Origin of the sequence: Ureibacillus sinduriensis BLB-1 = JCM 15800 (assembly GCF_000772955.1) — a bacterium.
Classification (GTDB): domain Bacteria; phylum Bacillota; class Bacilli; order Bacillales_A; family Planococcaceae; genus Ureibacillus; species Ureibacillus sinduriensis.
The window spans coordinates 1-57,557 of sequence record NZ_JPVO01000038.1; the positions used below are offsets into that span (position 1 = coordinate 1).

Annotated in this window: 60 protein-coding genes and 1 pseudogene; 16 read left to right on the forward strand and 45 right to left on the reverse strand. The window is 37.3% G+C overall.

Going from position 1 to position 57,557, the window contains the following annotated elements; all coding sequences use genetic code 11:
- A partial coding sequence (locus CD33_RS02605) for an Lrp/AsnC ligand binding domain-containing protein (RefSeq protein ID WP_036197909.1) occupies positions 1-201 on the forward strand: 201 nt, incomplete at its 5' end.
- Between the two features lie 590 nt (positions 202-791).
- Here the strand turns inward: CD33_RS02605 and CD33_RS02610 are convergent.
- The 4 genes from CD33_RS02610 to CD33_RS02625 all read right to left on the reverse strand — a co-directional run bounded on the left by CD33_RS02610 (position 792) and on the right by CD33_RS02625 (position 3,598).
- Positions 792-1,172, reverse strand: coding sequence for a YhjD family protein (locus tag CD33_RS02610; protein WP_036197911.1), 381 nt, complete (start codon positions 1,170-1,172; stop codon positions 792-794).
- Complete coding sequence (locus CD33_RS02615) at positions 1,169-1,390, reverse strand: hypothetical protein (protein ID WP_036197913.1); 222 nt, start codon at positions 1,388-1,390, stop codon at positions 1,169-1,171. The genes CD33_RS02610 and CD33_RS02615 overlap by 4 nt, the downstream gene beginning before the upstream one ends.
- A 218-nt stretch (positions 1,391-1,608) precedes the next feature.
- Positions 1,609-3,099: an MFS transporter gene (locus tag CD33_RS02620; protein ID WP_084591229.1), complete on the reverse strand. Its 1,491-nt coding sequence runs from the start codon at positions 3,097-3,099 to the stop codon at positions 1,609-1,611.
- A 223-nt stretch (positions 3,100-3,322) separates the two neighbouring features.
- Positions 3,323-3,598, reverse strand: a complete 276-nt coding sequence (locus CD33_RS02625; protein ID WP_036197915.1) for a hypothetical protein — start codon at positions 3,596-3,598, stop codon at positions 3,323-3,325.
- A gap of 241 nt (positions 3,599-3,839) precedes the next feature.
- On the opposite strand from CD33_RS02625, the gene CD33_RS02630 reads away from it, so the two are divergent.
- The gene (locus tag CD33_RS02630; protein ID WP_036197917.1) at positions 3,840-4,310 is read left to right on the forward strand and encodes a DinB family protein; all 471 of its coding nucleotides are present in this window, start codon (positions 3,840-3,842) and stop codon (positions 4,308-4,310) included.
- A 76-nt stretch (positions 4,311-4,386) separates the two neighbouring features.
- On the opposite strand, the gene CD33_RS19725 is transcribed toward CD33_RS02630, so the two are convergent.
- The gene (locus CD33_RS19725) at positions 4,387-4,500 is read right to left on the reverse strand and encodes a YjcZ family sporulation protein (RefSeq protein WP_084591230.1); all 114 of its coding nucleotides are present in this window, start codon (positions 4,498-4,500) and stop codon (positions 4,387-4,389) included.
- Positions 4,501-4,814: 314 nt separating this feature from the next.
- Positions 4,815-5,441, reverse strand: a complete 627-nt coding sequence (locus CD33_RS02635; RefSeq protein ID WP_036197919.1) for a nitroreductase family protein — start codon at positions 5,439-5,441, stop codon at positions 4,815-4,817.
- 255 nt (positions 5,442-5,696) lie between these two features.
- On the opposite strand from CD33_RS02635, the gene CD33_RS02640 reads away from it, so the two are divergent.
- Positions 5,697-7,442: a B12-binding domain-containing radical SAM protein gene (locus tag CD33_RS02640; protein ID WP_036197921.1), complete on the forward strand. Its 1,746-nt coding sequence runs from the start codon at positions 5,697-5,699 to the stop codon at positions 7,440-7,442.
- 121 nt (positions 7,443-7,563) lie between these two features.
- On the opposite strand, the gene CD33_RS02645 is transcribed toward CD33_RS02640, so the two are convergent.
- The 8 genes from CD33_RS02645 to nirB all read right to left on the reverse strand — a co-directional run bounded on the left by CD33_RS02645 (position 7,564) and on the right by nirB (position 16,966).
- On the reverse strand, positions 7,564-7,884 hold the full coding sequence (locus CD33_RS02645) for a hypothetical protein (RefSeq protein ID WP_235863401.1): 321 nt from the start codon (positions 7,882-7,884) through the stop codon (positions 7,564-7,566).
- A 158-nt stretch (positions 7,885-8,042) separates the two neighbouring features.
- A complete protein-coding gene (locus CD33_RS02650) occupies positions 8,043-9,521 on the reverse strand; it encodes an aldehyde dehydrogenase family protein (RefSeq protein ID WP_036197923.1) in 1,479 nt (492 codons plus the stop codon).
- Positions 9,522-9,611: 90 nt separating this feature from the next.
- A complete protein-coding gene (locus CD33_RS02655) occupies positions 9,612-11,189 on the reverse strand; it encodes an alkaline phosphatase family protein (RefSeq protein ID WP_036197925.1) in 1,578 nt (525 codons plus the stop codon).
- A 126-nt stretch (positions 11,190-11,315) separates the two neighbouring features.
- The gene (locus CD33_RS02660; RefSeq protein ID WP_052129917.1) at positions 11,316-12,152 is read right to left on the reverse strand and encodes an N-acetylmuramoyl-L-alanine amidase; all 837 of its coding nucleotides are present in this window, start codon (positions 12,150-12,152) and stop codon (positions 11,316-11,318) included.
- A 383-nt stretch (positions 12,153-12,535) separates the two neighbouring features.
- Positions 12,536-13,306 (reverse strand): uroporphyrinogen-III C-methyltransferase, encoded by a 771-nt coding sequence (cobA, locus tag CD33_RS02665; protein ID WP_036197927.1) that lies wholly within the window; start codon positions 13,304-13,306, stop codon positions 12,536-12,538.
- A gap of 2 nt (positions 13,307-13,308) precedes the next feature.
- The gene (locus CD33_RS02670) at positions 13,309-14,160 is read right to left on the reverse strand and encodes a formate/nitrite transporter family protein (protein ID WP_088291779.1); all 852 of its coding nucleotides are present in this window, start codon (positions 14,158-14,160) and stop codon (positions 13,309-13,311) included.
- Positions 14,161-14,209: 49 nt separating this feature from the next.
- Positions 14,210-14,530: a nitrite reductase small subunit NirD gene (nirD, locus tag CD33_RS02675; RefSeq protein ID WP_036197929.1), complete on the reverse strand. Its 321-nt coding sequence runs from the start codon at positions 14,528-14,530 to the stop codon at positions 14,210-14,212.
- A gap of 18 nt (positions 14,531-14,548) precedes the next feature.
- Positions 14,549-16,966 carry a nitrite reductase large subunit NirB gene (nirB, locus tag CD33_RS02680; protein WP_036197931.1) on the reverse strand — a complete coding sequence of 806 codons (2,418 nt, stop codon included), beginning with the start codon at positions 16,964-16,966 and terminating at the stop codon, positions 14,549-14,551.
- Between the two features lie 240 nt (positions 16,967-17,206).
- Here nirB and CD33_RS02685 point away from each other — a divergent pair, with 240 nt between their 5' ends.
- The gene (locus CD33_RS02685; RefSeq protein ID WP_036197933.1) at positions 17,207-18,022 is read left to right on the forward strand and encodes a uroporphyrinogen-III synthase; all 816 of its coding nucleotides are present in this window, start codon (positions 17,207-17,209) and stop codon (positions 18,020-18,022) included.
- A gap of 182 nt (positions 18,023-18,204) precedes the next feature.
- Positions 18,205-18,423, forward strand: a complete 219-nt coding sequence (locus CD33_RS02690) for a hypothetical protein (RefSeq protein WP_036197935.1) — start codon at positions 18,205-18,207, stop codon at positions 18,421-18,423.
- Between the two features lie 51 nt (positions 18,424-18,474).
- Here the strand turns inward: CD33_RS02690 and CD33_RS02695 are convergent, their stop codons facing one another.
- Complete coding sequence (locus tag CD33_RS02695; protein ID WP_036197936.1) at positions 18,475-19,005, reverse strand: D-glycero-alpha-D-manno-heptose-1,7-bisphosphate 7-phosphatase; 531 nt, start codon at positions 19,003-19,005, stop codon at positions 18,475-18,477.
- A 27-nt stretch (positions 19,006-19,032) separates the two neighbouring features.
- Complete coding sequence (locus CD33_RS02700; protein WP_036197938.1) at positions 19,033-19,497, reverse strand: hypothetical protein; 465 nt, start codon at positions 19,495-19,497, stop codon at positions 19,033-19,035.
- 314 nt (positions 19,498-19,811) lie between these two features.
- Here CD33_RS02700 and CD33_RS02705 point away from each other — a divergent pair, with 314 nt between their 5' ends.
- Positions 19,812-20,453, forward strand: a complete 642-nt coding sequence (locus tag CD33_RS02705; RefSeq protein WP_036197940.1) for a hypothetical protein — start codon at positions 19,812-19,814, stop codon at positions 20,451-20,453.
- Between the two features lie 356 nt (positions 20,454-20,809).
- Here CD33_RS02705 and CD33_RS02710 read toward each other — a convergent pair whose 3' ends face one another.
- Positions 20,810-21,208, reverse strand: a complete 399-nt coding sequence (locus CD33_RS02710; RefSeq protein ID WP_052129920.1) for a DUF378 domain-containing protein — start codon at positions 21,206-21,208, stop codon at positions 20,810-20,812.
- A 200-nt stretch (positions 21,209-21,408) separates the two neighbouring features.
- Between CD33_RS02710 and cbpA the strand changes: the two genes are divergently transcribed.
- On the forward strand, positions 21,409-22,053 hold the full coding sequence (gene cbpA, locus CD33_RS02715) for a cyclic di-AMP binding protein CbpA (RefSeq protein WP_036197942.1): 645 nt from the start codon (positions 21,409-21,411) through the stop codon (positions 22,051-22,053).
- Between the two features lie 68 nt (positions 22,054-22,121).
- Here the strand turns inward: cbpA and CD33_RS02720 are convergent, their stop codons facing one another.
- The 4 genes from CD33_RS02720 to CD33_RS02735 all read right to left on the reverse strand — a co-directional run bounded on the left by CD33_RS02720 (position 22,122) and on the right by CD33_RS02735 (position 26,104).
- Positions 22,122-22,952 (reverse strand): carbonic anhydrase, encoded by an 831-nt coding sequence (locus CD33_RS02720; RefSeq protein WP_036197943.1) that lies wholly within the window; start codon positions 22,950-22,952, stop codon positions 22,122-22,124.
- Positions 22,953-23,147: 195 nt separating this feature from the next.
- Positions 23,148-23,930 (reverse strand): YqhG family protein, encoded by a 783-nt coding sequence (locus CD33_RS02725; protein ID WP_036197945.1) that lies wholly within the window; start codon positions 23,928-23,930, stop codon positions 23,148-23,150.
- Positions 23,931-23,985: 55 nt separating this feature from the next.
- Complete coding sequence (locus tag CD33_RS02730) at positions 23,986-25,509, reverse strand: DEAD/DEAH box helicase (protein ID WP_036197947.1); 1,524 nt, start codon at positions 25,507-25,509, stop codon at positions 23,986-23,988.
- 145 nt (positions 25,510-25,654) lie between these two features.
- On the reverse strand, positions 25,655-26,104 hold the full coding sequence (locus tag CD33_RS02735) for an SRPBCC family protein (RefSeq protein WP_036197948.1): 450 nt from the start codon (positions 26,102-26,104) through the stop codon (positions 25,655-25,657).
- Between the two features lie 803 nt (positions 26,105-26,907).
- Between CD33_RS02735 and CD33_RS19730 the strand changes: the two genes are divergently transcribed.
- Together CD33_RS19730 and CD33_RS02740 are read left to right on the forward strand one after the other, a co-directional pair.
- Positions 26,908-27,072: an aspartyl-phosphate phosphatase Spo0E family protein gene (locus CD33_RS19730; protein ID WP_084591232.1), complete on the forward strand. Its 165-nt coding sequence runs from the start codon at positions 26,908-26,910 to the stop codon at positions 27,070-27,072.
- Between the two features lie 399 nt (positions 27,073-27,471).
- Complete coding sequence (locus CD33_RS02740) at positions 27,472-27,861, forward strand: RDD family protein (protein ID WP_036197950.1); 390 nt, start codon at positions 27,472-27,474, stop codon at positions 27,859-27,861.
- A 59-nt stretch (positions 27,862-27,920) separates the two neighbouring features.
- On the opposite strand, the gene prpE is transcribed toward CD33_RS02740, so the two are convergent.
- On the reverse strand, positions 27,921-28,706 hold the full coding sequence (gene prpE / locus CD33_RS02745) for a bis(5'-nucleosyl)-tetraphosphatase PrpE (RefSeq protein WP_036197952.1): 786 nt from the start codon (positions 28,704-28,706) through the stop codon (positions 27,921-27,923).
- 121 nt (positions 28,707-28,827) lie between these two features.
- Between prpE and CD33_RS20110 the strand changes: the two genes are divergently transcribed.
- Entirely contained in the window at positions 28,828-28,992 is a 165-nt protein-coding gene (locus CD33_RS20110; RefSeq protein WP_156967293.1) for a hypothetical protein, read from the forward strand.
- A 244-nt stretch (positions 28,993-29,236) separates the two neighbouring features.
- Here the strand turns inward: CD33_RS20110 and CD33_RS02750 are convergent, their stop codons facing one another.
- From CD33_RS02750 to CD33_RS20905, 10 genes and pseudogenes are all read right to left on the reverse strand, one after another.
- Positions 29,237-29,692 (reverse strand): helix-turn-helix transcriptional regulator, encoded by a 456-nt coding sequence (locus tag CD33_RS02750; RefSeq protein WP_036197954.1) that lies wholly within the window; start codon positions 29,690-29,692, stop codon positions 29,237-29,239.
- 241 nt (positions 29,693-29,933) lie between these two features.
- On the reverse strand, positions 29,934-30,596 hold the full coding sequence (locus tag CD33_RS02755) for an MOSC domain-containing protein (RefSeq protein ID WP_036198007.1): 663 nt from the start codon (positions 30,594-30,596) through the stop codon (positions 29,934-29,936).
- Between the two features lie 400 nt (positions 30,597-30,996).
- Positions 30,997-31,146, reverse strand: a complete 150-nt coding sequence (locus CD33_RS20115; protein WP_088291781.1) for a YfhE family protein — start codon at positions 31,144-31,146, stop codon at positions 30,997-30,999.
- A gap of 188 nt (positions 31,147-31,334) precedes the next feature.
- Positions 31,335-32,399 carry a branched-chain amino acid aminotransferase gene (locus tag CD33_RS02760; protein ID WP_036197956.1) on the reverse strand — a complete coding sequence of 355 codons (1,065 nt, stop codon included), beginning with the start codon at positions 32,397-32,399 and terminating at the stop codon, positions 31,335-31,337.
- Between the two features lie 296 nt (positions 32,400-32,695).
- Positions 32,696-33,370 (reverse strand): hypothetical protein, encoded by a 675-nt coding sequence (locus CD33_RS02765; RefSeq protein WP_036197958.1) that lies wholly within the window; start codon positions 33,368-33,370, stop codon positions 32,696-32,698.
- 115 nt (positions 33,371-33,485) lie between these two features.
- Positions 33,486-33,872: a retroviral-like aspartic protease family protein gene (locus tag CD33_RS02770; protein WP_036197960.1), complete on the reverse strand. Its 387-nt coding sequence runs from the start codon at positions 33,870-33,872 to the stop codon at positions 33,486-33,488.
- Between the two features lie 184 nt (positions 33,873-34,056).
- Complete coding sequence (locus tag CD33_RS02775) at positions 34,057-34,476, reverse strand: hypothetical protein (protein ID WP_036197961.1); 420 nt, start codon at positions 34,474-34,476, stop codon at positions 34,057-34,059.
- A 116-nt stretch (positions 34,477-34,592) separates the two neighbouring features.
- Positions 34,593-35,903 (reverse strand): hemolysin family protein, encoded by a 1,311-nt coding sequence (locus tag CD33_RS02780; RefSeq protein ID WP_036197963.1) that lies wholly within the window; start codon positions 35,901-35,903, stop codon positions 34,593-34,595.
- 34 nt (positions 35,904-35,937) lie between these two features.
- Complete coding sequence (locus tag CD33_RS20900; RefSeq protein ID WP_373906676.1) at positions 35,938-36,156, reverse strand: MerR family transcriptional regulator; 219 nt, start codon at positions 36,154-36,156, stop codon at positions 35,938-35,940.
- Between the two features lie 33 nt (positions 36,157-36,189).
- Positions 36,190-36,345: pseudogene (locus CD33_RS20905) on the reverse strand (MerR family DNA-binding transcriptional regulator); the annotation flags it as partial.
- Between the two features lie 433 nt (positions 36,346-36,778).
- Here CD33_RS20905 and hpaB point away from each other — a divergent pair.
- A complete protein-coding gene (hpaB, locus tag CD33_RS02790; RefSeq protein ID WP_036197966.1) occupies positions 36,779-38,230 on the forward strand; it encodes a 4-hydroxyphenylacetate 3-monooxygenase, oxygenase component in 1,452 nt (483 codons plus the stop codon).
- 52 nt (positions 38,231-38,282) lie between these two features.
- Here hpaB and CD33_RS02795 read toward each other — a convergent pair whose 3' ends face one another.
- From CD33_RS02795 to CD33_RS02805, 3 genes are all read right to left on the reverse strand, one after another.
- On the reverse strand, positions 38,283-39,398 hold the full coding sequence (locus CD33_RS02795) for a PQQ-dependent sugar dehydrogenase (RefSeq protein WP_036197968.1): 1,116 nt from the start codon (positions 39,396-39,398) through the stop codon (positions 38,283-38,285).
- A 133-nt stretch (positions 39,399-39,531) separates the two neighbouring features.
- Entirely contained in the window at positions 39,532-40,425 is an 894-nt protein-coding gene (gene hslO / locus CD33_RS02800) for an Hsp33 family molecular chaperone HslO (protein WP_036197970.1), read from the reverse strand.
- Positions 40,426-40,487: 62 nt separating this feature from the next.
- The gene (locus CD33_RS02805) at positions 40,488-40,916 is read right to left on the reverse strand and encodes a MarR family winged helix-turn-helix transcriptional regulator (RefSeq protein WP_373906678.1); all 429 of its coding nucleotides are present in this window, start codon (positions 40,914-40,916) and stop codon (positions 40,488-40,490) included.
- Between the two features lie 614 nt (positions 40,917-41,530).
- Here CD33_RS02805 and CD33_RS20400 point away from each other — a divergent pair.
- The 3 genes from CD33_RS20400 (at position 41,531) to CD33_RS02820 (ending at position 44,478) form a co-directional block, all read left to right on the forward strand.
- Complete coding sequence (locus CD33_RS20400; protein ID WP_176400135.1) at positions 41,531-41,668, forward strand: hypothetical protein; 138 nt, start codon at positions 41,531-41,533, stop codon at positions 41,666-41,668.
- Between the two features lie 423 nt (positions 41,669-42,091).
- Entirely contained in the window at positions 42,092-43,174 is a 1,083-nt protein-coding gene (gene proB, locus CD33_RS02815) for a glutamate 5-kinase (protein WP_036197975.1), read from the forward strand.
- Between the two features lie 53 nt (positions 43,175-43,227).
- Positions 43,228-44,478, forward strand: coding sequence for a glutamate-5-semialdehyde dehydrogenase (locus tag CD33_RS02820; RefSeq protein WP_036198008.1), 1,251 nt, complete (start codon positions 43,228-43,230; stop codon positions 44,476-44,478).
- A gap of 75 nt (positions 44,479-44,553) precedes the next feature.
- Here the strand turns inward: CD33_RS02820 and CD33_RS02825 are convergent, their stop codons facing one another.
- From CD33_RS02825 to CD33_RS02840, 4 genes are all read right to left on the reverse strand, one after another.
- Positions 44,554-45,333 (reverse strand): alpha/beta fold hydrolase, encoded by a 780-nt coding sequence (locus CD33_RS02825; RefSeq protein WP_036197977.1) that lies wholly within the window; start codon positions 45,331-45,333, stop codon positions 44,554-44,556.
- A 31-nt stretch (positions 45,334-45,364) separates the two neighbouring features.
- A complete protein-coding gene (locus CD33_RS02830; RefSeq protein ID WP_036197979.1) occupies positions 45,365-45,850 on the reverse strand; it encodes a hypothetical protein in 486 nt (161 codons plus the stop codon).
- A gap of 152 nt (positions 45,851-46,002) precedes the next feature.
- Positions 46,003-46,329, reverse strand: a complete 327-nt coding sequence (locus tag CD33_RS02835) for a hypothetical protein (protein ID WP_036197981.1) — start codon at positions 46,327-46,329, stop codon at positions 46,003-46,005.
- Between the two features lie 36 nt (positions 46,330-46,365).
- Positions 46,366-46,827, reverse strand: a complete 462-nt coding sequence (locus CD33_RS02840; protein ID WP_052129925.1) for an RNA polymerase sigma factor — start codon at positions 46,825-46,827, stop codon at positions 46,366-46,368.
- A gap of 148 nt (positions 46,828-46,975) precedes the next feature.
- On the opposite strand from CD33_RS02840, the gene CD33_RS02845 reads away from it, so the two are divergent.
- On the forward strand, positions 46,976-47,458 hold the full coding sequence (locus CD33_RS02845) for a hypothetical protein (RefSeq protein ID WP_036197983.1): 483 nt from the start codon (positions 46,976-46,978) through the stop codon (positions 47,456-47,458).
- Between the two features lie 66 nt (positions 47,459-47,524).
- Here the strand turns inward: CD33_RS02845 and CD33_RS02850 are convergent, their stop codons facing one another.
- Positions 47,525-47,875 (reverse strand): DUF3889 domain-containing protein, encoded by a 351-nt coding sequence (locus tag CD33_RS02850; RefSeq protein WP_036197985.1) that lies wholly within the window; start codon positions 47,873-47,875, stop codon positions 47,525-47,527.
- A gap of 173 nt (positions 47,876-48,048) precedes the next feature.
- On the opposite strand from CD33_RS02850, the gene CD33_RS02855 reads away from it, so the two are divergent.
- Complete coding sequence (locus CD33_RS02855; RefSeq protein ID WP_036197987.1) at positions 48,049-49,506, forward strand: aldehyde dehydrogenase family protein; 1,458 nt, start codon at positions 48,049-48,051, stop codon at positions 49,504-49,506.
- Between the two features lie 310 nt (positions 49,507-49,816).
- Here CD33_RS02855 and CD33_RS02860 read toward each other — a convergent pair whose 3' ends face one another.
- The 5 genes from CD33_RS02860 to CD33_RS02880 all read right to left on the reverse strand — a co-directional run.
- Positions 49,817-50,917, reverse strand: a complete 1,101-nt coding sequence (locus tag CD33_RS02860; protein ID WP_036197989.1) for a phospholipase D-like domain-containing protein — start codon at positions 50,915-50,917, stop codon at positions 49,817-49,819.
- Between the two features lie 31 nt (positions 50,918-50,948).
- Positions 50,949-53,972 carry a DEAD/DEAH box helicase gene (locus CD33_RS02865; RefSeq protein ID WP_036197991.1) on the reverse strand — a complete coding sequence of 1,008 codons (3,024 nt, stop codon included), beginning with the start codon at positions 53,970-53,972 and terminating at the stop codon, positions 50,949-50,951.
- Between the two features lie 569 nt (positions 53,973-54,541).
- Positions 54,542-54,739 carry a hypothetical protein gene (locus tag CD33_RS02870; protein ID WP_036197993.1) on the reverse strand — a complete coding sequence of 66 codons (198 nt, stop codon included), beginning with the start codon at positions 54,737-54,739 and terminating at the stop codon, positions 54,542-54,544.
- Between the two features lie 694 nt (positions 54,740-55,433).
- Positions 55,434-56,021: a hypothetical protein gene (locus CD33_RS02875; protein WP_036197995.1), complete on the reverse strand. Its 588-nt coding sequence runs from the start codon at positions 56,019-56,021 to the stop codon at positions 55,434-55,436.
- A gap of 24 nt (positions 56,022-56,045) precedes the next feature.
- Positions 56,046-57,557: RHS repeat domain-containing protein (locus CD33_RS02880; protein WP_140422981.1), on the reverse strand; the 1,512-nt coding region annotated here is incomplete at its 5' end.

Here is a 57,557-nt window from a genome sequence, read left to right on the forward strand (position 1 = left end):
TATATAGAGAAACTTCCAAACGTAGAATTTTGTTATAGAATTGCAGGAAGTGCTTGTTATATGTTTAAAATGCAGTTTGAAACTTTCGCTAATGCAGAAAATTTCATTGATGAAGTTAGTCCAATCGCACAAACTGTCACACATTTTATTTTTTCTCAGGTTCCAACAAATTTAAAATTTAATATAGACGAAGAATTTTAGTTACTCTTCACTTAGCTGATACGCAGCTGAAAAAACAATAGATAATACCAATTAACCAATAGATAATACCAATGAAAAATGAGCTCATATTCTTTTTTTCAAGAATCGCGCCCGATTGTTGGATAACTCAAGTCGTGCTTCTTTAGTCTAAAAGCTATAGATATGGAACACAAAATTTTTATCCAATGATTACTCCTTATTATCGAGAAGGTGGGATTCGCTAGAATTTTACTTATATCAAAAACCTCTACTTATGTTATCAGGAATTTTTCATCATAACAGTTATAACAAAAAAATTAAAAAAGAGTAATAATACAGACCACCTGTTTACTCTTTTGTCCTCAATTTGTCCGCAGAATTTTTTTTGTATTGAACTTATTTAACATAGCTAATTTGCAATGACCTTATAAAGCTTTATAAATCAAACTTATTTAACTTATTTTAACCCCATTTAATTATATCGCTAAACTCGACAAGGTGGAGGTCGCAGGTTCGAACCCTGTCGGGACCATACTTTAAACAATGGCTTTCAACCCATATTTTCTAATGGTTTGAAGCTTTTTAATGTTTTTTTTGTAATGGTTTTCCTATCAACTATTCCTCAATTTGTTCTCCACTTTTACACTTTTATGCTCCAATCCCAATAATCTCCTCACCTCATTTTCAGTCCAATTTTTAAGGGAAATATTCAAATACCTTAAGTCAAAAGTTCTTCTTTGTTCGACGACCGTGTAAATGGTAAAATCCCCGTTCGGTGTGACGGCTTGGATTTTTGCACTGATTTTCCCCAACTCTGCTTTAACGGCTTTCAAGTCACTATGCAATTCGAGCACTTTTAAATCAAACCATGTTTCAAAGGCTTTTTGCATTTTAAAATCCCCTATATGCATACGATCACGCTCAAGCGTTCGAATTGTCAAATCCACTATAATTTGTCTATGAGCTAAATCGGTAGCTAGTTTGCTGATCATATTACTTCACGCTCTTTTCGGAAAACTGGTAATAATGCAAGGACACTTTGAATTTTAAATGTGCGGATGTTGCGTTTCAAAAAACAATAAGCACTGAATGACTCCGCTGTTACATTGATCACTTTGATGCGCCTCTTTGTAACTTCCCCACTTTTTGCAATGTACATTAAATCGATTAATTGGTTACGTTGCATGACTTTCAAAAGTTGTTGTTTCATTATATACCCTCCAAACAAACGATTCCTTTTTCCCATTATAGAACGTACGTTCCTAATTTGACAATATGTAAATATAGGAAGGAGGGCTACCCCTGTTTACTCTATTTATTCTTTCGTACGGTTTTAAATTGAAGAAGAGCACAATATTTAATGAATTGTGCCCTTCAACCGAAAAATTTACGAAGATTTTGTGCACTATGACTTACTTTTCACTCCATTCACTTGCCATCTTCCGAACGCTCTTCAATCCGTTCTTCAATTTCCTTTCTTTCTTCGTGCCACCATAATGCTTCTTCTGGTTCTTCCAATATCTCTTTTATTTCGGCTTTCTCTTCAACTGCCGGAGGTGAACCTCTGAGAGCTTTCCCGGAAGTATCTTTTAGAAAAATGCTAACAACCACTATACCGACAATGGATGCAAAAATCATATAATAGGCTGGCATCATTTCATTGGCCGTTTTGCTAATTAACCAAGATGCAAGCAGAGGTGTTGTACCGCCGAACAAGGATGCCGATATATTAAATGTTATTGCAAGTGCCCCGTTTCGGACACTGGTGAAAAACAGGGACGGCAATAGTGCTGGCATTGTCCCTTGAAAGGAAGCGGAAAATATTCCGAGAATCATTAATCCTAAAAATACCAGCATTGTATTTCCGCTACCAATCAAGTTAAACGCGGGTATACTTAATAAAATCAACCCAATCAGCCCGCCTTGTATGATCTTCTTTGCTCCAATTCGATCACTAAAATATCCCATTAGGAGAACAATTGGAATCATGATCACCATTACAATCACAATTAGCAGAAGACCTTCTGTTTCCCCGTATCCCAACACTGCGGTCAAGTGGGACGGCATATACGATAGCACGGTATAATTTACAACAATATAAAAGAAAACAACAAACATTCCAATAAGAATTGCTCTCCAATGGTATCTTAAAATGTCTTTTACGGATACATCGTCGGCATCATCTGATTGATTTTCCTTCATTGCTTCAAATGCTGGGGTTTCTTCCAAATTATTTCGTAGATAGAAACCAATTAAACCAATCGGGGCTGATAAGAAAAACGGAATACGCCAACCCCATTCCAACATCGTGTCCTCCCCTAAAATGTAGGTGAGAATTGTAACAAGACCTGCTCCTGCTATATAGCCGACCAAAGTTCCAACCTCAAGGCCACTCGACATAAAGCCTCTTCTTTTATCTGGTGTGGATTCGGCTATAAACGTCATAGCCCCCGAATATTCTCCCCCCGATGAAAATCCTTGAACTAACCGTGCAATAAGTAACAGGACTGTGGCAGTATAGCCGATTGATGCATGACTCGGGATTAGTCCGATGCTTAACGTGGCCACAGCCATCATGATCAAGGTTATGGCCAGGACTTTTTTCCGGCCTAATCGGTCCCCAAGCATACCGAAGAAAATTCCACCGATAGGACGCGCTATAAAGGCAACTGCAAATGTTCCAAAAGAAAACACAAGTTGCATAGGCCCACTTACTTCAGGAAAGAATACTTGTCCAATCGTGGCTGCGAGATAAGAGTATATACCAAAATCAAACCATTCCATACCGTTTCCAACAGAAGTTGCGATAACAGCTTTACGTGCGGAATCCGTGTCAACAACGGTAATCTCTTCTTTCTTCAACTTTGGTTTCGATTTTCTTTTCAATTTTGGGCTATGATGACGATCGTTGGAAGCCAATCGAAACTCCTCCTTGTTGATTAATTGATACTAGTCTTAAATTATCCAAAAAGGAATTTAATTATTTATCTCTTTTGTATTTAATTGCCCATCGAAAAAGCACTTTCCATAAGATGGAAAGTGCCTGAATCTCGAATAAGTATGTTAAGCATGATTACTGTCATTGTTAAAAATCCTTATCTTTGAATCATTTAAATATTTAACCTCATTTCAATGTTTCCTATTAACCAATTGTTTTCTTGATTATGGAGATTAGTTGCTCTTTATTGATAAATCCTTGCCGATACTGAAAAAAGGCGTCACTGAATTGATTTATTTCAATCCAATGCACATCAGAACCGCCCAATGATTTGACAATTAATTTTTCCGTACGAATAATGAGTTCTTCCAAAAATTGATTCCCTTTCACACTACTCACTATTTGAAGCGCATCGTTCATTGTCCGCTCTCTCTTAATTAGTAAATTATAAAGATCTAGTAAATCATCTATCATATGCATCCTTCTCTCCCACTGACTTCTTGGCTGATAACTAAAATTGTTTTGGTTATGTATTTTCCCCTCTTCCTATAAAAGGAAACGTAAAATCTCAGAAAACAGATTATTTTTTTAATAGATTCCTCACTTTGGTGATATATGTAAGATTTACTAGCTAAAAAAGTGAGAAAAATTTCTATGCACACTTTTTTACGAACGTCCATTCGTGTATAATTGAGATATAAAGGAAGTAAAGGAGGATATTATGAACTCGATCGACCTGATTATTTTGAATTTTACAGAAATTAGAAGAAGAAGCATCAAGGTGTGGACATCCATTCCAACAGAAATGCTTAACTGGAAACCTGATGATGAAGCAATGACGTGCTTTGAAATGATAAGACATGTCCTAGAAAGCGAACATTATTATCATTTAGCAATTGAAAATCGAGGAAGTTTACCTAGTTTCGATTCCCCTTTTGAAAAACAACCCTATACTTCTGTAGAGGCTGAGCTAGAATTTGCCGAACCTTATAGAAAGCAATTTTTGGAGACGATTAAATCCTTTTCGCAACAAGACTTGAAAGAGATCAAAATCGACCGTTCCGATTCAGGGTACATACGGGATTTAGGGGATATGTTATTGCGAATTGCCTATCACGAATCTGTTCATACTGGTCAGCTACTGGATTATTTAAGAACTGCTGGTGTCCCTAGAATTCGAATTTGGGATTAGGTCAGGCTGTTCTAAGTTTGCAAACTCAAATGAAATGAAGACCAGGAAATGCATCCTGGTCTTCACTTAAGAAACATTAGTTACTCATAAACGATGCACCAACAATAATCAGTAAAATAAACAGTACAACGATCAATACAAATTGACTGCCGTTACCGTTGTAACTGCCTCCTTCGTAGTTGTAAGACATTATCTCACCTCCCTTATTCTCGATATTTCATTTTATGAATACTTCTTCTTTTCGAATGTGCTTTCGTGGAATTTCAGTATAATTTCATAGAAAAAATAATTGAAAATAAACTTTAAATCAAAAAGCAGGGGGATAAACTAGTCCCCCTGCCAACGATTTTTCGTATTTTCAATGACGATGGACAGATACCCTTAAGAGCATCTATCCATCAATTTTTCGGTTAAAGTAGAGTAAGTATCTCCTATGTTCATCTAAAGAATTGAAACAAGAACTATTCTCGAGTAGGAGATCCTATAACTTTGTCATTATTGCAATTATATATATTTTACGATGTCTTCCACCGCTAGACGTGATGACCCATATGCTGGAGCAGCAGCTTCACCAATCGCAATTAATAAAATAGGAATTTCATTCTTTGGCAAATTGAATTTTTCCGCAAATTTCACTTTATCAAATCCGCCCATCGGTACTGTGTCATATCCCATTTCTTTTGCTAATAACATGATCTGCATTGAAATCAATCCGGCATCGAAATGAACGAGGCTAGTTAAGATCTCTTTAGATAAGTTTCCATATAAGGAAAGAGAATTATTTATCATTAAATCAGCAATTTCCCTGCTCATATACCCTTTAGCAAAATTCGCATCATAAATTTCTTCCGCTTTTTTATACATCTCAAGGTCGCCAAGTACAGCAATGATTGCCGAAGATGTTTCAACTTGTTCTTGATCGTTGGCAATCTGACGCAGTTCTTTTTTAACTTCCTGATTTTCTATGACGATAAAGCGCCATGGTTGCATATTACTTGACGAAGGTGCTGTAATGGCATTTTGTAGTAATGTTTGCAGCTTTTCACGAGGTATTACAACACCCTCTTTATATTTTCGTACCGACTTTCTCTCATGCATTAATTGTTGAATAGTTGTAACTGTTTTTGTCATGTTGGAAACCTCTTTCATTAAGATTATTTACATTGTTCTTTTAGTTTTACCTATACATTGTTCAATTCATTGACCCATCAATTATTGACTAGTCAATTATAGTAGAAATAAACAAGAAATCAAAGAAATTGGCTTAGACACGGAATTTTTTTTGGAACTCCCGCCTTCCCCTTAAAAAAGACATAATATCTAGACGTTCTTCGTCAAAAATCGTATAGTTATATCTTGATAAGTGTCAAAAAAGGAGATTCATTAATGAATATAGTTTTAACTACATTGAACGCCAAGTACATTCATACCAACCTGGCGTTGCGTTATTTAAAAGGTGCCGCACAACCGGAATTCAATCCGAGGATTATTGAATATACAATTAAAGACCCTGCATTTAATATCGTTTCCGACTTGTATCAGCATAAGCCTGATGTCGTTGGGTTCAGTTGTTATATTTGGAATATTGAAGAGACAATCGGGGTTATCCGAATGCTTAGAACCGTCTCGCCGAATACGAAAATTATCTTGGGTGGACCCGAAGTCTCCTATGACGTGCATGATTGGCTACGTCGTATTCCGGAAATCGACTATATCGTGATGGGGGAAGGCGAACTATCCTTCAAAAATTTATTAGAATATTTGAATGGCGACATTCCATTAGACGATGTTCCGGGGATATGTTACTTACAAGATGGCAAAATGAAGATTCATGCCCAACCGAAGAAAATCGATTTGCGCGAGCTTCCTAGCCCTTACCGTTTTGAAGAAGATCGTGCTTCTTTAGGTAAGCGAATCCAATATATCGAAACAAGTCGTGGCTGCCCTTTCTCGTGTCAATTTTGCCTTTCTTCCATAGAGGTGGGTGTTCGTTACTTTAATCGGGAACAAATCAAAGAAGAAATCCGTTATTTAATGGACAATGGTGCCAAAACAATCAAGTTTGTCGATCGTACGTTCAATATTAGCCGCAGTTACGCAATGGAAATGTTCCAATTCCTGATCGATGAACATAAACCAGGGGTTGTCTTCCAATTTGAAATTACGGCTGACATTATGAGGCCTGAAGTTATACAGTTCTTGAACGACAATGCTCCACGCGGGTTATTCCGCTTTGAAATTGGGGTACAATCGACAAACGACTTAACAAATGAACTGGTGAAGCGTCGTCAAAATTTTGAAAAGCTCAAACGCACTGTTACCATGGTTAAAGAAGGTGGGAAAATCGATCAGCATTTAGATTTGATAGCAGGTCTTCCCGAAGAAGATTATGCAAGTTTCCGCCAAACGTTCAATGATGTGTTCGCCATGCGTCCGGAAGAACTGCAACTTGGCTTCTTAAAGCTACTGCGCGGAACAGGACTTCGCGTTCAAGCCAAACAGTATGGTTACACGTATGTGGATCTTGCACCTTACGAGATTTTTTCAAATAACGTTCTTACATTCGATGAAATCATTCGTATCAAACACGCAGAAGATGTCCTTGAAAAATACTGGAATGACCACCGGATGGATTACACAATCGAATATCTAGTTACAGAAGTATTCGATACGCCATTTGATTTCTTCCAAAACTTCGGTACGTACTGGGAACAAAAGGGATGGTCCCGCATTGGTCATCAGCTAGAGGATTTATTTAAACGGCTTGAAGAGTTTTTGGCTACCCAACCCAATGTAAACATGGAAATTGTTCGAAGCTTAATGCAACTGGATTATCTATCAAAGCAACAATTCCAGCCTCGTAAACTTTGGTGGGAAGAACGGGTTTCCAAGGATGTCCAAAAACAAATTTATGCGTCGCTAAAAGAATCACCAACAATCGCAGGTGAAGAGTTTGCCGAATTTGATTTGACGGAAAAAGATTTTTATAAGCATTCGCTCATCATTCCTTTTTCCATTGATTATCGCTCGTTGCAAGGTGGCCAGGTTGTTGCCCAAGATGGCTATCTGCTCACATATTTCCGCTTAGGACAAGCACCTTATTTTGCTACTCTAGAAAAAACGCTTAAATGAAAAAGTGGGGCCTTTCTACTTAATAGAAGGGCTCCATTTTTCTTTTCTTTCGCTCAGTATATCTTGGATACTTTCAATGTGAGAAGCAGCCCAAGCTTTCTCACGGAAATGGAGGAAGAGACTAAAGGTGATGCCCCCGATGTAAATCACGATAAAAATCAACCAATACCTGCTCCCCCTGTGCAAATAGTAGCTTTTGCAAGTTATTGGAGAAAATTAAAAATAGAAATGGCATCGATGACACATCCACAGGTATCATGCCCGAACCATTTTTTTCCTTGATCAAACGATAAAAAATCAACTTTAATAACTCACTCTCAATAGATTGATAAAAATCTCGAACTTCCTTCATTTCTTTCAAATATTTGGAAATTGCTATGTTAGTAGAATTGTTTTTCAAATGACAATAAATCTTGTGTGCGTCGCCTCTGAACAAGTTCACTGTAAAACCCCCTTTCGAAATGCGGTTCAACCCCTCTACACTCTCTATACTGTGAGCCATTAAACAAAATATACGAAGTCGGTTGAATGCAATGAACAAAAAACTTCTGCAACTGTTTGCAGAAGTTTACCAATTGATAATACCAAGTTATAAGAAACTTACTCGGGTATATAGGGCAACTCTAGATTGTTCGGCAGGTTAATTACATGTGTTTCAGTGTATGATTTTATGCCATCTTCTCCGTATTCACGACCGACGCCGGATTGCTTGACCCCACCAAATGGAAAGCGAACATCCAGCCCCTGAACTGCTGCAGTATTAATCATCGTTGTACCCGCTTCAATTCTGCGGGCGACTTTGACAGCGTGTTCTTCTTCTCCCCAAACAGAGCTAGTTAAGCCGTAGATACTTTCGTTTTGAAGCTCAATTACTTGTTCCTCATCATCAAATGGCAAGATCGGTACAGTTGGACCAAATTGCTCTTCCACCACAATCGGATCGTGAGGATCGGCCCCCAGTACGAGCGTCGGCTGTAGGAAGTAACCATTGTCCATCAGCTTTGCATCCAAAACTTTCCCGAGCTTAATCACTTTTGCCCCTTTACTTTCGGCATCCTCTATTAAGCTTTTTACATATTGCACTTGATTTTTATTATTTACGGGTCCAACCGTCACCTCCGGATTAAAGGGATCTCCTATTCGAATCCATTTATTTGCTGCTTCAATATATTTTTCGACAAACGCCTCATAAATGGAACGGTGTACATAAACACGTTTTGCTATCATACAAATTTGACCCGCAGTCAGGAAGTTGGAGATAACCATTCTCCGCAATGCACGTTCATCATTTACATCAAAGTCATCCAGCACAATGGCCGCATCATTCCCTCCAAGTTCCAAGGTCATTTTCTTGATTGTTTCAGAAGCGGCTTTCATGATATGTTTGGCGGTCTTTGTCCCACCTGTAAAGGCGATCTTCGCAACCTTTTCATTTGATGTCAATTCCACGCCTACTTCTGCATCGCCGTTCACAAGATTCAATACACCGGGTGGGAACTCATCCGAGATGATTTCCGTAACACGACTCACTGCCAATGGAGCCAATGGACTTGGCTTTAGCACCATTGTATTTCCCGTCAACAAAGCAGGCGCAATTTTAATTGTGGATAAAGAAATTGGATAGTTCCATGGTGTTATGGCGGATACCACCCCGATTGGATCGTGCGTAATGATTGTTTTGCCGTTCTCATGTTCTTTTAACTCCGGTTCAATCACTTTTTTGACATGATCACAGGCAAATTCCATCCACATCAATGAAATGGCAATTTCACCTTGTGCATCATATAGCGCTTTTCCGTGCTCTCGCGATAATAGTTCGGCGATTTCGGGAGTTGCTTCCTTAATCTTTTGAATAGCATTCTTCATTCTCGTAATGCGGTCATCCACATCGCTCCACGCCCACGACTTAAAAGCATTGTATGCCGCATCAATCGCTCTCTTTGTTTCTTCCCTTGTATTATTTGGTGCGTAGCCAACAATTTCTTCAGGATGTGCTGGATTCTCGCGTTCAATTTTCTTTTCCGTCTGTATTTTCTCTCCATTTATAATCGCATTCACGATCAAGGGTTCTGTCGTCAAAATTGAATACCTCCAAATATTATATTTATCAAAACTAGTATGAAAGTTCATGCCATGGCTACTCAATAATTAGCAGCTCTCGATTTTAAGCTATTGTTGTGCGGTTTGCTGAACGACATGGACGATCCATTGCTTTAAATCTACCAGCCGGTTATATTTTGGTTTTGTATTTGTTCCAGCAATAATAAGGGGGACGGTGGAATCGACTTTATGAAGAGAACCATGCGCCCCACCCCCTGCGTGATCATGGCTATGTTCATTTATAAATTCATAGGATGGTTTGGCATCAACTAAAAGGAATGGTCCTTCATGTGAATTTAGTGCACCGTTAAGTCTTGCAAGGGCATCCGGATAAGTATTATATTGGATTAAGCCATGTTCCGATACTTTGAGATCTAATAGAGACATATCCCCCTCCAGATTCCAGGTTTGATGATATATATCCTTATACTGCCCCACTTTAGAGAATGAAAGGACTGCACTCTTATCCGGACTGGTTACATAATTAATGCCTGTATCTGTCCATGCAATCAATCCGATACGCTTATCCTCCTTTAATTTTTCAACTATTGCGTGCTTATCAATATTTTCATCAATCAAATTGATATAAGCCATCCGTTCATTGATGGCAACGGCTAATTGACTTTCGTTATTTTCTCTGCTCCAAAAAGAATAATCTTTTAGGATTTCATTAAGATCGATTAATCCCTTATCCTTATCGCTATCAACTTGAGATTGGGCACTATCCCCCATCACAATCCACGTCACTTCATCAATTGCTTCTTCCCAAGAGTCAAAAACATTAAGCAGTTTTTGGATTGATTGATCTATTTCCTCAATTTGCTTGAACTCTAACGGACCGTTTCGGTGTACCTTTGCGTCAAGATCTGGAAAATACGCTAACGTAAATGGGGGTAATTTTTGCTGTTCAATAAGGTATTTTAACTCACCAACCGTAAAGTCATCATTTACACCCATCCGACTCCAAATGTATTTATGGCTATCATTCATGGGATTATATTGAGATAATGCCCCCAACGATAAAATTGTTGGTCCATCGACTTCTATCTCTTCCGGAAACAGCCCCATGAAAGAAAGAATTCTGGGAACTATCAACTGATGCGCTGTCTCCCCCCTATAAATTAGCCCATTGATCGATGCTGAAGAAATCTGTGCTTGTGCAAGCACTTCGTAAATCGTTTTTACTTTTGGATTCAGATGTGAACTATTTAACCGAACAACACTATCCCTCGCTACATTTTTCACTCCATTATTCCATATTTCCCTCATTCCGCTTCCATAACTAATCACCCGGCCCTCGTTTTGATTAAACCAGATAAGACCAGGTATTTTATGCTGGTCGGCATAAGTGCCTGTCAATATCGTACTATCGATCGCGACAGACATGGTCGGATAAGAGCTTATAACATCTGGGATATATTGTCCGTTATTTATCAAAAAAGACAAAGCTGGGGCGTTTCCTGCATCCATCGCCTTTTGTATCGATTCACTCATCAGGGAATCGATAGTGAGAAGTATTACAGGCTTTTCTGAAGACCGTATGTGGACTTCATTTATATTTTTTGCCGGTCCCATGGACATCGTGATAATTATAATCATGGGGAGAAGAAGTAAAAGGAATATCAAACTTAAGATTCTTTTTTTCATAAGTCCACCTATTAGAAATAATAACGTTAATATGTGTTTTTTTTCTTTGTTCATGTGCAAAATAAAAAAATCTGAATTTAGTTGATACTAAATCCAGAAAGAAAGCTATTATTCAAGTTATACTATTTATTCCGAATCTACTTCCAGCCCGATTTCCCCCGATGCTTTGCGGTATTCAACCTCCGCCAACTGCTCCCTCGTGAGTGGACGATTTGGATAGACATCAGTTAACAACCCAATGCTAGTTGCCCACTCCCATGCTTTTTCATGAGTGGCAAGTGGTTCACGCTCCACCAATCCAATCAGCCTCTCCAACTCTTGAATTCTTTTTGCCTGTGCATCAATTAAGCGTTTTAATTCCTCATATTGTGCCATCGTTAATTCCTCCCCAGGACTTGGAATCGCTCTTTGTAATCCAACAAACTTAGCGAAACGCTGCGCGATTGACTTACCGACATTTGCCAAAATTGTATTATTACGAAGTTTGGTTATATCGATTAAACTATCCATAAATCCACCCTCAATCAGTATGGCAGGCATTTTTGTTTCACGGACTATATGCAGATTACCTCGTTTTACGCCTCGATCCCTAAGACCATAGGATTGAACGAGTGCAGGATGGATAGCATTCGCCAATTCAACACTTTTCGGTTGCGGATTTGTATAAACAAAGGTTTCTACACCGGTATGATTTCCCCATTTATTCCCTAGTGCGTTATGATGAAATGAAATGTAATAATTAGCAGACCAATTATTCGCCCCGTCAGTACGTTCTTTTAATGGAACATCTCTTTTTCCGGTAGGATCATCAAATCTTCTTGTCATCACTCCTTTATATAGAGCCAGTTCATTGGCAAAGGCCCGTACAACTTTATCATTAAATGACCATTCTCTCTCTCCATCCGGCGTCCGTTTACCTGCTGTATGAAATCCATGTCCAGCATCATATCCAACTTTTATCATTGCTCATCACCCTAGAAATAGTATATGCAGAAGGTTTTTAACTGCCAGAACAATCGTCATAGATTTGAATGCATTCTCTATTAATAAATATCGATTACTAGGATAAATAGAGACATTCCAATCATAAAAAGCCATAAACTAAAATAGTTTATCGCTTTTTATATGAATATAAAATTATTCTCTCAGTCGTCATTCAATACATTTCCAATAATCGGCAAGTTTAGGTGGATAATTACGAAAGTTACTTCGGATCGCCTATGTGTGAGAATTTATTTAGTTACTGCCATTATTAGCAGATGGATGAATGGGGGGATTTCAGGCAAGCAAAGTATGTTCTGCCCTTTTCCCACATAATCTGTTCTCGCGAGTATATACTGATTCATTTACAATATACCGGCTACAAGGTAATCATTATGTTCCTCGAACCATCTCATTTTCTTGTTTAAACGCACAACTTCCCCAACAATAATCACGCTCGGGTTTTTCACTTGTTTTAAAACAGCTATTTCATAAATCGTCTCCAGTGTTCCAATCACAGTACACTGCCCGTTTGTTGTGCCTTTATGAATCAAGGCAACCGGAGTTTCTTTGTCTTTTCCGTGAGCAATTAATTGAGTGGCAATCTCGCCCAAATGTTTCATCCCCATATAAACGACCAAAGTATCAACACTTCTTGCAAGACACCCCCACTGATGATCCGCATCCACGCCTGCTTTCCGATGCCCTGTAATCACAGCGAAGGAGGAGCTATAGTCCCGATGAGTTACCGGGATACCTGCGTAAGCAGCTGCAGCAATTCCTGCTGTAATGCCAGGAACAATCTGGAAGTTTACACCCGCTTCCCTGCATGCCATTGCCTCTTCGGCTCCTCGTCCAAAAATAAATGGGTCGCCTCCTTTTAGCCGTACAACGATTTTTCCTTCTTTTGCATATTTCACTATTTCCAGATTGATCGTATTTTGCTGCATCGTATGGTAGTTCGGGAACTTCCCGCATGAAATTAGCTTCGCCCCCTTTTTGGCATAATTTAATAAATCAATATTGACCAATCGATCGTAGAGTATTACATCTGCCGTTTGAATGCATTTCAGACCTTTGACGGTAATTAGCTCCTCATCTCCCGGACCTGCGCCGACTATATAAACCATTCCCATCTTTAGAACCCCTCCGCTTCGCCAACCGGATTGTTATTTTTCGTTTTGGAAAACCTTAACGCTTTTTTGGGCTCTTTATGATACGTCATATAAAGTGCACAACCTGTAAAAATAAAGCCACCGACGACATTGCCGATTAACACCGGCACTTGATTCCAAATCCACCAATCATTAAAACCTACATCTGCCCCCAATAACATGCCAGCTGGAATAACGAACATATTGACAACTGCATGTTCAAATCCTTGTGCAAAAAATATTAAAATCGGCAGCCACATTGCAATGATTTTCCCGCTAGTCGACTTTGAAACCATGGCCATGACCGCTCCTAAAGAAACCATCCAATTGCACAGAACCGCTTTAACGATTATTACGATAAAGCCGGCTAACCCCAATGCTTGGTAACCAAGCGTCTTGTTTTCTGCGACATCAATGATTTTGCGGGCGATGATATGATCGGTAGAAGCGCCAAAATTGGTAATTGAAATGACGAATAAAGAAGCGTAAATAGAACCCCCGATCAGATGGCCAACAATCACCCATAACCAATTGTTCAGCATTTCTTTTACTGTCGCTTTACCATCCAATACAGCAAGTGGAATGAATGCAAAATTTCCAGTTACCAATTCGAGTCCTAATAAAATAATGATGACGAAGGCTGCCGGAAAAAGCAGCGCCCCAATAATCCCTAATTTTGTTTGCATCTCGGCGGTAAATGCCAATGTTGTTCCGAACCCCAATAAAGCACCTGATAAGGCTCCACGAACCACCATATCCTTAAATTGCATTTTTGCCTTATCCGTTCCTGCTTGAACCATGTTTTCGACAACTTGCATCGGTTTAATATTAGTCAAATGCATCCTCCTAAAAAACAAATAGTCTTGTTGACCTTCTTCTCTATTATCATGATAAAACTATATAGACGTCATCGCCTTCAACTTCAATTTCGAAGGTTTTGACACACCCGTGATCTGGTTCTTCCACTTTTCCGCTAGTAATATCGATTTTCCAATCATGCATGGGGCAGAATACATGCTCTCCGCTTACCAACCCCTCCACCAGTACGCCACCTTTGTGGGGGCAACGATTTTCAATGGCATGAAAGTTTCCACTTTTCAAACGGAAGAGGGCAATTTTCACATCTCCAATTTCGATAGCCTTCCCAAACTCCTTTGAAATCTCATCAACTTTAACTACCTTAATTCGTTCCGCAATTTTTTTCATTGCTTTCCCTCCAGTTTGTTAATGTTGTATTGTTACACTTTCAAATAGTTCATTTTTCAATTTATCATTGTTAATAATTTTCTTCCAAGGGTCTTCCTGCACTGTAACGGCAAGATTGAGGCGTTCATTTAATTCTTTGCGTTGTTCCGGGTTTTCGATAACTATTTTGATATTTTCCAGCCCCATGCGTTCAAGCCATTTTGATGTTCGCTCCAAGTAGACTCCGGTTTCGCGGTAATACTGGAAATAGGCGGATGCATAATCGATCACTTCTTCCGCGGTTTTTACTTTGCCAAGGAGGTCGGCTGCACGCAAATGTGTTCCTCCATTTCCTCCAACATACATTTCAAAACCACCCTCCACTCCCACAACACCGAAGTCTTTAATGCCGGATTCCGCACAATTTCTCGGACACGCCGATACAGCCATTTTAAACTTATGTGGCGAACCGACACGCTCCAACCTTTTCTCCAAAGCTATTCCCAAACTTAGAGAATCCTGTGTGCCAAATCGGCAGAATGTTTCCCCAACACAAGTTTTTACTGTCCGAAGCGTTTTCCCGTAGGCATAACCAGAAGGCATGTCGAGTTCCTCCCAAACCTTTGGTAAATCCTCTTTTTCAATGCCAAAGATATCAATGCGTTGACCTCCTGTAACTTTTAGTAATTTCGCATTGTATTTATCTGCCACATCTGCAATTTTTCTCAATTGTGCCGAGCTCGTTACTCCACCATACATACGAGGCACAACACCGAAAGAACCGTCTTTTTGTATATTGGCATGCAACCGTTCATTGACATAGCGTGACTCATTTTCATCTTCATATTCAGTTGGATGAATCATACCCAAGTAATAATTCAAGGCAGGCCTGCATTTGGAACAGCCATCAGAAGTTTTCCATTCCAATACATGCATGACCTCGCGTGTATGCATTAGGTGTTTTGTACGGATAGCTTCGATGACCTCGTCACGTGAATGATCAGTACAGCCGCATAGCGTTTCCTTATGGGAAGCAGGATCAAAATCCTCTCCCAAAGTGATTTCAAGCAATTCGGAAATGGATGACTTGCAACCACCACAAGAGCGGGATGCACTCGTACACGATTTTATTGCATCAACGGTCGCGCAGCCTTGTTCATGAATAGCCTGTACAATGGATCCTTTGGACACCCCGTTGCATCCACAAATGATTTCATCCGATTCCATGGACGCAACGACACTTTCACCAGCTTCTCCCCCAAGTGGCTGCAGCAAACTTACTTTAACTGTGTCCGAAACATCTGTGTTTTTTTTGATCAGCGAAAAAAGCCTCGTACCTTCCCTGCTGTCACCGAACAATACAGCCCCTACTATTTTTTTACCTTTAAACACCATTTTTTTGTAAAGACCATCTTGTTCATCATAAATACGCAATGCTTTTTTCTCGCCGCCTTCGATAAAATCCCCTGCCGAGAACACTTCCACACCTGAAACTTTCAATTGAGTGGAAACTACAGATCCTTGATATGGAGAGGCTAAAGAACCACAAACTGCACTCGCCAGCACTTTTGCTTGTTCAAAAAGAGGTGCTACTAAGCCATATGCAATGCCCTTATGCTCTGCACACTCACCGACAGCATAGATATTTGGAATGTTTGTTTGCAAGTAGTCATTGACGATGATTCCTCGGTTTATCGTTAGCCCTGCTTGATTGGCCAGTTCAACATTCGGATTAATCCCCACCGCCATTACAACCAAATCACACTCCAGAAAATCTCCATCTGAAAACCTTATACACTCCACTCTTTCGTGTCCTATAATTTCGGTAGTGTTTTTTTCTAATAGAAATCTCATTCCCTGGACTTCCAATTCTTCTTTCAATAGAGTAGCAGCCGTCACGTCCAATTGGCGATCCATCAAAGAACTGCCTAGATGGACGACCGTTACTTCCATTCCTAAGTTTAATAAACCTCTAGCCGCTTCCAATCCCAACAATCCCCCGCCAATAACAGCGGCTTTCCTATAATTTTTTGAAGCCTTCACCATTGTTTCGGTATCTTTTATATCCCGGAAGGTTGTCACTCCTTCTTTATCCTTTCCTGGAATCGGCAAAATAAATGGCTTTGAACCTGTTGCTATAATTAGTTCATCATAAGAGATGGCTGTTCCGATATGTGTAGTGATCACTTTTGCATTCGGATCTACTTGAATGACTTTTTCATTTACAAATAAACGTATATTGTTTTCTTTATACCAGTTCCAATCATTTAAAGTAATATCTTTTACCGTGGTATCCCCTTGCAGCACTTTGGACAAAAGAATTCGATTGTAGTTTGGATAAGGTTCCTCACCAATTACCGTGATTTCAAAACAGTCCTTGTGGATTTTCAATATTTCTTCAATCGTTTTTACACCAGCCATACCGTTTCCTACAAGTACTAACCGTTTTTTGGCCATTAATTTTCCTCCTTGAAAGCAATTTATAATTTACAGAAAATTCTAAAACCTATATGTCAGATGATATCACACGTAAATTATTTGTAAAGCATATTTCCGTATAAAAATTGGGTAAAACGATTACATTTTATCAAACGTAATAAAATAATTAAAATTTTATGTCATCTTTTCTAACATTCGACTCTTTTCACATAATATCTGTTATGATGGAATTAACAATACATGAGGAGGATACAAAGGATGGGTGGATTAAATCATAAATGCATTGCTCTATTAGGAACAAGAAAAATTGAAGAGCAAATGAACATTATTCAGCAACTAGGCGGCACCGCTGTACACCGTCCTGCGCAAGGGACCTTATATTTTGATTCCAGTTTTATCGGAACCCAAGTGAGAGGAATTGTTGACGGGAAATTTGAGTGGATTATTTTTACTACTGCCATTGGTATTGACAAATTATTTGAGGTTGCACGGGAAATTGGCCATGAAGGAGAGCTGAAAGAAGCGCTCCAAAAAATGAAAATTGCCATTCGAGGTTATAAATCAGCCAATAATTTAAAACAAAGAGGCATTGCATCTGTAGTGAGGGATGATGATGGTAGTATTTCGGGATTAATTCGGGAAATGAAGTCCTTCGATTTGAAGAACAAGTCCGTTGCGGTCCAGCTATATGGCGACCCGGCTGTTGAGCTCCTCAATTGGTTGAAAAAAGAACTAGCTAATTACCAAGAAATCGTTCCGTATCAGCATGTTCCACCCAAGAGGGAAGTTTTAAGCCAGTTAATGAACGAAATATTGACAAATCAAGTGAATGCTGTCACTTTCACAAGTATTCAGCAGGTTCGTTTCCTTTTTCAGTATGCAACGGAGGCAAATCAGAAAATTGATTTATTGGATGCATTGGAGAATCATGTACTGGCTCTTCCAATAGGGAAAGTAACAGGGAAAGCTCTGCAAGAACATGGTGTAAAAAGAATGATCATTCCGCAAGATGAAAGAATCGGGAGTGCACTCATGACTTTAAATAAATATTATAAAGAATCTGTCAGAAACTAAAAACTAACTCCGGCTTTCCTTACGCCGAGCCCCATATAATCTGGCACTCCATCTCATTTGAAACAGTAAGTTATTTCAATTATGAAGTTATTTATTTTATTTCTCATTTGACATTTTTCTTTCTTCTACAATTTATTTACGTTCATAGAATGTAAGTATATTTAATTGAAGGGAGATAGATTATGTTCGCTGTTCATTTTTTTGATAAAAACACACTATTCATTAGTAAATTATTGAATGAGGTTCCTGCACTTGGTTCAGAAATCAAACTGAAGGGCCGTAAAGGCAGGATTACAGAAGTAAGCGAGTTGGAGGAGAATAAATTCCGTGTTCAAGTAGAATTTGAAGCTATTAAGAAGCAACCTTTAGTAAGCGCTATAGATAAAAAGAAAAGAAAATAAAACTTGGACTTATCAACCACTTTTAAAATATAGGAAGTGGTTGATTTTTTATTATTGAATACCTGCATCGGCAATCATCCAATCTGCTGCGGAAGATAAATCCTGGAATATGGCATCGGCCAACGGATCATTTCTTCCCAAGAACACCGTTTTGGTTCCGGCTTTTTTTCCAGCTATTATATCTGTATCGGTATCGCCGACCATATACGATTTAGATAAATCAACATCGTACCTTTCCCCTAGTTCCATAATCATTTTACTACCAGGTTTTCTGCATTCGCACCCTTCTTTTGGTTTATGCGGACAAAATGCCACATCATGGATTATGGCTCCAAATTTCTTTAGCTCCTTTATCATATGTTCGTGGATTTTGATGAGCTGAGTCTCTTTCATAAAACCCAGCCCGACGCCACCTTGGTTGGTTACCACAAAAATGTAATCAAAAGAACGATTCAACTTTTCGATAGCTTCGGGTACTCCAGGTAAAAAATAAAAATCTTTCGGCTTATTGACAAACTTCACTCGATTTGTCAGAACTTCATTAATTACTCCGTCGCGATCCAAAAACACGGCCCGATTCATTACCATCACCTACCTTTTACTCAATGCTCAATTTTTATTATACTCGCTAATCCATTTTTGAATCTTTATCGTATGCTTATTTTTCACCAAAATCGTTTTTGCTTTAACTGATAGTGAATGAAAGGACTTTGCGGCAATAAAAGGGATTTCTTTCATTTCGATTGTTTTTATCATGACTGGCACCGTCTTCATATATTGTTTTATTTCGCGGCCATTTTCCATTATTTCTACAGTGAAAGTTTCAATCAAAGCGATAACCCAAATAATTGCAAGCAACACCATGATTGACATGTCCAGCGTCTGTTCTATTGAACCGATAGTATCCATTGTGACAATCATCTTGACTGCGAAAAAAATCACACCCGAGCCGACACTGACAGAAGCATTATACAGAATGTAGTTATATGAAATTTTTGTTCCGAGATAATACATAACTAAAGCGATCGTAATCATCATTAACAAGCAAATGATCAATAAATAAGAATAACTCATGAATTCACCTCTTTTTTCCAATTATTTATACTATTGACCAAAATATGGGTTTTCATTCAACCATAGCTTGTCTAAAGTGTTTGACATATTTGCGAGACGAATTGTTAAGAGTGTTCAGGTTAGATAATTATTAAAAAAATTCAATCAATTACATTATTCAAGCGTATCTGGCACAGAATACGAATGGAAAGTGGCTAATTCGTCATTATTATGGGAAGAGTAGGTCGATTGAAAGCAATCAAGGTGGTGAGACATAGACATTACACTTTCACTTCCCTCTCTACTATTAACTTAAACAATAAGGAGTGGTTACGATGAGAAAACAGAATATACTATGGATTTATGCCCTTATTGCGATGCTTTCTATCGGATTGTTCGCGGCAAGCGTAGTTCCGGCCTATGCACATGAAGACATGCACAAGTTTCACGAGGAGTATGACCGTCTAGATGATGCGGCAAAAACAAAAGTGGACGAGGTGTTGAGCACTTTAAAATCCGATTTGGAAGGCATGGGGTTGGAAGTTCCTCAATCCAAATTCCATGAACAAATGGCGAAGCTAGATCAAGAAACACAAAATAAGGTAAAAGAAATATACCAAAAATTAAAAGAGGAAAAAATCACGAAGGAGGATGCAGATAAGGAGCTCGAAAAACTAGGTGTTGCACCACCCGAACATAAAGAATGCAAACTTTTCGAGGATTTGGACAAAGAAACAAAAGCAAAAGTAAGAGCGATTTTCAAAGAGAAAAAAGAAGGGAGAATCACGAAGGAAGAAGCGCATAAACAACTTGCAGAACTTGGAATTGAAATGCCAAAGAATCCATTGTACGAAAGCTTCGAAAAGTTAGATGATGCAACAAAGGAAAAAATAGAAAAACGTGTAGAAGAAGCAAAGAGCGAACTTGAACAGTTGGGTGTAAGCCTCCCCAAAAAATTCGAGTTTCTCATAAAGTAAAACAAGAGGGTACTCTCGATGTGAGAGTACCCTTCAGAGTGTAGACAAAGTCGATCTTTGACTTTGTCTACACGTTTTTTAGGCTATTTCCTTCAGTGGAAAATCACCCAGACTGTCTTGAAAACGCTTGGCAGACAAGGCGGGCAGTCGAGTGAAGAGATGAATAGAACAAAACGTTCATGAGGGGACGAACGAGACAACCAACGCAGGATGAAAGCGTTTGTCAACAGTCTGAGGGTACTCTCTATGTGAGAGTACCCTTTTTAGTGGAGAAATTAAAAAACGCAGACAAGTCGGCTATCCGACTTTATCTACGCTTTTTTGGATTGGTTAAAATTCATCCACTGCCAAAATACTTAAACAAGGTTATCCTTGTCACTATTCCCCTTGCCATCATTGTTATATAATTCAGTGGCTCGATTATTTTTTGAAGCGTCCAAGCCTGTAGTACGGTTTTTCTGCACTTCTTTGAAGTCGGCTTCTTCACCGAACTCAGTTTGATAATTCATATTCGTGTAGGCATTGCTATGATTGTTATTGGCAATTTCCACATCACTTTCGTCATAAGCCTTAAATAGTAATGGGATACTAAGTAACCCAGCAAGCCCCACCAAACTATAAACAATTCTTGATAAAGCCGAATCCTGACCGCCAAACAGCGCTGCCACAAGGTCAAATTGGAATAAACCAATCAGTCCCCAGTTAATGGCACCTATGATGACAAGAACTAAAGCAATTCGATATATGATACCCATGTTCCCCTCCTGATTAATTTATTTGCTACACAATCTTTTCAATATTGTGTTCACTTATTTTTCGCAAATCCTTTTAATTTATACACTTGAAAATGTATATCTCTAATCGGGCTTTCATATTATAAAATATACTGAAACTCATTTGCCCAAATTTACATTGTATGGTAATGTTTTGCTATGATTAGAAGGGACGAATTTAAATGATTATTAAACAAAGATTATTAAAGAAAAATGAAGTGGTATGGTGCAAAGCATCCGATAGTAGTACCGAAGTGCTGGAGAAATTGAAAACTTCCGGTTATAGATGTATCCCTATTTTGGATGATAACGGCCAAAAATTTATTGGGAATGCTTATAAAGTGTCGATTCTCGAACACCTGTTGGAGCATGAAAAAGAAGAAGTAGCCATCGTCGAGTTGGCAAGAGATTTGGATGGCACAATTTTTGAGGAAAGTTCATTTTTTGAAAGCTTTTTCTCAATAAAACGACTGCCTTATCTTGCTGTGCTTGATGAAGAACGAAATTTCGTCGGGATTTTGACTCACTCGAAAGTATTTGAATTGCTTGAGGAAGCATGGGGATATAAAACGGGAAGCTGCGCGCTGACAATCGCATTACCCGATACAGAAGGAATATTAGCGAAAGTCCTAACTCTTGTTAAGAAAAAGACTTCTGTTCATAGCGTTTTTACCCTTGATGATGATAATTGGTATTTAAGACGAGTAATTATCACATTAGGAAAAGATGCCAATCAATCGACCATCAAAGAAATTGAAGAACTCCTTCATAAAGTTGGGGCACGTCTAATCGATGTCGAAGTGTTCAATAATGATAACTTCCAATAGAATAGAGCCACCTATTTTTAGCTAATGAAAAGGAAACGCGATTCGGTATATCCCGATCGCGTTTTTTACTAGTTAAGATTGAATTTATAGACGTCACGACCATTCAATTCTTGAATTGGTCGATTGTTTTGCAAGAAGATGGAACTGAATCGGTTAATTTGGTCATCCGACATTTCAATCGGTTGCTCCAAAATAAACCAATTTACCCCTTCTGTGCAAGGAGGTGCAGTAATGGAGCCCATATATTGATATACACTTTTTTGTTCAGGCAACAACAATTGCAGGTCGACTGGATTTTTTAATACTTTAGCCGCTTCTTCGCCATTTGCAGGAATTTCATCCCACATTTCGGCAAGCACTAAGTTCTCTTCCCCACTTTCAATAAATAATCCAATTATCGCCATTTCGCCTTCTTCCGATCGGTGATATAAATGTGCTTCCATATCAAAGTACTGCCCATTCAACTGGTGTTCACTCGGTGAATGGAAATGTATACCTGTCAATTTATATTCTTTATCATTGATCAGTAAGGAGTTTTCCAACGTTGTTGAATTCGCTTCAATCGTATGCCCAATATTTTCGACCGTAAAAATTGCCTGGTCATAATTAAGCGAAATTTGTTCGGCTAATTTCATAGCTTCTTGTTGGTTTGCCGTTTCTTTAAGTTCGATGTTAATAGGGGATTGAAGCTCACCTCTTCCACATGCTTCATAATTCGAGTCGACATTCATCCATTGTTCAGGGCCAGTCTCGCCTGTATACGACCAATATACGTCTGCAGCTGTTAATTGTTGTTCATTTTCTACAGGTGCTTGCTCTGTCGTATCGATTGCAAAGTATCCGATGACACCTATAACAGCAGCTATAGATAAAAGGGCATAGATGTAACTTTTTCGCATGATATACTTCTCCTTTTAATTGCTCTTTTCTATCAAGTTAGCCAATTTGTGCGCTTTTCTATTCACTACTGGAGAAATAAATATGGAGGTTAGTTGATGAACTTGCTACAGAAACAGGTTTGACCATCCACCCCTTAAATTCCTTCTGTTTTCCGCTTGTCCAATATAATTTTCCACCGCCTCTTGTCACGATACCTAATGTAAATAGAACAATCCACCATTTATGATTTCTACCTTTATGCGTGGGTTAAATCTGTCTTTCAGACCCTTTTTTTCAATTTCATAGCTTTCAGGCTTATCTTCCATACCATCATAAAAAAAATCAAGTACTTCCAATTCTTTTTGCCATCTTTTTTTTGCCTCTTCCGCCCAGGAATGGTCATCATTTTGGATGATATTCTGAATCATCGAATCCAGACGCTCCAATGCCCGTCCGGGTTTTATTATATATTGGAGGCAAAAGTGATCATCTGGAATAGCTGTTTTTAAGTCCAGTTGACTGACAAAATCATGAAAATTATCCTCTATTTCCCCATTAATCAGGTTAATCCCAAGGGAGTAAATGACTTCTTTCGTTTGATCACAATAGTAAGATACTTTATAATTCACACAAAAATAAGGAGTCAACATCTGTTGTTTGCCTTTATTTCCATTGCTATGTTGGTACATTTTAACGAACGAGCCAAGTTCCTTTGTTGCTTTAAAAATCTGATGGAGTCTGCCGGAACCAAAATGGATAATTTCACCCATAAATTGATTTTGAATCTTTGCACGATCGGTTATCAAATTAAGCCGCGCCGGATTGGGAGTGCTGTTTGTAGCTTCTATATATTGCCAATAAAATGGACGGTTCATTATTCTTTTATCCATATCCGTTGTTAATTGGACAGAAAGCATATACCCCTCATCCGAAAGAATGTCACAATTTGTCTCCTTGAAAAACACTTTTAAATAGTCATGAACCTGTTCTGCATACATTTATGCTTCCTCCTTTTGTTCATTGCACTATCAATTTCGCAAGCTTAGAATTTCATCAAGCTTTCCGCGTCAGAATATCATCTAAATCCCCTACTACTTTTTCAAAGACGTCGATTTTACTTCCTAGTAAATCCAATATTTTCTGTTCAATCGTGTTTTCAATTGCGAGGTTATAAATATGCACATCTTCTTCCTGTCCCAGACGATGCACACGGCCTATTCTTTGTTCCAGTTTCATCGGGTTCCATGGCAAATCATAGTTGATGACATGATGGCAAAATTGGAGGTTTATCCCCTCACCGCCAGATTCAGTGGCAATTAACACCTGGTCGCGTTGACGGAATAATTGCTTTACCCAATCACGCTTACTTTTGCTAAATTTCCCGTTAAAAAGAACGCTGGAAATTCCTTTTGTATATAAATACCACTGCAAATACGCTTGAGTAGCACGGTACTCTGTGAAAATAATCACTTTGTCGTTTGCATTCTCAATGATTTCCATCACTTTTTCTGCCTTGGAATTAATTTCGAGCTTCATTAGCTTCGCCAATATTTCTTCAACAAAGTCTCTTTCCTCTTTGGCCATCCCTTTTTGAATCATTTTGTTAAGAGTCAGAAATGTCGCTTCTTTACTGCTGCACATTTCCTTCAGCAAAGTGACCATTGTAAAAGAGCTGGAAAATACTGGCGACACCGTTTTTAATGAACTGATCATGTCATAGACTTCTCTTTCTTCAGGTGTATACTGTATCGGTATAGTTTCAACTTTTCGGCTCGTCCATTCAATTCCGGTATCCTGTCTCCGGTTTCTGACCATAACTTGGTTGACTAGTTCCTTTAAGTATTTTTCTCCATCGGCCGAGGTTTTTGTAGTTGAAAAAGTTGCTTGAAATGATTCATAATTCCCTAGATGTCCAGGTTTTAATAATGATACAAGGTAGAAAATTTCAAAGATGTCATTTTGTATCGGCGTAGCCGTTAATAATAAACAAAATTTCTTTTTTAAACTTTGAACAAACTCATAGATTTGGGTTTTATGATTTTTAAGTTTATGTGCTTCGTCGATAATAATCATGTCGTAGTCTTGCTCGTATATTTTTTCACGATGCGGACTTTTTTTCGCAGTATCCATACTCATGACAACTACATCATAGTGCTCAATAGGGGTGTTTTTTCTATAAGCAACCGCTGGGATAAAGAAACGCATGTTCAACTCTGTCACCCACTGATTCTGTAAGGAAGCGGGCACCAAAATGAGTACCTTTTTAACGATTCCGCGTATCATATACTCTTTCATGATGAGCCCTGCTTCAATTGTTTTTCCCAACCCTACTTCATCAGCAAGAATGGCTTTCCCATTCATCTTTTCTATGACGGTTTGAGCAGCTTCCACTTGATGCGGCAGCAACTGGATATTCGTAAGAAATTTGGGTGCTTGCAAACCTGAAAATTCCGGAATTAAATTCATCTTTTCAATTTCATAGCTTTTGTTATAAAGTGTCCAACTATCCCATGGACCATCTTGCTCAAAACGCTGGATAAAGTCCTCTCGCCAGTTTGAAGACCTTTCAATAATCATAACAACACCTCTCTTGTTGTACACTTTAACTTGTCCAAAAATGAAAAATATATGAATTTGAAATAAAAGATGGGGTTTTTTCAGGTTTGTTTTGGAGGAAATACTTGAGGAAAGGGGCAGTACTAAAACTGCCCGTACGACCGCACTATTTTTTCGCTTCTGCTACTTTCTTTACCCGTTCAGCAAATTGAATGACAACTTTACTCGAACCCAACATTACCAATGGTTTCAAATACCATTTCAACGGTGTGTTGGTTGTAGTGTATTTAAAATAGGTTGTATTTTCATCCATTTTCTTCAGCTCATATTTAGCCGTAATCTGGAACATGTTGGCTAGGGTAAAACCAACTTTTAACTTTTTGCTATTGATGTCATCTAAATATTCCAATGTTTTCACTTCGTATTCTAGTACACGATTTCCTTCTCGATATTTTTGGAGATAAATGCTGCCTACTTTCTCGGGTGTAAGTTTAATTGGCTCTTGTGAAACTACTTGCGGCATAATTTTTTGCATATCTTCTAGCTTTCCATTTAATAAACTCCATATTTGTTCTATCGAAGCGTTTATCTCGATATCCTTCGTCCAAGATTTCATTTTGACCTCCAATTTAACCGAAATATTCCAACTATTCGATTATTTTCTCTTATATCAATAATCGTAACATAACGATGTGGTAAGCGATAATATTGATGTTGCTATAAGGATGGGAAATCCAACCATATTACAAATTGAAAATGGCCCAATCATTGGTCTAGGCAGTAAATTAAATTAGATTCATCTACCTAAGACTATAAAAAAAGAAAAATATTGTAAATTTTTTTCCTATCTATTAAAATATTTTTAGTACACTATTTGTAAACTATTTTATACATTCTATTTCAACGCTTGCTATTTTCTTCTAAAAAACTATCATTATCTATTAAATTAGGAGAATAATTTAAGATTTCACAGCATCTTGGGCATGAAATAATTATTTCAGTATATTTACTTAACTTTAATTTTTTTAATCTTCTACTTATTGTAGTCGTGTTATTTTTTCAAATTTCAACCTATTCATTTCCAAAAAAATCGTCATTTTTCGAGTTTTTGTCGACCAGCAACAACTAACTTTTGACAAATTTAATTCTCTTCTACTTCAACTTGAAATCAAGTCTTGAATAATTTCCTTATTAGGAAACATCAACTATTTACTTGATTTACGCAGAGAAAAATCATGAATCCTTCTGCACTAAGCACAATGTATATAGAATATAAGTATAAAATGTGACAAATTTGTGAATTTCATGTTTCCAACCACGAACCGACATAATTTTCAAATGAAGTAATATACAATAACTAAAGTAAAAGCAATTATATTAAGCAATTAATATAATACTAATTTATGGGGGACTACTAGAATGCGAAGTAGATTTTACAGACAAATCTTAAAACTCTTAATCGAAATGAAAAGAAAAGATATGTATAAAAAAGCCAACAATCTAGGTTTTACACATCCCGAAACCGTTACTTGCAGTCAGGAATTGGATGCCTTGCTAAATATCTACAGTCATAAAGCAGCTTAAGGGTTAAGGAGGAATTTTTATTAAAACAATACAATATGAATCCGATTATGAACCCAGTTAGACATGAGTTAATCTGTCTAACTGGGTTTATTTTTATGCATTCTTTCGCTGCATAACCCAATAAACTGATTTTAGAAATTAAAAAGGAGCTTGTTATGCATGAAAACCAGAGCAACTCAAATTACAAGTACATTACGTTTATTTTAACATGGGCAGGTCTCACAATATTGATGTCCATGTATATAATGATCCCCTTAACAGCTACATGGATATCCGAGTTTTCAATAAATGAAAATAAAGCTATTTTCTCCTACTAAAGAACATACTTAAAGATTGAAACTTTTGACCACTACTATACGTATAAGAGAATTATTGTTGAGGCGTAAAGGAGGAACTAGGTTGAAAACCATAACGAAAAAAAGACGAAATGCCTTTTTAATTGATTTAGCCATATCTGGTGCGGTAAATGCAGGTGTCGAATATTTGTTAAGAAAGAAAATCAAAAATGAAGCTTTTCATTCACTTGTCACCCCAACCGCAGTTTTATGGACACTTGAGTATATTCAGTTACGGAAAAGCGGTCAAACTCTCGGATACAAAGCGGCAGGGCTAATGGTGGAAAATGCAAATGGCGGCGAAATTACACCTGCACAAATTGTTCAACGAATGGCCTACAGGGATTTCATTGGTACGGTTGATTATGTATTCAAAAGAAAATCCTTCGAAGGCCAGAATGGGGAAGTTTTCCCCCATGATCGAATTTCCGGCACTGTTGTAAAAGAAGTGTAGCGTAAAAAATAAAAGGTCACCTAGAGTTTTTTCGCTCTGGTGACCTTTTATAAGATTACTTATTTTCCAATCGGATTATCCGCTCCGATTTTACCAGAATAATTTTTTCGTGCATCCACGAATACAAACTGCTTTTCGGGGTATCGATAGCAAGTTAGCTTTCCGCCAAAAACAGCGCCTTGATCTATATTAATTGTATTATTTACAATCATCGGCTCCGGTTTTGGGTCATGTCCCCAAACAATGAGCTGTTGCCCCTTATATTCCTTAAACCAATCTCTTCGGATAGGCTTGCCCTTTTCATCAACTCCGGCGACATCACCATATCGACAAAAGTCTTTAATCTTGGAATTTTCTCTTCCTATGAATTCTTCTTTAATGCCTGCATGGGCACAAACGACTTTATCTTTCCCTTCTTCCGTAATGATGTAGTGAGAAGGAACCTCCATCAATAACTTCCTAAGCTTGCTTTTTAGGACTGCCGTTTCTTTCCCACCATATTTCCTCTCAAAGTTACTAAATTCTTCTTCGACATTCTCATCACCATGTCTTAGTTGAACTTTTCGTCCGTCCAACCAACGTGCGATTTTCCAGCCATGATTGCTATCAATCATATAGGCCAAGCCGTTATCCACATGCTTTAAGAAGAATAACATTGAATCGATTGATTGTGGTCCCCTGCTCATCACATCGCCTAATGAAAGGATTTTCCTTCCCTCTGGATGAATATATAAACCATTTTCATTTTCCTGATAGCCCAACTTTTCCAACATTGCCATGAACTCTTCATAACATGCATGGATATCACCTATAATATCCAAACCATACCCTAATTCGATTCGCATAAATTTCGCTCCCTTTTGCAGCATTCTAATTAGTATAGCTAAGATAGCGCGTTTTCTACCTACAAAATCACTAACAGAAACTATCTAACTTTATAATCTAGTAAAATAAAAGGAATAATTCATGATTATTCGAACAATTGATTTAAGGGATGTTGCTGCAAAATTTCTGGAGGTAAATAAAAGTGTTGATGAATTCGTCTTTAGTTTAAATGAGCCGGGGGAACAGCTCACTTATGAACCAAAAGAAAAATTATTGAGGGGATTTTACCGGATACCGATTCAATAGTTTTTTGCTGACCGCGATAATCACTTGTTGACTATATTTCGCCAATCGCAAGTATTATAAGGCGACACGTAATCGTGCAGCCATCGTCATCGGAATTCAAGAAAGAATGCTCATTTTGCTGTGAAGCTATTTTCATTCGGTTAGCTGCGGGAAAAGAATTTAACGACTGGAACTAACTGTCATTTGGCATGACTTTAAAAGAAGTTTTGTAGGCGGCAACTCAAAACTTCTTCAAAGAACTTACTTAAATAGTTTTTTCGATATCTTTCCACATTTCCTGTGCTACTTCCGCATCAAAAGTACTAAACAAACGGTAATTTTCTTCATCCAATATGCGAAAATGTTTACTAATTAAATTCCTTTGCAGCTTAAAACCTTTATGCTCATTAATATTCTTCCACATAATATGACCGCCTAACGTCTTTTCCTGTGGCCGAATCGTCACATCCTGAACAGTTTGTTCAATAATCTCCATTGGATCTCCACCAAAATGATTATGTAAAGTTTTATTTTCGCGGAATATTGCGCAAATGGCAATCGTTGTCGTCCAGTCCGCCAATGTCCTTCCTTTTTCTATTTGTATGATGTTCTTCTTTGAGACCCCAACCATTTCGGCCATTTTATCCTGCGTAAAGTGGTTTTCCTTTCTCACTGTCCTAAGATTCTCTGAAACAATCTGGATAATATAATCCCGATCCACTAGTATCACCTCAAAATTATTAACTAATGTTCCTTTTTCGGCAACTTTTTATGTATGTAAAATTCCACTTAATATAGACTATAATTGTGTCTTAAAGGTTACGGTTTTTCTGAATATTTTATATAATAGCGACTATTGTCCTAAATTTATATATCGACTATTGCCATATAGACAAAGTCATATATCGACCTTGTCTAATTCTGATATTTTTTAGTTACCTAACTATTATTTTGTTTTCTTCTTATGAAGGGATTAATTTTGACAATCTTTTCATCATATAGCCCTTCCACTCTTGTGCAAGTGCATCAACAGCAAGGATGGCTTGCATCGCTTCAACATCTTTTGGACGTCTAAAGTAAATTTCATTGCCAAACAAAACAGAGATTCCTTGTGGATTTTTTTCAATTAAGGTGATCTTGGAATCATTTCGGACTTTTCCTTCTTGAAGGACACGGCAAAGATATCCAGTATAGCCCGTTTCTACCATACGTTTCATCAATGTTGGAAGACCAGTGCGTTTATTTATTGTGCTGCAAGGAACACGGCCCTGCGTTACTTGTATTATCGCTTCACCTAGCTGATAAATATCTCCAATATATACATCAGATTCCAGCATATTCGTCACAGTAATATTTTCTCCAAAAGCTGAATTCGGCATTGCCGTATCGAATTCTTTTTCCCATTGTGCATAATGTTCATAAGGATAAATGCATACGGCACGGTCTGGTCCACCATGGTGTTTCAAATCTGCAACTCCATCTCCGATAAAGCCTTCTTTTGTTAAAAAGGCTTCCTTAACTGACTCTTTACATATTCCTGTTTCTACTTGCCGATTATTTTCATAGGTCATTTTTTTCGGTAAACCGATAGTAAAAGCTTTTAGGATTATTTCTTCATGCTTCATCATCTGGGATATGACTCACTTTCATATTTACTTATTTACTATATAAATTATAAAGTATCGGTTTACTTAATGGTAGTTATTGGAACAGTAATATTTACGTCATATAAATAAATCAGATTGGCACTACTTCCAAACTGTTAGAGAAGCAGTGGGTACACCTTCCACAATTACTATCTCTCTCATTCCCCAACACCGCCCCATTTAATCCTTATGGAGAAAATTATCCTAAATTCTGTGCTAAGTTTCTTGTACTAAAGCCTAAATCCCATATTATTTTGGAGCCGTTCGAATTCCCCGTCTTAGTCGAATAACCTCGCCAAAAATCAAAAAATAAATAGTATGTATTAATTTGAACTGTCAAAAAATAAACTCCAAAGTAGTGCTACTTTGGAGTCAATTATTATAGAGTTTTTTTACGCTGGTTCTGATTATTTTTTTTCGTTGCGTTGTCTGCACGTTTAAATTCGTCGTGGTACAGCACTTCCTGAGTGGCCGTTAATTGGTTGTCTTGGACCGTTAATTGTTCATGTGGCTGCTTATGCTCTTTCATGTGTGACACTCCTTTCTTGATGTAGTCATTGTTTAGTTTGACCTTTGTAGCATTTGATATTCCTGTTGGGTAAATGATCGAGCGAAAAAACATTGGTGAAGCCATCATGGCGCTCACCATAATAATCATTCACTTTCCAAGCAAAAAAAAACGCGAAACAGCAAATAAAGCTGTCCGCGATTGTATGTTTATAATCGAATCGTCCATCCGAATGTGTCTTCAATGAATCCGTACTGAATACCTGTTAAAGTTTCATATAGCATTTGTGAAATTTCACCAATTTTACCTTCGTTAATGATCATTTTATCCCCTAGGTACTTCAACTCACCAACTGGGGAAATTACTGCAGCAGTGCCAGTTCCGAATACTTCTTCCAGAGTTCCATTGTTGTAAGCTTCCACGACTTCATCAATCGAAATATTGCGTTCCTCGACTGGAACACCTTTGGATTTTAAAACGTGCAACATGGAATCTCGCGTAATTCCTGGCAAAATACTCCCATTCAAAGCAGGAGTAACGACCGTCCCATTAATTTTAAAGAAGATATTCATACTGCCGACTTCTTCTATATTTTTGTTTCCTTTACCATCCAGCCATAAAGTTTGGGCATAGCCTTCACGGCTTGCAATTTCTTGCCCTTTTAAGGCGCTTGCATAGTTGCCGCCAGTTTTCGCTTCTCCTGTTCCACCTTTCACGGCACGCACAAACTGCTCTTCCACCATGATTTTTACTGGATTGATACCTTCCTTATAATAAGAACCAGAAGGAGACATAATAATAATGAATTGGTATTTTTTTGAAGGATGTACACCTAGATTAGGTTCTGTCGCAATAATAAATGGACGAATATATAATGATGTCCCTGGAGCACTTGGAATCCATTCCCGGTCGACTGATACTAATTGCTTTAAACCTTCTAAAGCTAATTCTTCATCGATTGTTGGTATACAAAGGCGTTCGTTTGATCTATTTAACCGTCTGAAGTTTTGTTCTGGACGGAATAATAACGCTTGTTTATCCACAGTTACATAAGCTTTCAACCCTTCGAAGACAGATTGACCATAATGGAAAATCATTGCGGAAGGGTCTAGAGTGATTGGTTGGTAAGGGACAATACGGGCATCATGCCATCCAATACCTTCAGTATAATCTAGTACAAACATATGGTCCGAAAAGTAGTGACCAAAGCCCAATACTTCCGAAGCCGGTTTTTCCTTTGGATTTGTTGTTAACTCTGTTTTAATGTCAAACATTATATATAGCCTCCGATATTCTTGAAAATTCGGAAATTTTAAGTGATAAACTTTCCATAAATTAATATTACACTTTTTTGACGAACATACTAGTCTTAAATATCAATAAATTCTGATAAAAAAACACTAGATTTTGTTCGTTGTTTATAAATGGTCTATTTTTCCCTAACTGTTTCCAATGTCGTTTCTTTTTATGTATGCGTATTGGGGTGGAACGTAAGAGGAATCGGAAAAAACTAATTGATAAGTTTTTTCCTTCCCTTCTTTACTATGCCCATTTAAAAAAATCTTCTGTTCTAAAGAGGCAACAAGTTTATTGTCTCTTGTTTTTCCAAGCTTTCAATCATTTCAAGCCATTTCTGTGGTTTATTCGGCAGGACTGAGTAGTAATTCTTTAAGAAGTCCACTACTAACGAGGCCTGAATTTCACTTAGCGTTTCATCTGTTGGCATGAAACAGAAATCCAATCCCCCAACAGCTTCCCCATCATTTTTCCATGAAGGATGGACATATGGAAAATCAATACGCTTGTAGCCTAGATGAGATAATACTTCACGACGAACAAAAGGATTCATTGGCATCACGCCTCCAAAATCAAAGACTTCTTTCATCATATAAGGATTATAAATTTCAGCAAACCCACCTTTTAACACTTCGCCATGCTCTTCTGCAAGTCTTAATAAATCCTTTTGTCGTTCTTGGGCTAAAAAACGTCCAATCGAAAGCCCGGGTTTACCGATAATCGTGAAATCAGTCATCGCAATTGACCACCCTGGATAGTAGCGGTATTCCGTCGCACCCACCACTTCGTCTTCATAAACGGCAACAAAAACACGTATGCCCGGATCCTCCAACGGTTCCTTCCAAAGTTCAAACTCCAACACCTCTTCCGGGGGGAAAACCTGTCCCAAAAGTGTATGCAACTTAGCAAATAAAGGGTCGTTAATGTTGGTGATACGAATAAACTCCATAATGATCTCTCTCCTCTAGTGAATTTGCCTCCGAGACAAAACTTTATCCTTCTATATTCGACACTTTATTCCAAAACCCTCTTGATGGCAAAAATGAAATCCTATCTGACATGCATTATCTTTCACTTTGAATGAGAAGCTTATCAATATTTATCAGCACTTTCAACCGTTTTAGCAAATCCAGTCCAATTATACCTTCCAAGTCGATCCCGTAATTCATGGACCCTATTTCTATCTGTATTTCTTCAGTTTTCATCTGACCGATTGTAATGGCATCAAGCATTTTGGAATAGACAAATTCACAACCGCCCACCCCATTGATTCGGTAAATACGGTCATTCGCTTCCGGATAGATTCCGATCTCTTCGGCTATATCCGAAGAAATTATCGAACAGGATGAACCTGTATCAATTAACACGCGAGTTAAATGAGTTGTTCTGCCCTTATATTGGATTTCCATATCGGTTAATAATAAACCTTCATCAATCATTAATTTTTTCATTGGGCCACCCACCTATTGAAAGCGATGAATCCCGGTTTCTAACTTTCCCCGGAATTCCCATCACAATGTTTGCCCCAATATATGCATGTCTTAATCTTTGTAGTACGCTCCTCATTAAAGCGAGGAAAGAAAACCTTGAGGGAAAAGGCGCCCCTTCATTTGGAACACCTTCATTGTAATCATTTTAAAACTTTCCCAAAAGAAACAAATCTTTCAATTTGCCCGCATGTTCTTCATCCAAAGTGCCGTACCCCTCTTCTTCATGATCACTGATAATCGTTAAGGAATCATCGGAATTGAACCACATTCTATATAAGTAGAGCTGTTCTTGGTTATTGTCGTTTTCTGTGTAAAATAAAGTAACGACCAAATCTTCGGTTCTTTCCAAATCCGGACTTGAATCTTGCTGCCAGTGAATTTCATCCAGCAAGCTTTTTATGGAATCAAGAGTTATAAGATCAACAATCATTTCTTCTTCTTCCATAGCCTCATCCTCTACTGCAAGAACATCCACTCTTGTTAAATAGCTCTTATCCTCATCATTACAAGCCGCTAACAAGGCAACCATCATATAAAGGGACAAAATCAACCATAGATTCCTCAAAACATTCCCCCTTCGGCAAATACTTAGGACGCATCCCGATCACAAAAGAACAGGCATGTCACTGGTAAAATAAAACCTCTTAAGTCTCTAAGAAGACGAAAGAGGTTAATAATAATCTAGACAGTCAAGTTTGTATTTTGTTTAATTTCAATATAACGCAGCTGAAGCCCATCCATTTCGTGAATGGAGAACGTATAGCCACCATGTTCAATGATATTTTCTTGTTTTAGTTCTACATCCTGAGAGTAGTACCATCCACCAAGTGTATCAACATCCGGGTTAGCAATATCAATGTTTAGATATCTTGACACTTCTTCTAAAAGTATTTTGGAATAGACAATAAAATGGCCCTCTTTTACTTTCCGAATTTCAGGAACCTCGTCATCGTCAAATTCGTCGCGAATTTCCCCGACTAATTCCTCCAGAATATCTTCAACTGTTACAAGACCAGAGGTACCACCATATTCATCCAAAAGAATGGCAATCGGTGTACGTTCTTTTTGCATTCTTGTCAGTAAATCCTGGATTGGCGTGACTTCGGTTGTATAAATCAGGGGATTAATGAATCTCTCCATAGAGAAGTTTTCAACCGTTATGCGATTGCTTAATCCTTGAGTTAAAAAGTCTTTAATATTAATAAACCCGATAATATTGTCACGATCTTCTTCGTATACAGGATACCTGGTATAACGTTCTTCTTGGATTGTCGTCAAAACTTCGCCATATGTTGCATTTTTGTCAAATGCGATAATATCCGTTCTCGGTATCATGACTTCACGGGCGATGCGATCATCAAATTCAAACACTTTATTGACATATTTCAGCTCGTTTTGATTGATTTCACCATTTTTATAGCTTTCGGTCATCAATAGACGGAGTTCTTCCTCGGTATGTGACAACTCATGTTCCGATGCTGGTTTCATACCGAAAATGCCGATTAAAATACGGGCAGCGCCATTCAAGAACCAAATAAATGGGTAAAGAATTTTATAGAAAATCATGATCGGTTTTGCGAATAATAGTGTTATTGTTTCCGCTTTTTGGATGGCGGCCGTTTTAGGTGCAAGTTCCCCTACTACAACGTGTAAAAAGGTTGCGATGATAAAGGCAGCAGCTATCGTGAAATAATGGATATACTGCTCACCGATTCCGATCATACCAAAGAACGGCTCCAAAATAAATTCAAACGTTGACTCCCCGACCATCCCGATACCGAGTGCCGTTACAGTAATACCCAACTGACACGCAGACAAGTATTCATCTAAATGGGTCGTTACATGCTTGGCGGCAAGCGCACCTTTTTTTCCTTCGGCAACCAATTGGTCGATTCTTGATTGTCTAACTTTTACAATGGCAAACTCGGTTGCCACGAAGAAAGCGGTTAAAGCTATTAAAATTGCAAATATCATTAAATTCAATGCGGTCAATCATCGTCTTACTTAAAAAGTAAGACTTCACCTCCTAGGTTATAAGTAATAATAAAGATTGCATCAGCGCAACACTTTCGGATGATACTTTATTTTTTATGAAATCCTTTTTCGATTGATCCTGTTGCTCCATGTTTTCAACAAGGGTGGATATCTCATTTTGAAGAGCTTTCATATGCTGGCATATGTTTTGTACATCCATTTCTTCATGTTGTACATTGACGTTTTCAATTGCTTTTTTAATTTCATTCAAGCACATGCCTTGTGCTTTCATTTCTTCGATTACACGGATACGTTCTATTGTTTCTGAAGTATAGAAACGATAATTTGAAGTAGAACGTTCAGCTTTCAGTAATCCAAGGTTTGTATAATAATCAATTGTACGTTTAGTGATCCCTGTTATTTCAGCTAATTCGCCAATTTTCAGTTTCTCGATCCCAATTGACTTCCCTCCAAACCATCACGTTATAGTTTTATTATACTAGCAACCTAGCAAAATATCTAGACCGAAATCCCAGTGCATTATTTTCAATTTATTTTAGGTTGATACGAATCAATCGTATCTGCAGGATGGACTTTTTATGATTATATTCAAATAAAGTTTTCAACAGACCATCTAAACAAGCATCCTATGTCCAAATTTTGCGGTAAAACCAAGTTCCCCTTTTTCACCTAGCGCTTCGCCTAATCATTGAAAATCACACAATTTTAATCATTACCTGAACAAAGTCTTTAGAAACATTTCAAAGAAATTTAAAAACCGTTTCTGTAAAAGGTACCAATTCGATATTAAGCAAATAAGATATTACGAATTGGCTAGTATGTTAACGACTAATGGTTATATATTCATTTTTGAATCTTAAGGAGTGTAAAACATGGGGGCCATCACTGGGCGAGAATTTATTAATCGGATTGATCAACTAAATCCTGAAATTTGGATTGATGGGAAACCAATCAGCGGATTACTCTCTGAACATCCCTATTTCAAAGGCATCTTACAATCAAAAGCATCACTTTATGATTTACAACATGATGAAAAAATCAAAGATGAAATGACTTTTCCTTCGCCTCTATCAGGTAATGCAGTTGGTCTTTCATTTCTTGCACCGAAAACAAAAGCTGAGCTGCAAAAAAGAAGAAAAATGATTGAACATTGGGCGGCAGAAACTCATGGTATGATGGGGCGGAGTCCTGACTATTTAAACTCCGTTTTAATGAGTTTCGCTTCATCTGCCCAATATTTGAAAGGAAAAGAGAATTGCTTTCCCGAAAATCTAGTTAGCCTTTATGAAACAGCGAGGGAGAAAGATTTATCTTTTACACATACCTTTATCACCCCTCAAGTAAATCGATCCCAAATTTACATTGAAAACAGCGATATGCCCATTGCGGCAAAAGTCATTGACGAAAATAAGCATGGGATTGTCATCAAGGGTGCCCGCCTCCTTGCGACACAAGGTGGTTTAACGGATGAAGTGCTCGTTTTTAGTATTGTGAAATCCCTTTTCACCGATGAAGATGAAGCTTTCGCATTCTCCATCCCTTCCAATACAAAGGGCTTAAAATTTATTTGCAGAGATTCCTTTATTGGCGGAGATTCCAATTTTGATCATCCTTTAAGTTCCAGGTATGAGGAGATGGACTCCATTGTCGTTTTTGATAATGTTCTCGTCCCTTGGGAAAGGGTATTCTTTTACAATAACACGGAAGTGGCGGAAGAATTTTTGGAGAAATGTTCTTTCCATGCCTATGCAAAACATCAGGCATTAATTCGGCAAATCGCAAAGTGCGAATTCATTCTAGGTCTTGTACAACTACTAGTGACAACTATTAAGGTTGGGGAATACCAGCATATTCAAGAAAAGATGTCGGAAGTTATTATGGGACTCGAAACGTTGAGAGCGCTGCTGGAGAAATCGGAAAACCATGCAACTTTGGACGAATTTGGAAATATGAGGCCAGATGTCTTGACCTTAAGAGTTGCTGGGAATCTATTCCCTAAAATCTATCCTCGATTCATCGAAATCATCCAACTAATTGGTGCAAGCGGGATGATTACGCTACCAACCGAAGATGCCTTCAATTCTCCTATTCGCAAGGACTTGGATCAATATCTTCAAGCAGCAACCAAACCTGCTTTAGATAGGGTCAAAATCTTCCGCTTAGCGTGGGACTTGTCCATGAGTGCTTTCGGAACTAGACAAACACAGTATGAGAGATATTTTTTCGGCGATCCAATTCGATTATCCAGTGAGCTTTATTACAGTTATCCCATTGATTCTTATGTGGATCGGGTGAAAGATTTTTTGGATAAAGAGTTTAAATAAATGAAAACTACTTACAATGGCTACCCATCGTAAGTAGTTTTCATTTGCAGGATTAATTATTTGGAAGCTTTATGCGATATAGTTTATCATCATTTACTTCAGGCGTACCCCGTCCATCCGTATTATTGCTGATAAAATACAGATACGGTTTATCCACCAAGACATCTCGGATACGTCCCAGGCCTAGAACAATCGGACGAGATTCCTTAGTAATGAGATCAAATTCCAAAACAGCTTGCCCTCTTAAAGCCGCAACAAACAACTTCCCCTGATAATAAGATATTCCTGAAGGAGCCCAAGTTTTATTTGATCCCGAGGTAAAAAGCGGTGATACAAAGCCATCTCGTTTATCGTTTCCCTTTATAAGAGGCCATCCGTAATTGTTGCCTGCTTCAATAATATTAATCTCATCATTCGCATCATTCCCATGTTCACTTCCAAACATCGTGCCATCTTCAGCCCACGCCAGACCTTGGGGATTTCGATGACCTAAGCTGTAGACATAGGAGTTTGGAATGGGATTATCCGAGGGAATGGACCCATCGAGATTCATTCTCAGGATTTTCCCTCCCAATGAATTTGCATCCTGAGCAATGGATGACTGAAGGGCATCGCCGGTTGTTGCGTAAAGCTTGTCATCCGGCCCTATTTCAAGTCGACCGCCGTGATGAACAGAGCCGCTCGGAATCCTGTCTAATAGAACCTTTTCTTCGGTCCAAGTATCACCATTTAAATGCAATGTCACGATGCGGTTAAATTGTCCGGAATCATCATTATAAGTATAATAAGCAAAAGCTGAGTTGGACTGTTCGAAATCCGGTGCAAGAGCAAAGCCCAATAAGCCTGCTTCCGACGCGGTTGATAGCCTTTTTTCAAGTTCAACATGTTGTCTTGTTGCTTGACCGTCGACAATCTTCTCTATCCCACCGGTTCTTTCAGTTAAATAGATGACATCATCCAACTTTTCTATCGTCCAAGGAATGGTCAGATTTTCAACAATAATTTCGGGTTCGATATTGTTTAAGGTAGCTTCTGAACTATCATTCCCGAGCTTCGTCACTTCGACCATTTGTTCTTCGGGTTCAGTTGATGTATTTTCTGTTGAAAATAAAGAACAACCTACCAGCAGAAAACAAATAACGGTAATACTTGGCGCTATTTTTTTCAAAAGGTACTTGTCTCCTTCCCCATTGGAATATTGTTATTTATATTATTTACCAATTCCTTTAATATTAACCATAATAAAACCTGTTTCAAACTACTCATAGTAAGTAGTACGAAACAGGTGATAGATCGTTAAATTAATTTAATTGGGTTTTGATTTCATTTACCAAGCTTTGCAATTCGTCTTCAGTAAAATCATATGTTTCTAAACAAAAATGGCACTGTGTTTCGATATTGCCTTCTTCTTCAATGATCTCTTCAATTTCATTAACACCCAGACCCATCAAGGCACGGCTATAACGTTCTTTTGAGCATGTACACTGGAACTGCACCGGCATTGTACTTAGAATTTGCACCTCTCCTTGTTCACCAAGGACTGCCGCCAAGATTTCTTCTGGTGTCATTCCTTTTTCAATCATCTTTGAAACAGGTTCGATTGTCGCTAAATGATTTTCCAATGCAGCGATTGTTTCCTCTTTACAACCTGGCATCAATTGAATGATAAAACCGCCTGCTGCCAGAATTGTGTTATCCGGATTCACCAGAACCCCCAACCCGACTGATGAAGGTACCTGTTCGCTTGTCGCAAAGTAGTACGTGAAGTCTTCTGCAATTTCACCTGAAACGATCGGTACCTGACTTGAGAACATGTCCTTCATTCCTAAATCTTTTACTACCGATAAGAACCCTTCTGTTCCCACTCCTGCACGGACATCTAATTTTCCATGCTCATTTAGGGGAAAATGCACTTGACCATTGGACACAAAGCCGCGGACATGTCCTTTTGCCTCCGCGTCAATAACCATTGCACCGATTGGGCCCTTTCCATCTACCTTTACGGTAATTTTGTCTTCACCTTTTAACATCGCACCCATCATAACACTCGCCGTCATGGAACGACCAAGGGCTGCTGAAACAACCGGCCATGTGTGGTGCCTTTTTTGCGCTTCACTGACTGTCTCCGTTGTCCGTGCTGCAAATGCACGAATTTGCCCATTATAACCTACTGCTCTTACTAAATAATCTTTCATCTATAGAAACTCCTTACTTATGACTAATATTTGTGGAATAGCAACGCTTATGGCGCCCTTTGTTACTTAATATTTTCCTGGATCCGCTTTAGCATATCCATCAGATGTTGTAATTCTTCATCACTAAATTGTTGAAACATTTGATTTGCGAAACTTAATTTATCTTGCTGACAACCCATGATTTGCTCAAAACCTGCATCCGTTAAGTGGACTATCGTTTCACGGTTATCAGTCGGATTCCGTCTTCTGGATACTAATCCATCAGCCTCCAATTGTTTTAAATGACGTGTAATGGCGGCGTTGTCAATATTGATGATTTTTTGTAGACGAGATTGAGAAATTTCGTCATACTGCACTAGCTGATACAAAAGCTCGAATCGGGATAAGCTAAAATTGGTATTTCTCTCAAACTTTGGACCTAGTTGATTGCTAAGTGTTTTAAATAGAAATAATAGCTCTTCCTGATCAGAAATGGCAACTTTCAATTGTATCCCTCCTAGTTTAAAGTTCAAATTTTTCACTCTTACGACTTAATTGTTTGAGGCATCAATCATTGACACCTCAATAATATAATCTGTTTTCATTTTGAAAGCAAATAAAATGAATGTCCGATAACCTTTATGGATAGTTAAAAACCTCCAATCACCACCGTTCATAATCTGCCTAATAACTTAAGAAAGGTTAAAAAAGTAAATATGATACCCTGATTATTCACGATTTTGCTTGAATAAATTACAAAATTTTATGAAACCGTACTCAATATGAACAATATGTGAATTGTTTCACTAGCTATTTTCTTTTCCTTATTTTAGGTGTAAAATGGTCTTAAATTGATATATAACAACGAGAGGAGTTTACTAACTTTCCCACCTTTGTTATATAACAAAAATCTATTAAATGGAGGAGATCCTAGCATGTGGGTCATTACTGTATTTGAGAATAAAACGTATCGTATGTTCGAGTTTGAAGACAAAATGGAAGCAAACCGGGCCCTCAAGGGATTCAAAAGCTCCGCCATCTTATCCTTTACCAAATAGCCTTTGATTTTGCGAGATTGCACTTTGAAACTGTCATTTTAAAAAATGAAAATTGGGAGGCAACGGACATGTGGGTAGTTACAATATTTGAGGACAAAACTTATCGTATTTTCGAGTTTGACACAAAAGAAGAAGCCATGATGGAATTACAAAATATCACATCACCAGCAATTCTTTCTTATACAAAGCTTACATTAATAGCTTAGCAATCCAAGAGACATCCATTTGTGGATGTCTCTTTTGTTTGCTAAATATTCAGAATTTTTGTTTAAAACTATTGACAATTGTGTTCAATTATTGCATATTAGATTCAATATAAAGCAGCTTAACGAAGACGAGTACGTAAAACCCTATTGGCAAGAGAGCGATGTTCATCGGCTGAAAGACATCGTACAAAAAGGATTACCGAACCTACTTCGCCAGCTTCTAGCAAAACTAGACGCAGACTCGAGCGTTATGAGCACAAGTGGGAATTGCTTTTGCATTCCAATCTAGGTGGTACCACGGAAAAGTAGCCTTTTTCGCCCTAATTACAGGGTGAGAAGGCTTTTTTTGTTTTCCGTAATGATGTAGTGCATGCTTATTCAAGCATTTCACAACGATATTTACAAGATATAGGAGGAACAAATGTGGAAAAGAAACGCATTGTCGTCAAAATTGGCAGCAGCTCACTTACCAACAGTAAAGGCGAAATCGATCATGACAAACTGTTTGATCATATTTCAGCGCTTGCTGTCCTAAAACAGGATGGCCATGATGTTTTGCTTGTTTCATCAGGGGCAGTTGCTGCCGGCTTCCGTAAGTTAGGTTACCCATCACGACCAGTCACATTAAAAGGAAAACAAGCTGCGGCAGCGGTTGGCCAAAGCTTGCTCATACAATATTATTCTGAGCTATTTAGCCAACATCAAATTACAACGGCGCAAATCCTCCTTACACGTACTGATTTTTCGAAAAAGGATCGATATCGAAATGCCTATGCAACTTTTTCGGAACTTCTGGAGCGGGGTATACTCCCCATCATCAATGAAAATGACACGGTTTCCGTTTCAGAATTGACTTTCGGGGACAATGACATGCTATCTGCTTTAGTTAGCGGGCTGATTCATGCAGACCACCTAATCATTTTGACGGATATTAACGGGCTTTACGATCAAAATCCTGAGAATCCAAATGCCAAACAGATCCAGAAATTATCTACTATTACGGATGAATGGTTAAAACTTGCTTCAAGTTCAAGTTCCAAATTTGGTACAGGGGGTATGCAATCAAAATTATTAGCGGCAAGAACTGCCCTAAAGGCAGGGGTAAAAATCTTCATAGGAAATGGAGAAGGTGAAAAAAAATTAACGGACATACTTGAAGGGCTGGGTGATGGTACATATATCGGAAATAACCAATATCCACCCCTCCCCACTCCAAAACAATGGATTTCATTTACGGAAGTTTCTGGAAAACTTTATATCGACAAAGGGGCTGCGGAAGCCATCCTGCTTAATGGTAAAAGTTTGCTTCCCGCTGGGGTCTATAAATTTGAAGGTATCTTTTTTAAAGGGGATGTCGTAGAAGTTTATTGCCATAAAGAATTGGTTGGACGTGGTGAGGTGCGGTATTCCAGTGACGAACTTGCACTTGCACTCGGAAAGCGGACAAACGAAATTGCCGCCAGTTCAGTCGAAGTGATTCATCGCGATAAATGGGTCAAAGTTTAAAGAAGCGAAAAGTATGATCTATAAGGGGGAAATCTAGAATGAAGGAAGTTATGATGGAAAGCGAAGTTCTTTCCAAAGGGAAACTGGCAAAACATGCAAGCTACATCTTAAATATAAAATCCACAGTAGAAAAAAATGAAGCATTGGAAAAAATTGCCGAACAATTATTAATGGATCAAGCCACTATTATCGAAGAAAATAAAAAAGATCTTCATGCCGGCAAACAAAAAGGACTTCCAGAATCGACGCTTGATCGGATTATGTTAAATGAAACACGAATTCGTTCGATGGCAGAAGGAATTCAACAGCTGATCAAGTTGGAAGATCCAGTTGGAGAACTTCTAGAGAAGACAATAAAAGATAATGGATTGCAGATAGAAAAACGCCGTGTTCCATTGGGGGTTATTGGTATGATTTATGAGGCACGTCCAAATGTAACAATCGATGCAGCGACACTCAGCTTAAAAACTGGAAATGCGGTTATTTTACGAGGAAGCTCTTCAGCCCTTTTCTCAAACATCGTACTTGTCGAAACCATTCACCGTGCTTTAGAAAACACAAATCTTCCAAAAGAATCGGTTCAGTTGATAGAAGATACCCGTCACGAAACAGCTAAGCAATTATTCCATTTAAAAGAATATTTGGACGTCTTGATCCCTCGCGGCGGCAAAGGACTCATCGACTTGGTTGTCAGTGAAGCCTCTGTACCTGTATTGGAAACTGGAGCTGGAAATTGCCACGTCTATGTGGATGAAAGCGCAAATTATGAAATGGCGATAAAGATTCTTCTCAATGCGAAAACACAGCGCCCTTCCGTCTGCAACGCTGCGGAAAGTTTGTTGATTCACCGCAATTGGTTTTCACAGCATGGCAGAAAACTATTGGAGAGCTTGGAAGAGGCAGGTATCACCATCAAGGGTGACGAAAGTGTATGCAAGGAGTCGAAAGCGGCAATCATGGCTACCGAAGAAGATTACCGAACGGAGTTTTTAAGTATGACGCTCAGTGTGAAAATTGTTGAAAATGTCCATGAAGCAATCGATCATATTAATCAGTTTGGTACGAACCACTCCGAAACGATCATTACGGAAGATGTTTTGGCAGCAGAAACATTCCTGTCACGCGTTGACGCCGCAGCTGTCTATCATAATGCTTCCACAAGGTTTACAGATGGTTTTGAATATGGCTATGGTGCCGAAATCGGGATAAGTACACAGAAGTTGCATGCCCGTGGCCCAATGGGATTGCCTGCCTTAACATCAACAAAATATTTCATTTATGGAACCGGCCAAATCAGGGAATAGACGGCAAGCACTTTAATCAGGCTCTGCTTGGTTAGAGTGCTCTTTCAATTGCAGAATAAATTTACTGCGCAAAAGTCAGCGAACCAAGTTGCATTCCTTTGGCAGCTGATTCTTCTCTACCCATGCCTTTACCAGTTGATTAAAGAAATCCGGCTGTGCTGTCTGAATTCCGTGTCCAACTTTAGGTAAAATGATGCCTGTGCAATTTGAATTAGATGCCACAATATCCTTTGCGGATTTTCTCATAATCGCCTTCTCCTTTTCACCAACCGTAACCAAAATCTTGGTAGTCGCATTATTGAACCCTTTCGGTATTTCAAATGACATATTTTCTTCCAACACTCTAATCAGTGTGCCTAAATTTACTTGGCAACTCTCTTCATAATACCTTTCAAAATAATCCTCAGTTAAATATAACGTTTTGGCTTGCAGTCTTGAAAAAAACCTGTTTTTGATCAACGGCATTGAACATTTTATAACTGGTTTTATAAAATGTTTGGCATATGGCATTGGTCTGACTAACGCACTATTAATAATGGCCAAATCAATTAAATTAGGCTTCATGCTCAACATCTGAATAATTACTTGCGAACCTAAGGAAAAACCAATCACAATTACTTTCCTTCCATTTGCCTTTTCCTCTATTAATTGAATTACTTCTTCTGCGCTGCCTTGAATTGAAAAATCAACTTCATGATTATCCAAACCATGCTCAGGAAGGATTGGAACAATGCGCTGATAGTCGGTGAAGTGCTCGATTTGTTTATCCCACATCCAGTCACTAACCCCTCCCCCATGCAAAAATAGCATTAGAGGGGCGTTTTTATTACCATATTCTTTATAACGTAAAGCCAATTCGTTCACCTCTTTTCTCCCATCCATTGAATCAAAAGAATACTACAAGAAAAATAAGAAAACTAATACAGACCGACCATTGAGTGATTTCGTACTTCCAAAGTATTGGCTGCTTATTTATTAGTTTGATGACATACTCAGTTGCCAGTACTATGAAGAAGAAAATTCCAACTATCCCCAGATGGATCGTCCCCATTTTATGGCTCAAAAACTGTGTGGAGATGATCCCTATGAAATTAATAATTCCCCTTAAGAAAGCATATGACTTCTGGTTGACGTCTGGACCAGCTAATGCAGCAAGTCTCTTTTTCTCCAGCCGGTCTATTATTATTGCAGTGCCAATGAAGACAATGATAACGGAAATAAAAATAAATATCTTAGACGAAGACCATGGCGAACTTATTGCAACTTCATCAGAAAATGATGTAAAAGTCTGCCATTCTTCCTTTGTAAGCTCGTATTTCATTTTTGCATGAGGATCAATTAAAAGCATCTTTTGCTCAGAATCTAATTTCACATACAACTCCTCATCATTAGAAAAGTGAAAATGAAAATCCATCACGGAATATGGATTATAAATGATTTCATCCCATGGCACTGCTTTTAGTTTTGCAGTCTGTAAAATTCGAACAATTTCATCGAAGGATTCACTTTCTGTTGTCGATTCCTTTAAAGGAAAAAAATGGAGTCTAGATTTAGATTCATTTGGGGATTTGTATTTTCTAATACAATCACTTTTTCAATTGCAGTTCGTTCATCTATTTCCCCAAAGGGCGTTGCAGTTTTATGATTATCTGATGGAGCAATGGTAGTCGTCGATGATAATATGAAGAAAAACAAAAGAAAACTCATACTTACTAATACGATTCCATAGGACCAACTAGATTTCCTTTTATTTTTTTCTAGCTTTGAGTGGATGGATCTTTTCATTTTTTCATTTTGGGTAGTTGAAAGTACCGGTCGTATCATGTTTATTAATTGTTCATCAAGTTTCATGTTGATTCCCCCCTTCCAATATTTTTTTCAGCGCCTTCATTCCGCGCTCCGTACAGTTTTTAACTTTCGACTCATTTCACGGTAAAATTTGCGCTGTTCTTTTATGGAAAAACCTTCTATTTTCCGCAGCACGATCGCTTCCCGGTACTCAAATTTTAATTGTTGTAGGGCACTGTACAAAATTTTGGATTCCTCATGCTGCTCCACCCATTTCTCCGGTACATATGTTGTACCTGTACCATCATGCTCTTTAGTAAATGGTGAAAATTCGATAATTTTCTTCCGACGATAGTGGTCGTATGTGAGATTCCTTGCAATTTTCATTAACCAGGTCAGCGTGCCGGATTCATGCCTGAATGTATGGTGTTTTTTAAATGCCCGAATAAACGTTTCTTGCGTTAAATCCTCTGCTATTTCCGTTTTTCCAACCAAAAAATATATGTATTGGTAAATGCGACGACTATGTAATTCATACACTTGTTCAAAATTAAAAGACAACAAATTTCACCACCTTACTCCTATAGATGATTATGAAGGAAAAATTACTCAAAAAACATAAAAATGGCAAGAAAAAAATTGTCTATTTTGGCATATGCGATTCCTTTCAAACGTAAATGAACAATAAACCTGGGAAGGAGCATAAAATTTGAATAAAATCTTGTACTCTTTATTCCTCTTATTTATGGTGGCCGGCTGTTCTTCAGTACAACAAACGGAATCATCCAGCCAAGCCTCCAGCTATCATTTCCTCCCCCCAACGGTACACTTTAAGGTTGCGGATACAACTTACTCGACCGAACAAGGGTCTTACTGCTGGAGAGATGGAAACTCGGCGGAATGTTTAAGCCTATCCTCCCCTGCCGAGATTGTTGAATATAAAGAGCCCATAGAGGTTTCGGCAAATAAATCCATCACCCTCCTCCCCGAACGTCAACCGGCTCAACAAACGTTAAATATGACAAATACCGAAGACAACATTAGTGAGGAAATAGAAATAAATAAGGATAACCGGTTCAAGACGCCCAAAACGAAAGGTGTTTATGTTATTGAGTACTATGCAGTGTGGGAGAAAGACGACAAGGGGACAAGTGGGGATAGCTCATATGTATTTAAGATAGAAGTGAAGTAAAATTTAATCCGAAACTGTATGGAACGTGAAAGAGGTGCGATATTCGCACCTCTTTCTTTTGTCGATTTATTGTTTTGTTTCCGTATACTTAATATCGACCACTTCTTCGGTTTGATTGTTGAATGTAATATCGACGAATACACCAAACTCACTGTTGTTCTCGGCCCTTAACCAAAGCTTGAACCTTTCAACCGAAGTAACGCTCCCTACTTCCCGGCCAATATGCAAATAGTCGATGACATCGGAGGTTGGGTATTTGGCCATGACATTTTGCATGGCTAGCCTTCCCCATTTTGCGTAGGCGGGGGCAACCTCTTCCGCACTCGTTGTTTCATCATCCGGAGGCACCGTCAAAATCTTCCCAACTGCAATTGTACTTAAAACCAACAACACAGAAACAGCAAGTTTTGTTTTCAACAGACCTCAATCCTCCTTTTGCTTATTCTTTTCTAATTGAAAGAGGATATTCGGGCTTCATCTATGTATTAATTTACAATAAAAACATTCATAATCAAGCAATTTATGAGCAACCTAATTAAGTATCATCCAATTGCGAAATTTCATACTGATACTTCTTTGGAGGCATGTAAATGAACCAATTCACAACATTAAATAAAAGCTATTTGAATGGACAATGGGTTGACGGGGACTCAGGAAAAACTTTTGATATTACCAATCCCTATGATGATTCATTATTAGCCACAGTAAAAATGGCATCAAAAGAACAAGTAATACAGTCATTTGAGGATGCACAGAGAGCTCAAATAGAATGGGGAAAATCGCCTGACTTACGTAGAAGTGTTATTGAAAAAGCAATCACCTTCTTTGAACAAAATAAGGACGAAATCATAGAGCTGCTAATTGTCGAGTCGGGAAGCAGTTTCATCAAAGCAAATGTGGAATTTGGCAGCACTGTAGGTGTTTTGCAAGAAGCGCTTACGACGATCGATAAAGTGCACGAAGTGAGAACCGAACAATCGGTTATCCCGAATAAAGTGAATGAAATACATCGTTTGCCTTTAGGGGTTGTTTCATCTATTGCTCCGTTTAACTTTCCATTATATTTATCGATGCGAACAATCGCCCCTGCATTGGCATTGGGGAATTCGGTAGTTCACAAAGCCGACTTGCAAGTTAGTTTATCCTCTGGTTCATTGATTGCCAAAGCATTTGAAGAAGGTGGAATTCCGGCTGGTGTATTCCAAAGTGTCTTAACGAAAACTTCAATTATTGGGGACTTAATGGTAGAACACCCAGTAGTTCGCCTAATCAGCTTTACCGGCTCGACGGAGGTGGGACGCCACATCGGGACCGTGGCTGGAAGCTTGTTTAAACGGGTAGCTCTCGAACTCGGAGGCAATGCCCCGTTTGTTGTCCTATCGGATGCTGATTTGGATCAAGCCGTAAAGGCTGCGGTGTTCGGCAAATTTCTGCATCAAGGCCAAATATGCATGATTACAAACCGGATTATCATACATGAAGATCTATATGATCAATTTGCCGAAAAATTTGTCGAGCGTGTAAAATCCTTGCAATATGGGGACCCACGAAACCATGAAGTGATTATTGGGCCAATTATTAACAAAAAACAATTAGATTTCTCATTGCAAAATATATCCAAAGCGAAAGCGCAAGGGATTGAAGTGTTATTGGATGGAGAATTGATCGGCAACGTCCTGACACCCACTATTTTTGGCAATGTAAAAAATGATAGTGAATTGGCGCAAACAGAATTATTTGGTCCAATCGTTCCGCTCATCAAGGCATCTTCCGATGACGAAGCAATTGAATTTGCAAACCATACGATTTACGGTTTAAGTTCCGCTATTTTCGCTGGTGATCTGGATCGGGCTCGCGATTATGCACTTGAAATTGAATTTGGCATGACCCATTTAAACGACCAAACCGTCAACGATGAACCAAGGGCACCATTCGGCGGCATGCGGGATAGTGGCGTCGGACGCTTCGGTAATCCTTGGATTGTGGACGAATTTACTGTGACGAAGTGGATATCCGTTCAAACAAAACCGCGCGAATATCCATTCTAGAAGTGCTAAGGGAAATTTCGAATTTCAACTGACCTTTATCTTATGATGGAGGTCTATTTCTTTTGACTCACATCTTCGTAAAATTACTATTTTGCGAAGAAGTATTAGTTTAATAAATTATTCCCCTTTTGAATGATATTGTTCTTGAAATGTTGAAAGACATATATGTTTGAACTAATACGTCAAAAAAGTTAGAACTATATATTGTTAAACATTATTGTTAGATTTAAATTAATTGAATTACGTTTTAATACAAGACAATTTCTACTGGTGAAGAATCTAACAAATAAAAATTGCCTTGTATCTAGAATTAAGCTTCGTTTATTTCTTTCGCTAAGTTCCATTGAAATTTAAAATGATTTATGATTTCTTGCTTTACGTTATTCAATTCAATAGGAATAATCATCGAAGCCTTGTCTCCAATTGAATTAATAGATCCCCCAAGTAAAAACACCTTATTATCATCGATTATAATAAAACGATCATGATTTTTTTTACTTTGCTTAATCTCAACACGGCCTCGTTCTTTCTTCATTTTAGAATATACAATGCCAGCATCCCCCATTACTTTCTCTGTAATAAGTTGCATCTGTATATCCATATTTAACTCACCTATTAAATGATAAATAGTTTTATCGAAGTATGGATCTATGATTTGAACTTTCTTTTTCGCTTGTAATAAAATCTCTTTGACGTGATTATAGGCTTTTAAAGAATTATTAGGCTCTAAAAAAATTGGCTGCACATCTAGATCTGGGTTTAATTTTTGCCACAACTCTTCAAATTGATGAACATCAAATGATTCCCATTTAGGATTTTTATATCCTTTTTCAATAAATACTTGTTCACAAGGCGTACTTCCAATGCCAAATGATACATCAGTGAAATATATATATTCAACATGTTCAATTAGATCGAAGCCATATCGTTTCAAGTATTCATATTCGATTGTAGCTAGCACTTTTTCAGTCAAATTCATGATGCTAGTTTTACCGTAAGAATGCTTCATTAATAAATATGGTCGATCGTTTATAATGCCAAACCGAAATTTCACATAGATATTCTCAATGCTTAGTTCGTCTTCAATCACCATAAAATTCTCGCTATACAGGCGTCGCCGAGACTCTGAGCTTATTCCTTCTTTTAGCTTATATAAATTGCTGAAAATATAATGTTTATTCCGTTTATTCAAATGGCAATGAGTCATCGCTCTTGATAAATGATCTAATCGCTGGATTAATTCCCGTTTGCTGAACTGTTCAATTAAATCATCAATACCATTAAAGATTTTATTAATTTCCATTACGATTTCTTCGAATTCTTCTTGATTGATACTTTCATATTGCGTTTTCTCTACTTTTTCAAAGAATAAATCAATATTATAGGGTTTAGTTTTAAATGGGTTAAACATTACTACACGCCCTTCACAAAATCAGAATTTATTAATGACTAAAATAACATGTTAACGGAATTGCATATGTCTCTTTTAAATAAGTGTCTGTTGCTAAAATCACTTGTTTCATCGAATCCGACATTTTTGAAACGGAAACCCCTGGTTGAACAATTGAAATACTTAGATTTGTTTCAAATCCTGCTTTAACCATCTTTTTAAGTGTGAATAATGTTTCTAAACCACCTTTTTCAAACCTAGTATCATTATAATCTTTTACTCGAACCTTCTCCCTTTCAATCATCCTTTGAATAAGCTCAATCGCATTGTCGTTCCAAATAATAGACTTCTCCGTTTGCCCACAAACTTCATATAAATCCGATACACGTGCCCCAGGTTGAGCTTCACTGGAATATTTACAATGATAAAAATGAATTTCAATTTTTTTCGCTTCTTCATTTATTTTTATAGTGACTATGTCTGCTATTTCTCCAGCTCCATCGTCATCAAATACAATATCCGCTGTTAAATCTACGAGATTATGAATTGTTGCATACTGAATCGAATCTTTTTTTCTCGCTCTACCTTGTGACTCTACTTTAATATTAACACCATATATTGACCAATCTACCTTCTCCAATCGATCGCTTGGTAATTCGATATCTCTTTTAGGTGTTATTACTGTCATCAAATTCTCTTGTACTACAGCAACAGTTCCGTTCTCCTGAACAAATGATATTTCAGGAGAATTTTCATATAAATAATCCGTCATCATAATTGTTTTTTTACCTGAAACCACCTTTAATTCATCGCCCTCAATTTGTTTAAACTTATAACCAGTGGCGTGTATTTGTTGTTCAAAAATAAAAATACGTTCATTTAAAGCAATTTCAAATTGAAGAACTCCATTTACGATTGCAGGTTTTCTCAGTTCCATTTGAAAAAATTGATACTCCCGATTTTCCTTAGACAATATTATCTTCTTACTCAAAGAATTAGCTATCTCAATAGTTTCTGGTAAAATGATTTTATATGGAACCCCTACTGGAAACTCCTTTATCTCCTCCAAAGTTAAAGTGTTACTTAAAATATGATTAGTACTAATTGTGTCGTTTAAAATTTTTTCTCCAACATTTTTACACCATTTCCTCCAGAAATTTACTCTCTCTACCCATCTCATCCATACTTTCCCCTTATAAGAGCAGCCAATACTAATTTTCTGTCCATCCTTGAATCCATAACCAAATAGATTAGATTTGACAGCCCCAGATGAAGTAGCTTCGCTTATTCCAGCCTTAATGTCTGTTCCTGCAAACATTCTAAAGCTTATTCGTCCACTAGGCTGCTGTTTCAAGCCTAATGTACCTAACATTAATCTATTGATGCCATCTAAACTTCGATAAATCGTATCTCCTTTAACAGCCGATGCATCTGGAAATATTTTTTCAATCAGTTTATTCCCTTTACTAACATCAGAATCATTTAAATGAACTAAACCATTCTCTTTATCGAAATATACTACATAAAATTCGTAATCATATTGCACAATGTCTTTTTGATCTGACCAAACTACCTTATTTTCAACTTCTTCAATAAAAATATAAACATCATCTACTTCATTAATAAATACTTGTGTCCTAGTTGGGTCTAACACATTTGTCCAATTATCTATGTAAATCTTTTTGCTCCTATACCTAAACATTCGTGTACTAATTTTCATTTTTATCTGTGATAAATCTACTTCTTGCACATGACTCTTTTCAAAATTCCCTATAAAATCCTCTAAGTTTTCTTCTTCATTAATAGCATTTGCTGAATGTACATTAAGCAGTCTATTCCAATCTGAATCTTGTCGATATAATTCTTCTATTGAATCTTTTAAATCATCCATTGCCACATTTGTAACAAGTTTTGCATTCCCCAAATTTTTACTGCCAGTTCGTGCAAATCTCCCTATAAACTGAAGAGTAATAGGTAAAGATTTATATTTATCGTGTATTGCTGCAATCTTAAGTGACGGTATATCAATCCCTTCACCAAACATATCTACACAAACGACAATCTTGGCTATACCATCCTTTATCTGTTTCATAGAAAGATCACGTTCAGCTTTTGGAATACCAGCGTGCACTATTACGGGATTATAATTTGTATATTTAGAATAAATTTGATCAAATAGCTCATTAGCTCTCTTTCTTGTTTGAACTCTAGCTAAAATTACATGTTCAAATCCTTGTTCTAAATCGGCTTCTAAAAGGTTGACGGCAATTTTAGCAATTTCTTCGTCTGATTTGTTCTCATCAAACTCTTGTATAGGATAAAAATCAATAGATTTAAAATAACCTGCTCTTTGTGCTAGTCCTAATCCATAGTTGAAAATTATCTTACCATCAATCTTTTTCCCATCATTTCTAAATGGTGTAGCAGTGAATTGAAGAATTTTCTTTTCTTTAAAATATTCCCTAACAATGGCCCACTCAGGAGCCACAATATGATGTGCCTCATCAAAAATTACAACATCAATTTTTTTAATTAATTTTTCTAGAATGGTTGACGGCAATTTATTAATCATTTTAGGCGTAGATACAATAATATTTGCCTCAAATATTGCACTAATCAACTCATCTTCTTTATCCTCTTTTACTTTTGACTTATATAAAAAAGTTGTTGGCGATATAACATTATCATCAATCATTCCTAGCTTACCTAAAATTCCAAATTTACTTGCCCCTTCAAATATCTGTTCTCGCAAAAGATTTGAAGGAACAATAATTAAAGTTGATTTAATTCGCTCTGAAATAATAGTGGTATACATAGTTTCAGTTTTACCTGTACCAGTTGGTAAAACAATAGTAGCTGGTGCGTCTGAAGTAGCCCAATGTGCTCTTATTGCTGATAAAGCTCCAAATTGCGGTAAACGCAAACCCTTTTCATCTTTAGTTCGTTCAACTTTTTCAGAATAAAAGTCTCTCCAACTGTGAATAATCTCTTGTAGTTGAAATTTTTCACCATTATTATCAACGGTAAAACTTAATTTATTTCCATTACCAATTATTGATATCTTTCTTGAATACATTGGGGTACACCTCCGTTAAAGTTATTACATATTTTAACATTTTATAAATGTAATAGTGAATGTTTATTTGGAAACAAGTAATTAATATTCTGAATATTCAATATATTAATTGCTTGTTTCCAAATAATTTATACAAATAAAAAAAGACACTAGGTGCGACCTAAGCATCTCAAAGGTTTTGATAATCAAAATTGAAATCTATAATTAGAATAATCATTTTATTAATTATAAAAATAAATGTTTATGTCCAATGGTGATGATGCTTCTATGAAAGCTAAAAATACAGGAAATGTTACTACAGCAAGCCTTAAGCTATTTCATTAAACTGGCAAATAAACTGTTGGAGCCTTTTTCTTCACAATTCTATAATTAATTAAAATATTATCAAAAAAAATCACCTCATCCTGTATATAAAAAGGTGGGTGATTTTTATCAATATCTATATTTCAATATTATATTTTTATAGTTCTGTTTTTTTGCTATTCAAAGATAAAAATTCAACTATCTCTAATTTGTAACAAAATTTAATACATATTGATGTCAACATCAGCGAAATCCCTTAAAGCATATTAGAATAAAAGTAATCCCGCTATTAAACCAAACAATCCTATATAAAATAAGTAACCAACTGCATCTGCTGGTTCAGTTATCATTAATAGTATTGCCAATCTCTCTTTATTTGTTTCTGCATTAAAAATACTCAAAACTATACTTACAAGTGTAAAACTCATTAAAATAACACTTATAAGAATAATTAATATTTTCAAGTTTAATCATTCCTTTATTATTTTTATATAGTTAGATTCATTCTAGAAAAAACGTTGGGCATTATAGTAAATAACTTCTTTCCAACTCTTATTTCCAGATGTGGTATTGAAATAATTCACTATGTTTTTTAATAAGGTATATTGACCATAAATCACATAATTAGCAACTTTTAATTCACTTTTTGAAAGGTATTTCTTTTTTTTCGCTAGTTTAACCCGAAATATGCTTTAGGCCTCTACTAGAAACTCCAATCCCCCCCATTACAGCTCCTGCTGCATCAATCGGTTTCTCCCCAGCAGCTGTCATTGATTTGAGGCATTGTAACTAAAGTTAATAGTAGTCGTATTACCATTCTGTTCAGTCGTTTTAGATTTCCGGTTTCCTACTGCATCATATGTGTAAGAAAAAGTTAAGCCGTTATCGTATTGCTCTTTTAGTAACTGGTTTAATGTATCATACGTGTAAGTAACCGTACTTATTAAAGAATGCAAATTAGTTGAAATATTTTCATTCTTCAATTTTACAATTTTACTTTTCTCCTAGAAATAAACAGTTTTTTTTACAAAAGAAAAAAACCAGGCAACTCTACCTGATTTTTTCACTTTCTATTTAGACTTTGCTTTATTAGTTAGTATTAAATACGGTGTTAATGTTTGTTGAATCCTCGTCCCCTTTGAAAGTGTTTTATTTTTACTACTCTTTCAATTCGATTGGTATTACGAAATCTGGTAACGAGTTAGCAATATCTTGATATGAATTAAAGAAAGAACTGTTGGAATAAACCTCTAACATAAGACCAGATTGAGTAAAACTGAATACAGTCGTTTCTCCAGCGAAATTAACATTTACAGGGATAAGATCAAATACACCTCTTTGACCTATCATCTTATCAACTGTAAAGCAGTTCTTCTTAATAGACCAAAAAACTAAATCTTCCATACTGCTAATTAAGTTTATAAATGGAAAAATAACTGAAAATGATTCACTATCTAAAATTTCGAGAATAGCAACTTTTGAACCATTATATTCTCCAATATATTTAAACTTTAAAGTATTTGTATTACAAGTGAGTTCAAAATCACTAGTAAAACTATCTGTAATTTGAAGACAAAAATATATTGGGAATGCACTGATATTTTGCATCCAAATTTGAATAGTCTCCGTGTCTATATCTGTCTCTGGAAAATTAAATTCAAATACAGAACTTACGCTTCCAATCATCCTAAACCGAAGAAATTCTTCATATTGCATCTGAGAAATCTCGCTAATTTCAATTTTCATTAGATTTAAAACTCCTATTTTTTATTAGAACCAAACCCATTTATAATTATCATTTTTAAATTTATAACCTAAATAATATGCAGAATTCCATCTGTAAACATAATGCATTTTGCTATAATTAATATGATAATGGAAACTTTTTACGTTACCGACTTTTTTATAAGCTATCGGTCCGTAATCAAATGAATATAATCTACCCTTCCCCTTTTTTATGATTTTAAAAATCACTTCACCATCAAAAAATTTAACCTCATAATTTTTTAAATACTTATTTATTAAGGGTTGGATTCTTTTCTTTAATAGTGGTTTTACTGTTTTACTTAATATTTTTGGACCATACTTTTTTGCAAACCAAACCAATATAGGTGTAATAACACTCTGAATAAACACTAGTATAGGATGCTCCCCATCTGGGTCTATATTCATCACTGGATTATTATTTGCATAGTTGTATCCATTCATTGAAATGGGGTTCATTGTATCTCCACGCACAGGGTCTAAGGATAAAAATACACCTGTATTCGGATTATAATAACGTGCCATTAAGTAGTACAGCTTTGTATCTTCATCATATCGATAACCTGCATAGCGATATGGATTGATAGCGGCCATTGAGCCACTTTGACTCAATATATTCCCCCATGCGTCGTATGCGTACTCGGCTACGACTTGCCCACTTTCATCAGATAATGCCAATACATCCCCACGGTAATTTGTTAAATAATAATAAGAGGCTCCTTGATATGTCATTGTTAACGGACGTCCATTATCGTCATAAGTGTATTTTTTTGTAATCTCACCGCCTGCATTTTCCTCGAAAAGCACTTGGTTAGTCAGTCCGTTGTAACGGTAATACGTTTCTCCGCTGCTGTCTTTACTATATACACGACGACCATTTTCATCATAACGGTAAGTTGCAACTGTCGAACCCGCTTGTGATTTCACCTCTGTTAATTGGTCAAAGGCATTCCATATATATTGGAAAGCTCCATCATTTGTCACATTGCCATTCGCACTTACGTTATACGTTTTCTCACCAGCAGCTGTCATTTGATTATCATCATTGTAACTATAGCTTATTGTAGTAGTTTTACCATTCTGCTCCGTTGTTTTGGATGTGCGGTTTCCAACCGTATCATACGTGTAAGAAATGGTTAAGCCATTATCGTATTGCTCTTTTACTAGCTGATTTAATGCATCATACGTATAAGTTACAGTATCATCGTTATTTGTCACTTGTGTAATCTGCTGATTCTTGTCATATTCATACGAATTAGTACGCCAAGTTGCTGCACTATTTGTTTTAATAGTTTCTGTTTCTAGCAAATTCCCATTGTATGTGTTGGAAATGGCTGCGCCATTTCCAAAAGTAGTACTCTCTAATAAGCCATTTTTATTCCATATAAAGTCTGCTAATGGTTGCCCATTGATTGTAAGGGCAGTTGTTTGACCGTTCGCATCTGTTACATATCCAATAGTATTTGTGCTGTTGTATTTTGCAAGAGAAAAGTGCAGAGAATTGCAACGAAAAATACA

Excerpts from the sequence above, each read along its gene's own strand:
- CD33_RS02635 (WP_036197919.1), bottom strand. The coding sequence starts at position 5,441 with ATGACAAAAACAGTTACAACTATTCAACAATTAATGCATGAGAGAAAG.
- CD33_RS02695 (WP_036197936.1), bottom strand. The coding sequence starts at position 19,005 with ATGAATCGGGCCGTGTTTTTGGATCGCGACGGAGTAATTAATGAAGTT.
- cbpA (WP_036197942.1), top strand. The coding sequence starts at position 21,409 with ATGATTATTAAACAAAGATTATTAAAGAAAAATGAAGTGGTATGGTGC.
- CD33_RS02835 (WP_036197981.1), bottom strand. The coding sequence starts at position 46,329 with ATGAAACTTGATGAACAATTAATAAACATGATACGACCGGTACTTTCA.
- CD33_RS02860 (WP_036197989.1), bottom strand. The coding sequence starts at position 50,917 with ATGTTTAACCCATTTAAAACTAAACCCTATAATATTGATTTATTCTTT.
- CD33_RS02865 (WP_036197991.1), bottom strand. The coding sequence starts at position 53,972 with ATGTATTCAAGAAAGATATCAATAATTGGTAATGGAAATAAATTAAGT.
- CD33_RS02820 (WP_036198008.1), top strand. The coding sequence starts at position 43,228 with ATGGAAAGCGAAGTTCTTTCCAAAGGGAAACTGGCAAAACATGCAAGC.
- CD33_RS02855 (WP_036197987.1), top strand. The coding sequence starts at position 48,049 with ATGAACCAATTCACAACATTAAATAAAAGCTATTTGAATGGACAATGG.
- nirB (WP_036197931.1), bottom strand. The coding sequence starts at position 16,966 with ATGGCCAAAAAACGGTTAGTACTTGTAGGAAACGGTATGGCTGGTGTA.
- CD33_RS02660 (WP_052129917.1), bottom strand. The coding sequence starts at position 12,152 with ATGATAAAAGTTGGATATGATGCTGGACATGGATTTCATACAGCAGGT.
- CD33_RS02615 (WP_036197913.1), bottom strand. The coding sequence starts at position 1,390 with ATGAAACAACAACTTTTGAAAGTCATGCAACGTAACCAATTAATCGAT.
- CD33_RS02770 (WP_036197960.1), bottom strand. The coding sequence starts at position 33,872 with ATGAAAAAATTAATGATTGATGAAGGTTTATTATTAACCGATATGGAA.
- CD33_RS20110 (WP_156967293.1), top strand. The coding sequence starts at position 28,828 with ATGATTATTCGAACAATTGATTTAAGGGATGTTGCTGCAAAATTTCTG.
- CD33_RS02765 (WP_036197958.1), bottom strand. The coding sequence starts at position 33,370 with ATGGAGTTTATTCGTATCACCAACATTAACGACCCTTTATTTGCTAAG.
- CD33_RS02630 (WP_036197917.1), top strand. The coding sequence starts at position 3,840 with ATGAACTCGATCGACCTGATTATTTTGAATTTTACAGAAATTAGAAGA.
- hpaB (WP_036197966.1), top strand. The coding sequence starts at position 36,779 with ATGGGGGCCATCACTGGGCGAGAATTTATTAATCGGATTGATCAACTA.
- CD33_RS02760 (WP_036197956.1), bottom strand. The coding sequence starts at position 32,399 with ATGTTTGACATTAAAACAGAGTTAACAACAAATCCAAAGGAAAAACCG.
- CD33_RS02725 (WP_036197945.1), bottom strand. The coding sequence starts at position 23,930 with ATGTATGCAGAACAGGTTCATGACTATTTAAAAGTGTTTTTCAAGGAG.
- hslO (WP_036197970.1), bottom strand. The coding sequence starts at position 40,425 with ATGAAAGATTATTTAGTAAGAGCAGTAGGTTATAATGGGCAAATTCGT.
- CD33_RS02705 (WP_036197940.1), top strand. The coding sequence starts at position 19,812 with ATGAGAAAACAGAATATACTATGGATTTATGCCCTTATTGCGATGCTT.
- cobA (WP_036197927.1), bottom strand. The coding sequence starts at position 13,306 with ATGGGAATGGTTTATATAGTCGGCGCAGGTCCGGGAGATGAGGAGCTA.
- CD33_RS19725 (WP_084591230.1), bottom strand. The coding sequence starts at position 4,500 with ATGTCTTACAACTACGAAGGAGGCAGTTACAACGGTAACGGCAGTCAA.
- CD33_RS02755 (WP_036198007.1), bottom strand. The coding sequence starts at position 30,596 with ATGAAGCATGAAGAAATAATCCTAAAAGCTTTTACTATCGGTTTACCG.
- CD33_RS02690 (WP_036197935.1), top strand. The coding sequence starts at position 18,205 with ATGTTCGCTGTTCATTTTTTTGATAAAAACACACTATTCATTAGTAAA.
- CD33_RS02640 (WP_036197921.1), top strand. The coding sequence starts at position 5,697 with ATGAATATAGTTTTAACTACATTGAACGCCAAGTACATTCATACCAAC.
- CD33_RS02610 (WP_036197911.1), bottom strand. The coding sequence starts at position 1,172 with ATGATCAGCAAACTAGCTACCGATTTAGCTCATAGACAAATTATAGTG.
- prpE (WP_036197952.1), bottom strand. The coding sequence starts at position 28,706 with ATGCGAATCGAATTAGGGTATGGTTTGGATATTATAGGTGATATCCAT.
- nirD (WP_036197929.1), bottom strand. The coding sequence starts at position 14,530 with ATGAAAAAAATTGCGGAACGAATTAAGGTAGTTAAAGTTGATGAGATT.
- CD33_RS20115 (WP_088291781.1), bottom strand. The coding sequence starts at position 31,146 with ATGAAAGAGCATAAGCAGCCACATGAACAATTAACGGTCCAAGACAAC.
- CD33_RS02655 (WP_036197925.1), bottom strand. The coding sequence starts at position 11,189 with ATGAAAAAAAGAATCTTAAGTTTGATATTCCTTTTACTTCTTCTCCCC.
- CD33_RS02625 (WP_036197915.1), bottom strand. The coding sequence starts at position 3,598 with ATGCATATGATAGATGATTTACTAGATCTTTATAATTTACTAATTAAG.
- CD33_RS02875 (WP_036197995.1), bottom strand. The coding sequence starts at position 56,021 with ATGAAAATTGAAATTAGCGAGATTTCTCAGATGCAATATGAAGAATTT.
- CD33_RS02685 (WP_036197933.1), top strand. The coding sequence starts at position 17,207 with ATGGGTGGATTAAATCATAAATGCATTGCTCTATTAGGAACAAGAAAA.
- CD33_RS20400 (WP_176400135.1), top strand. The coding sequence starts at position 41,531 with ATGTGGGTAGTTACAATATTTGAGGACAAAACTTATCGTATTTTCGAG.
- CD33_RS02710 (WP_052129920.1), bottom strand. The coding sequence starts at position 21,208 with ATGGGTATCATATATCGAATTGCTTTAGTTCTTGTCATCATAGGTGCC.
- CD33_RS02735 (WP_036197948.1), bottom strand. The coding sequence starts at position 26,104 with ATGAAATCTTGGACGAAGGATATCGAGATAAACGCTTCGATAGAACAA.
- CD33_RS02730 (WP_036197947.1), bottom strand. The coding sequence starts at position 25,509 with ATGATTATTGAAAGGTCTTCAAACTGGCGAGAGGACTTTATCCAGCGT.
- CD33_RS02700 (WP_036197938.1), bottom strand. The coding sequence starts at position 19,497 with ATGAGTTATTCTTATTTATTGATCATTTGCTTGTTAATGATGATTACG.
- CD33_RS19730 (WP_084591232.1), top strand. The coding sequence starts at position 26,908 with ATGCGAAGTAGATTTTACAGACAAATCTTAAAACTCTTAATCGAAATG.
- CD33_RS02720 (WP_036197943.1), bottom strand. The coding sequence starts at position 22,952 with ATGCGAAAAAGTTACATCTATGCCCTTTTATCTATAGCTGCTGTTATA.